This window comes from Pseudomonas graminis, assembly GCF_900111735.1.
Lineage (GTDB): Bacteria > Pseudomonadota > Gammaproteobacteria > Pseudomonadales > Pseudomonadaceae > Aquipseudomonas > Aquipseudomonas graminis.
The window spans coordinates 56,431-114,101 of record NZ_FOHW01000006.1 but is presented as its reverse complement, the minus strand read 5'-3'; the positions used below and the strand labels follow the sequence as shown (position 1 = coordinate 114,101).

The following is a 57,671-nucleotide window of genomic DNA, read 5'->3' as shown; positions in this document are numbered from 1 at the left end:
GAAGTACAAATCACTCATTTTCGCGCGGCCACTGCTGGCCCCGCCCGAGCTCGTCGTGGTTGCGGAGGCTGACTGGCTGGCGCCGACATCAAAGTCTTCCATCTCAATCCAGTCTTTGAACTGGGCATCCAGTGACTCACCCGGGATGTCAGCCATTTTCAAAAATGCATCAATTGCCATTTCGTTTCGTTCCTTGCGGTTCGCGGTGATTAAGAATTTGAATTTGAACCGCAACGACTTTAGCGACGTGCTGCGCCCTGCAGAAGGTTTTCCAGGCAGGTGCGCGAGCAGTTTCAGAGAAGGACTACAACGTCTGGATCACTGGACTACGGAATAATCCGAGAGGGCGGTGAAAGCGGTTGATTTTGGCCATATGCCGTAGGAGTGGGCTCGCTCGCGATCGGCTGCGTAGCAGTCGTAAAGCTGAAGCTGCAGTTCGTTCCGACATGCCGCATTCACAAGAATGCTGCCGCTTCGCGCCAGATCGCGAGCAAGCTCACTCCTACAACCTGCGACGAGTCGCGGATCCGCAGGCGACGCTGATCAAATGTAGGAGCGCGCTTGCCCGCGAATGCGGCGGGTCATTCAGCGCAGCGGTGTCTGGAGAAATGCGTTCGCGAGCAAGCTCACTCCTGCAAATCGCGCCATTCAGCGCAACCCCTGCAGCGACTTCGGCATCTGATAATCAGGCGCCGCTGCCCATGGCCACATCAGCCAGGCACCACTCATCCTCGCCCGTCATAAATATTTCAAAACGCTATTGAGTGATCTCCCTACCAGTTGTACGATGACTTACGACATCAGCACAGGACTGGTGCTTCATCCACAAAAATAGCTCCCCAGGGTGTTCGAATAATGAATCCACAAGAACTGAAGTCCATCCTCTCTCACGGTCTGCTGTCCTTTCCGGTTACCGATTTCAATGCCCAGGGCGACTTCCACCGCGCTGGCTACATCAAGCGTCTGGAATGGCTCGCTCCTTACGGCGCCTCCGCTCTCTTCGCCGCGGGCGGCACAGGTGAGTTCTTCTCCCTGACCGGCGACGAATACTCCGAAATCATCAAGACTGCCGTCGACACCTGCGAAACCAGCGTGCCAATCCTGGCGGGCGTCGGTGGCCCGACTCGCCAGGCCATTCAGATGGCTCAAGAAGCCGAGCGTCTGGGTGCCAAGGGCCTGCTGCTGTTGCCTCATTACCTGACTGAAGCCAGCCAGGACGGCGTTGCCCTCCACGTTGAAGCGGTCTGCAAATCGGTCAAGATCGGCGTCGTCGTCTACAACCGTAACGTCTGCCGCCTTACGCCTTCGCTGCTGGAGCAACTGGCCGAGCGTTGCCCTAACCTGATCGGCTACAAAGACGGCCTGGGTGATATCGAACTGATGGTTTCGATCCGCCGTCGTCTCGGCGACCGCTTCTCGTACCTGGGTGGTCTGCCCACCGCAGAAGTCTACGCCGCCGCCTACAAGGCGCTGGGCGTGCCGGTCTACTCCTCGGCGGTGTTCAACTTCCTGCCGAAGATGGCGATGGACTTCTACCGCGCCATCGCCAAAGACGATCACGAGACCGTCGGCAAGCTGATCGACGATTTCTTCCTGCCGTACCTCGACATCCGTAACCGCAAACACGGCTATGCCGTGAGCATCGTCAAGGCCGGCGCCAAGCTTGCCGGTTACGACGCAGGTCCGGTCCGCGCTCCGCTGACTGATCTGACGTCGGACGAAGTGGACATGCTGGCTGCACTGATGGACAAGCAGGGCAAGCAGTAACCGCCCAGTCGCCGCAAAACCGCTGAGTGATCAGCGGTTTTTTGCCCTCGGGGTTTCGCTAACGGATACCTGGCAGCACCGCTTCAAATCGCATCTGTTTTAGGGGCAGGGGCGAGCAGCACACACATAAGATCGTTTACCCGCACAAAAAAATAATTAGTGGGAGTTTCGAACATGCAGAAAACCAAGCCGACGCACGTCCGCTATTTGATCTTGCTCATGCTGTTTCTGGTGACCACGATCAACTACGCCGACCGTGCAACCATCGCCATTGCGGGCTCCAGCCTGCAAAAAAGCCTCGGCATCGACGCCGTTACCCTCGGTTTTATCTTCTCCGCATTTGGTTGGGCGTACGTCGCTGGCCAGATCCCCGGCGGCTGGCTTCTGGACCGCTACGGTTCAAAGAAAGTCTATGCACTGAGCATCTTCACCTGGTCACTGTTCACCGTGCTGCAAGGCTATGTCGGTGAATTCGGTCTCTCCACCGCCATCTTCCTGCTGTTCGCCCTGCGCTTCATGGTCGGCCTCGCCGAAGCACCGTCGTTCCCCGGCAACGCCCGTATCGTGGCGGCCTGGTTCCCGACGTCTGAACGCGGTACAGCCTCGGCGATCTTCAACTCGGCGCAGTACTTCGCCACCGTGCTGTTCGCCCCGATCATGGGCTGGATCGTTTACACCTTCGGCTGGCAGCACGTGTTCATCGTGATGGGCAGCATCGGCATCCTGTTCTCGCTGATCTGGCTGAAAGTTATCCACAGCCCGCGCAACCACCCGAAAATCAACAAGGAAGAGTTCGATCACATCGCCAACAACGGCGGCATGGTCGACATGGATCAGGACAAGGGCAAAGGCTCCGCCAGCGGTCCGAAATGGGACTACGTGCGTCAGTTGCTGACCAACCGCATGATGCTCGGCATCTATCTGGCTCAATACTGCATCAACGGTATCACCTACTTCTTCCTGACCTGGTTTCCGGTGTACCTGGTTCAAGAACGCGGCATGACCATCCTCAAGGCAGGTTTCATCGCTTCGCTGCCGGCCATCTGCGGGTTCATCGGCGGCGTGCTGGGCGGGATAATCTCCGATTACCTGCTGCGCAAGGGCCACTCGCTGACCTTCGCGCGCAAGGCACCGATCATTGGTGGCTTGCTGCTGTCGACCTCGATCGTGACCTGCAACTACGTCGACATCGAATGGGTCGTGGTGGGCTTCATGGCACTGGCCTTCTTCGGCAAGGGCGTGGGCGCACTGGGCTGGGCGGTCATGTCCGACGCATCGCCGAAACAAATCGCCGGTTTGAGCGGCGGTTTGTTCAACATGTTCGGTAACATCGCCTCCATCACCACCCCGATCGTCATCGGCTACATCATCAGCACCACCGGTTCGTTCAAATGGGCGCTGGTGTTCGTCGGCGCCAACGCGCTGGTGGCGGTGATCAGCTACATCTTCATCGTCGGTGAAATCAAACGTGTAGAACTCAAGGAAACCCCAAAGAAGGGTGCCTTGCCGGCCAGTGAAGCCGAGCTTTCTCAAGCGAAACTCTGAGGAAAAACCGTGATGAACTTGATCCAGCATGCCGACTCGCCGCGTTACATCCGCCTGCATGCGCTTGATAACGTCGTCGTCGTGGTCAATGACCAGGGCGTTCCCGCGGGGACTGAATTCGATAACGGTCTGGTGACCGTCGACAACGTGCCGCAGAGCCACAAGGTGAACACCGTGGACATCGCCGAAGGGGAGCCGATCATTCGTTACGGCCACACCATCGGCTATGCGCTGCAGCCGATCCCGAAGGGCAGTTGGGTCAAGGAAGATCAGCTGCGCATGCCGTCAGCGCCGGAGCTGGACAGCCTGCCGATGTCTGATGCTGTGCCGGTCAGGGGTGAGCCGCTGGAAGGCTTCACCTTCGAGGGTTACCGCAACGCCGACGGCACCGTCGGCACGCGCAACATCCTGGGCATTACCACGACCGTACAGTGCGTCACCGGGGTTCTGGATTTCGCCGTCAAGCGTATCCGCGAAGAGCTGCTGCCCAAATACCCGAACGTCGATGACGTGGTGGCGCTGACCCACAGCTACGGCTGTGGCGTCGCCATCACCGCCAAGGACGCGTACATCCCGATTCGCACCGTGCGTAATCTGGCGCGCAACCCGAACCTGGGTGGCGAGGCGCTGGTGATCAGCCTGGGCTGCGAGAAGTTGCAGGCCGATCAGGTCATGCACAGCGACGACGCCTCGGTCGATCTGAGCGAACCCTGGCTGTATCGCTTGCAGGATTCCAAGCACGGCTTCAACGAAATGATCGAGCAGATCATGGAATTGGCCGAGACGCGCCTGAAGAAGCTCGACCAGCGCCGCCGCGAAACCGTGCCGGCGTCGGAATTGATTCTGGGCATGCAGTGCGGCGGCAGCGATGCGTTTTCCGGCATCACCGCCAACCCCGCATTGGGTTATGCCTCGGACTTGCTGCTGCGCGCGGGCGCGACCGTAATGTTCTCGGAAGTGACCGAGGTGCGTGACGCCATCTACCTGCTGACTTCACGTGCCGAAAACATGGAAGTCGCGGAAGGACTGGTTCGCGAAATGGACTGGTACGACCGTTACCTGGCCAAGGGCGAGGCGGACCGCAGCGCAAACACCACGCCGGGTAACAAGAAGGGCGGGTTGTCGAACATTGTGGAGAAGTCCCTTGGGTCGATCGTCAAGTCCGGCAGCAGCGCGATCAACGGGGTGCTTGGCCCTGGCGAACGGGTGACCCGCAAAGGCCTGATCTTCTGCGCAACGCCGGCGAGCGATTTTGTCTGCGGGACGTTGCAGCTGGCGGCCGGGATGAACCTGCACGTGTTCACCACTGGACGCGGTACGCCGTATGGTCTGGCGATGTCACCGGTGGTGAAAGTGTCGACCCGCACCGAGCTGGCCCAGCGCTGGCCGGACCTGATCGACATCGATGCCGGGCGCATTGCGACCGGGCGCGCAAGCATCGAGGACTTGGGATGGGAGCTGTTCCACTTCTATCTGGACGTGGCCAGCGGCAAGAAAAAGACCTGGACCGAGCACTACCGTCTGCACAACGACATCACCCTGTTCAACCCGGCGCCGATTACCTAAGCAATCCGCGCGACAACGCCGTGGGAGCCGGCTTGCTGGCGAACGCATAGGGTCAGACGACACTTTCGTTGCTGACCCACCGCCTTCGCCAGCAAGCCGGCTCCTACGGATCTTCATACAACTCAGACGCCAGGTTTGACGCATACCCACTGTAGGAGCGCGCTTGCCCGCGAATGCGCAGACTCAGGCAACACTGCCATCGCTGAACCACCGCCTTCGCCAGCAAGCCGGCTCCTACGGATCTTCATACAACTCAGACGCCAGGTTTGATGCCGACCCACTGTAGGAGCGCGCTTGCCCGCGAATGCGCAGGCTCAGGCAACACTGCCATCGCTGACCCACCGGCTTGCTGGCGAACGCGTCAAACCATACAACGCAAATATTGTTGACCAACCCATTCGCGAGCAAGCGGCTCCCACAGTATGTGAGCCCTGGCGCATCAGCGGCTCGTCACCAACTCTCCCTTCTCCTCACCCGCCTCAGGCTCCGGCTCCGGAAACGCCTCGGTGTGATCAAACTCCACGCCTTCGCCCATTGCCATGTACTTCTTGCGAAGCGCGTGCAATTCCCGCTGGTTGAGGTTATCGAGGCTCAGCACGGCGTTCTGCGCGTCTTTAGTCACGCGCAGCAGTTCGTCGATCTTGATATGCATCTGATCGGTGTCGCGGTTCTGGGTGTTCTGAATCAGAAAAACCATCAAAAAGGTGATGATGGTCGTGGACGTGTTGATGATCAGCTGCCAAGTGTCGTTGTAGTGGAATAACGGCCCGGTCACAGCCCACACACAGATCAGCGCAATCGCCACGAGGAAGGTTCGTGGGCTGCCGGACCACTGCGACAGAGCCTGCGCGAACTTCGAGAATTTCATTAACGGGTTTCCTTCGTTGACCAAGAGAGATACCCAAGGGACCACGCTAAGTCTTTGAAATTTCTTCTTACAACATGAAATTGGCGACAAGTTTCAGTCCCAGCCGAACACATCCCGCGCGTTGCTGGTGCTCGCCGCGGCCAGCGTGTCGGCAGGTATGTTCATGAGTTCGGCGATGGCCGCGCAGATATCGGGAAGATGCTCTGGGCTGTTGCGCATGCCTGGAAACATCGCTGGCGCCATGTCCGGTGCATCGGTTTCCAGCACCACGCTCTCCAGCGGCAGGTCGGCGATCACCCGATGCATGCGCAAAGCCTGCGGCCACGTCGCTGCACCCCCCAGCCCCAGCTTGTAACCCAGCTTGATGTACTCGCGCGCTTCCTCGCGGCTGCCGGCGAAGGCGTGAACGATGCCACAGCGCTTGAGCCTGAAACGCTTGAGCGCAGCGATGGTGTCGGCGTGGCTGCGGCGCACGTGGAGCAGGACCGGGAGGTTGAAGTCGGCGGCCATTTGCAGTTGTTGGTCGAGCAAGGTCTGTTGTTGCGGGCGGTCGAGGGATTCGATGTAGTAATCCAGGCCGATCTCGCCCACGGCGCACAACTTGGGATGCCCGGCCAGCCGCGTCAGCCAGTCGCGCAATTGCTGCACATGCTCGGGCTGATGCTCTTCAAGGAAGACCGGGTGCAAGCCCAGCGCGGCATACACCGAAGGCTCGCTGAGCGCCAGATCCCACACTCGCTGCAGATTGCGCTGATAGACGCCCAACACCACGATGCGCTCGACACCCAGCTGCATGCTGTTGGCGAGGACTGCATCACGGTCGGCGTCGAAATCGTCGAAATCCAGGTGCGTGTGGGTGTCGATCAGTCGCACGTTGCTTACGCCTCGTGAATCCGCTGCTTGAATGTCCGCACAATGGCATGCACGCCCGGCTCGTACTGATCCTGCTCGATGGCCGACAACGCCAGCGCGAGCGCCTTTTCGGCAATCAGATGATGCTGCTGAGCCATGGCATTGACCGGCAACGGCAGGAAATCCAGCAGCTGAGTGTCACCGAACGTGCCCAGGTGGAGTTGGTCCGGGTTCAGGCGGCGCTGGTGCAGCAAGTCGAAGACCCCTTGCAGCAGGACGTAGGAGGTCGTGATCAGTGCATCGGGGAAATAACCCAGGCGATCGAGCATAACGCTGGCCAGTTGCAGGCCGCAGTCACGGCTGAACGCGTCGCCGTGTTCGATGATCACCGAGCCTTCGAAACCTTCCAGCGCGTCTTCAAAGCCCTTTGCCCGGGCCTTACTGACACTCAGCTCCGGCTGCGCGCCGAGCAGGGCGATATGTCGAGGTTTTATCTCCAGCAGGCTGCGGGTCAGTTGCTGGCTGGCGTCGTGGTCATCGCTGACCACCGAACAGAAGTGCGCCGGGTCCATTTCGCGGTCGATGGCGATGACCGGAACCCCTTGCTGCTGCAGCGCACGGTAGCTGTCATCGCTGGCCGGCAGGCAACTGGCGACGAACAGCGCATCGCAGCGTCGCGCACGAAAAAGCTGCAACAGCTGCAACTCGCTGATGGGATCGTCGTCTGAACTGGCGATCAGCAATTGGTAACCGCGCGCGCGGGCCCCCTGTTCCAATTGCTTGGCGATGCGCGCGTAACTGGGGTTTTCCAGGTCGGGCAGGATGAAGCCCAGTGTTCGGGTATGTCGGCTGCGCAGCCCGGCAGCCTGTGGGTTGGGCCGGAAGCCGTGGGCGTCGACCACCGCGCGCACGCGCTCGACCGTTGCACTGCTGATGCGTTGCTGTTCGGCCTTTCCGTTGATCACGTAGCTGGCCGTGGTCACAGAAACACCGGCCAGACGCGCAATATCGCTGAGTTTCAAGCCGGGCATCCTTTCGTGATGAGAAGCAAAAGTGGGAGCTGAACTACCGTGGCAGGGATTTTCACCGATTAACAGCCATCATGACAGCAGAGCGTCGCCTCGTCGGAAGCATGTAGGCCGTGCGGGATGTTTCCTACACGATTCGACCGGATGAGCTTCAAACCGCCGGAATTATCAAGTAACGTGCGCGGCACTTCAGATTAAACGATTCAGCAGGCCTGTTTATGGCACTTTTTGCCCAATCGGACCTCTGAATGCCGCATTCAATATTCGCAAACCGTCAGTCATCGGTGTGTACGACCGGTCCTACAACAAGAATCTGGCGCGACCCCGCGCAGCACAGGAGAACGCAATGCTCGAGCTGACCATAGAGCAAATTTCCATGGACCAGTCGGCGGTGGACAAGCCCGCCGCGTTGCAACTGCTGGCTGACTTGCTCGTTGCCGACGGCTTGGTGGCTGCCGGCTACCTTGCAGGCTTGCAAGCGCGTGAGCAACAGGGCTCGACCTTTTTGGGGCAGGGCATTGCCATTCCCCACGGCACGCCAGAGACCCGCGACCAGGTGTTCGCCACCGGCGTGCGCCTGATGCAATTCCCCGAAGGGGTGGACTGGGGCGACGGGCAAATGGTCTATCTGGCCATCGGCATCGCCGCCAAGTCCGACGAACACCTTCGCTTGCTCCAGCTACTGACCCGCGCCCTCGGCGAGAACGACCTGGGCGAAGCGTTGCGTCAGGCCAAGGATCCCGAGTCGCTGCTCAAACTGCTGCAAGGCGCGCCCCAGGAACTGGCCCTCGATGCGCAGATGATCAGCCTGGGCGTCATGGTCGATGATTTCGAAGAACTGGTCTGGCGCGGCGCCCGTCTGCTGCGCAAGGCGGAGTGCGTGAACAACGGTTTCGCGGCGGTGCTGCAGCAGGTCGAGCCGCTGCCGTTGGGCGAAGGCCTCTGGTGGCTGCACAGCGAACAGATGGTCAACAAACCCGGCCTGGCGTTCGTCACCCCGGACAAACCCATGCGTCATCTGGGCCAGTCGCTGACCGGCCTGTTCTGCCTCGCCAGTCTGGGCGAGTCCCACCAGGCACTGCTCGAACGCCTTTGCGCGTTGTTGATCGAAGGTCGCGGCCACGTCCTGGGTGAGGCGACCAGCAGCCGCGCCGTGCTTCAGGCATTGGGCGGCGAAGTACCGCCGGACTGGCCGAGCGAGCGAGTGACCCTGGCCAATGCCCACGGCCTGCATGCGCGTCCGGCGAAAATCCTGGCGCAGTTGGCGAAGGGTTTTGATGGCGACATCCGTGTGCGCATTGTCGACGGCACCGAGAATCCGGTGTCGGCCAAGAGCCTGAGCAAACTGCTGAGCCTCGGCGTGCAGCGCGGTCAGACCCTTGAGTTCATCGCCGAGCCGACGATTGCTGCCGACGCCTTGCCTGCATTGATCGCCGCGGTCCTCGAAGGCCTGGGCGAAGACATTCAACCGTTGCCGACCCACGCCGAAGCCGCAGCCGCACCGGCAGTTGTGGAGAAAACCCTCAGCGCGCCGGCTCCAGGCGCACAGATTCAGGCCGTTCCTGCAGCGCCCGGCATCGCCTTCGGCCCGGCCCACGTGCATGTTCTGCCGGTGTTCGATTACCCGGCCCAGGGCGAATCGCAAAGCGTCGAACACGAACGTCTGCACAGCGCGCTGGCGCAGGTGCGCATCGACATCGAGCAATTGATCCAGCGCAGCACGGCGAAGGCCATTCGCGAGATTTTCGTCACCCACCAGGAAATGCTCGCCGACCCCGAACTGGTCGACGAAGTGGCGCAGCGCTTGAAACAAGGCGAAAGCGCCGCTGCGGCATGGATGAACGTCATCGAGGCCGCCGCCCGTCAACAGGAACAGCTCAAAGATGCGCTGCTGGCCGAACGTGCCGCTGACCTGCGGGATGTAGGTCGCCGCGTATTGGCGCAGATCCTTGGCGTCGAGGACCTGCTCGAGCCGGAAGAACCTTACATTCTGGTGATGGACGAAGTCGGTCCGTCCGACGTCGCCCGTCTGGACCCTGCCCGTGTCGCAGGTATTCTCACCGCGCGCGGCGGCGCAACGGCCCACAGCGCAATCGTTGCCCGGGCGTTGGGCATTCCCGCGCTGGTCGGTGCGGGCGATGCGGTGTTGCTGATCAAATCCGGCACGCAGCTGTTGATCGACGGCCAGCGCGGGCGTCTCGACGTCGCGCCGGACGAAGCGACCCTGCAGCGCGCTTTGCGGGACCGCGACACCCGCGAGCAACGCCTCAAGGCTGCCGCCGCGCTGCGGATGGAGCCGGCGATCACCCAGGACGGCCATGCCGTTGAGGTCTTCGCCAACATCGGTGACAGCGCCGGTACGCCGGCAGCAGTGGAGCAGGGCGCCGAAGGGATTGGCCTGCTGCGCACCGAATTGCTGTTCATGGCCCACAGTTCCGCGCCGGATGAAGCGACCCAGGAAGCGGAATACCGCCGCGTGCTCACTGATCTCGACGGCCGCCCGCTGGTGGTTCGCACCCTGGACGTCGGCGGCGACAAACCGCTGCCGTACTGGCCCATCGACAAAGAAGAAAACCCGTTTCTCGGCGTGCGCGGCATTCGCTTGACCTTGCAGCGCCCGGACATCATGGAAAGCCAACTGCGCGCGTTGTTGCGTGCGGCGGACAATCGCCCGTTGCGCATCATGTTCCCGATGGTGGGCACCGTCGAAGAGTGGCGTCAGGCCCGCGACATGACCGAGCGTCTGCGTCTGGAGATCCCCGTTGCCGACCTGCAATTGGGCATCATGATCGAAGTGCCGTCGGCGGCGTTGCTGGCGCCGGTGCTGGCCAAGGAAGTGGACTTCTTCAGTGTCGGCACCAACGACTTGACCCAGTACACGATGGCCATCGACCGCGGTCACCCGACCCTTTCGGCTCAGGCTGATGGTCTGCACCCGGCGGTGTTGCAACTGATCGACATCACCGTGCGCGCGGCCCATGCCCATGGCAAATGGGTGGGCGTGTGCGGCGAATTGGCCGCCGATCCGCTGGCGGTGCCGGTGTTGGTCGGTCTGGGTGTGGATGAATTGAGCGTCTCGGCGCGGAGCATCGGCGAAGTCAAAGCCTGCGTCCGTGAATTGAATCTGATCGAAGCCCGGAAACTTGCGCAGGCGGCCCTGGCCGTTGGCAGCGCGGCGGACGTGCGTGCCCTCGTGGAGGGGCTGTAATGGCGAAAATTCTGACATTGACCATGAACCCGGCGCTGGACTTGACCGTGCAGTTGGGCCCCTTGCAGATCGGCCAGGTCAACCGCAGCGACGCCATGCTCAGCCACGCGGCAGGCAAGGGCATCAACGTCGCGCAGGTGCTGGCTGATCTGGGGCACGAGCTGACCGTCGCGGGCTTCCTCGGCGTCGATAACCAGCAGCCGTTCGAAACCCTGTTCGCCAAGCGCGGCTTCGTCGACGAATTCGTGCGGGTGCCGGGCGAGACGCGCAGCAACATCAAGCTGGCGGAAAGCAGCGGGCGCATTACTGACCTCAACGGCCCGGGCCCGGAAGTCAGCCCGCAGGCGCAACAAGCGCTGGCCGCTCGGGTCGAGCAGATCGCGTCGGGTTTTGATGCGGTAGTCGTGGCCGGCAGTCTGCCCCGTGGCGTCACCCCCCAGTGGCTGAAAACCCTGCTGCTGCGCCTCAACGAGATGGGCCTGAAAGTGGCCCTGGACACCAGCGGCGAAGCCTTGCGCGCCGGACTGGAAGCGTCGCCGTGGATGATCAAGCCCAACACCGAAGAACTGGCCGACGCCCTTGACGCGCCGATCATTTCCATCGCCGCGCAAGCGGAAGCGGCGGCGGACCTGCGCCGGCGTGGCATCGAGCATGTGGTGATTTCCCAGGGCTCGGAAGGCGTTCACTGGTTCAGTTCCAACGTGGCGTTGCAGGCGTTGCCGCCCAAGGTCACCGTCGCCAGCACCGTTGGTGCGGGGGACTCGCTGCTGGCCGGGATGGTTCACGGCTTGCTGTCTGGGCACAAACCCGAGCAAACCTTGCGGACTGCCACGGCCATTGCGGCCATGGCCGTTACTCAGATCGGCTTCGGCATCAATGATCCGGCGCAATTGAAACGTCTGGAAAGCGGCGTCAACGTCCGCGTCCTGACGGCATAACAAGAGAGGAAGTGTGATGAAGTTAGCCATCGTTACGGCCTGTCCGAACGGCAAAATCAGCAGCGTCCTCAGTGCCCGTCTGCTGGATGCGGCGGCCCAGCGCCAGGGTTGGAGCACCAGCGTCGAGATTCACGACCCTCGGCATCCTGAGAAGCAACTGTCGCCGGGCGACATCGAAGCGGCCGACTGGGTGTTGGTGGTCAACACCGGCACGCTGGACCTGGCGCGCTTCTCCGGCAAGCGCCTGTATCAGGCCACGCCCGCGCAGGCGTTGCAGGACGCCGATGGCTTTCTGCGTTCAGCAGCGGCGCTGGCGACCGAGCACACCGCGACGTCCGCCCCGTCTGCTACGCCTAGCGCGCAGCCGCGTCTGGTGGCAGTGACGGCGTGCCCGACCGGCGTCGCTCACACGTTCATGGCCGCCGAGGCGATTCAGCAGGCGGCGAAAAAGCTCGGCTATGACCTGCAGGTGGAAACCCAGGGCTCGGTCGGTGCGCGTAATCCGCTCAGCGCCCAGGCCATTGCCGACGCCGATGTGGTGCTGCTGGCGTGTGATATCGAAGTCGCCACCGAGCGTTTCGCCGGCAAGCGTATCTATCGCTGCGGCACCGGTATTGCGCTCAAGCAAGCTGAAGCGACGCTGAAAAAGGCGCTGGCGGAAGCTGAGGTCGAGTCCACCGCTTCGGCATCCAAAGCGTCCTCCAAAAAGGAAAAGACCGGCGTCTACAAACACCTGCTCACCGGCGTGTCGTTCATGTTGCCGATGGTGGTGGCCGGCGGTTTGCTGATTGCGCTGTCGTTCGTGTTCGGCATTCACGCGGCAGAGGAACCGGGGACGTTGGCGGCGGCGCTGAAACAGATCGGCGCGGGCGCGGCGTTCCAGTTGATGGTGCCGTTGCTGGCCGGTTACATCGCTTATTCCATCGCGGACCGTCCGGGCCTTGCGCCGGGGATGATCGGCGGGCTGCTGGCGAGCACCCTGGGCGCCGGCTTCATTGGCGGGATCATCGCGGGATTCTTGGCGGGCTACAGCGCCTGGGCGGTCAATCGTTACGCGAAGCTGCCGGCCAGTGTCGAAGCCTTGAAGCCGATTCTGATCATTCCGCTGCTGGCGAGCCTGTTCACCGGGCTGGTCATGATTTACGTGGTAGGCAAGCCTGTCGCCGGCATGCTCGAAGGACTGACCCACTTCCTCGATACCATGGGCACGGCGAACGCGGTGCTGCTCGGCGTGCTGCTGGGCGCGATGATGTGCGTGGATCTGGGTGGGCCGATCAACAAGGCGTCCTATGCATTCTCCGTGGGCTTGCTGGCCTCCAGCAGCGGCGCGCCGATGGCCGCGACGATGGCTGCCGGCATGGTGCCGCCGATTGGTATGGGTATCGCGGCGTTGATCGCCCGACGCAAGTTTGCGCAGAGCGAACGTGAGGCGGGCAAAGCGGCCTTCGTACTGGGGCTGTGCTTCATCTCCGAGGGCGCGATTCCGTTTGCGGCGAAAGACCCGCTTCGGGTGATCCCGGCGAGCATCGTCGGTGGCGCGCTGACCGGTGCGCTGTCGATGTTCTTCGGCTGCAAACTGATGGCGCCCCACGGTGGGTTGTTCGTGCTGCTGATCCCGAATGCGATTAACCATGCGCTGCTGTACCTGCTGGCGATCGTGGCAGGCAGCGTCGTGACCGGCGTGCTGTACGCGCTGCTGAAACGGCCTGAAACCGCAGAGCTGGACGCGGTGCCTGCCGGCGCCTAAATGCTGACCGTACCAGCCTCTTCCCGGCTAAAGCCGGTCCTACAACTGCGCGGTCCGGCCGGCGGAGAGGTGTTGGATGTTTGTGCCTCTTCGCGAGCAAGCTCACTCCTACAGGGGGCTAAGTGCGCCCCGGAATTCCGCGGCCGAACACGATCAATTGTAGGAGCGCGCTTGCCCGCGAATGCGATATGCCTGGCGCTGAAGATGTGTCGGATGTACCAACCTCTTCGCGAGCAAGCTCATTCCTACAGGAGGCTAAGTGCGCCTCGGAATTCTGCTGCCGAACACGATCAATTGTAGGAGCGCGCTTGCCCGCGAATGCGATATCCCAGGCGCTGAAGATGTGTTGGATGTACCGGCGCCTTCGCGGGCAAGCGCGCTCCTACAGGTTTGCGTTAAGCCCTCCGTCTAGTTCCCTGTCATCTCCCGCAAACAATCCGCTGCTAGCTTCCTCTCTTTGGCATTCGCTTGAGGAGGATAAACATGTCCCGGTTCGACCTGACTCGCCGCCGTATCATCCAGGCCGCTGGCGCCGGATTGTTGTTGCCGGGGCTTGCGCCGGCGGTCATCGCCTCAGTCAAGGACCGCCCGAAGATGACCGACGGCGTGCAGTCCGGCGACGTGCTGGGCGATCGCGCCCTGGTCTGGAGTCGCAGCGACCGGCCCGCGCGCATGGTGGTGGAATGGGACACCCGCAGCATGTTCACCAACCCCCGCCGCACGGTCTCGCTGCTCGCTGACCAGCGCACTGACTTTACCGCACGCGTCGAAGTGACCGGCCTGCCGGCTGATCAAGCCATTTTCTACCGCGTGTTCTTCGAAGACGCGCAGACCAGCGTCGCCAGCGAACCCTGGTTCGGTCATCTGCGCAGCGTACCGGTCAATCGCCGCAACATTCGCTTCGTCTGGAGCGGCGACACCGTCGGCCAGGGCTTCGGCATCAACCCCGAGATTGGTGGCATGCGCATCTATGAAGCCATGCGCCTGCGCTTGCCGGATTTCTTCATCCACAGCGGCGACACCATTTACGCTGACGGCCCGGTACCCGCCGAAGTGGTCACCGAAGGCGGGCGCGTCTGGCGCAACATCACCACCGAAGAGAAGAGCAAGGTCGCGGAAACCCTCGACGAATACCGGGGCGCCTACCGCTACAACCTGATGGACGAGAATATGCGTCGCTTCAACGCCGAGGTCCCGCAGATCTGGCAGTGGGACGACCACGAAGTGACCAACAACTGGTCACCGAGCAAGCAGCTCGACGACCGCTACAAGGTCAAAGACATCCAGCTGTTGGCGGCGCGCGGGCGTCAGGCGTTCCTCGAATATGCACCGATGCGCCTACAGAGCTCCGACAACGGCGGGCGGGTCTATCGCAAGATCGCTTACGGCCCGATGCTGGACGTGTTCGTGCTCGACATGCGCAGCTACCGTGATGGCAACGACGCCAATCTGGCCGACAAGGCCGGGCCGACCACCGCGTTTCTCGGCCGCGAGCAACTGGATTGGCTCAAGCGCGAACTTCAAGCTTCCGGCGCTCAGTGGAAGGTCATTGCCGCCGACATGCCCATCGGCCTCGGTGTGCCCGACGGCGAGATCAGCCCCGGCGTGATGCGTTGGGAGGCCATCGCCAACGGAGACGACGGCGTGCCAAAAGGCCGCGAACTGGAGGTCGCCGAACTGCTCGGGTTCCTGCGCCAACAAAAGATCCGCGACACCGTCTGGCTGACCGCTGACGTGCATTACTGCGCGGCTCACCACTACCACCCGGATCAGGCGGTGTTTCAGGATTTCGACCCGTTCTGGGAGTTTGTCGCCGGGCCGCTGAATGCGGGCAGTTATGGGCCTAACACCCTCGACAAGACCTTCGGGCCTGAGCTGGTATTCCAGAAGGCTCCGCCGGCGCAGAACACCTCGCCGTTCGCTGGCTTCCAGTTTTTTGGTGAGGTGAACATTGACGGCCAAAGCGGGGAGATGACCGTGACGCTGCGGGACCTGGACGGGGTTTCGGTGTTCGAGAAGAAGCTGCAACCGGCCAATCAGGCCTGACGCCAATCCGTGTAGGAGCGCGCTTGCCCGCGAAATCGGTATTTCAAACACATTGATGGTGACTGACACGACGCATTCGCGGGCAAGCGCGCTCCTACAGTTTAGCGGTGCCCCGCCATTCCGATCTGAATGACGAACGTTGCGGTTGTACGATGACCTGAATTGCCGGTAACACTTCCCTCGCCGCTGGCCTATCATTAGCCACCTAACGACGGCTCAGGGTTTGGTGTGCATGCTGGCAATCTTTCTGGAAACCCTGAACATCACGGCGCCGGTCTTCGCGATGCTGTTTCTCGGTGTGTTGCTCAAGCGCGTTGGCTGGATCGACGACAGTTTTATCCACACCGCCTCCTCGCTGGTGTTCAACTGCACCATGCCGGCGCTGCTGTTTCTGGGGATCATTCACGCTGACCTCCACGCGGCGTTTCAGCCGGGCGTTCTGATCTACTTCATCGTCGCCACGCTGGCGGGTTTTGCGCTGTCGTGGGGTTGGGCCATTTACCGCGTGCCGTTCGCCGAGCGTGGCACTTACACCCAAGGGGCGTTTCGCGGCAACAACGGTGTCATCGGCCTCGCCCTGGCCGCGAGCATGTATGGCGATTACGGCATTTCCCTCGGTGCGATCCTTGCCGCGCTGGTCATCCTTTTCTACAACACCCTGTCCACAGTCGTGCTGGCGGTCTACAGCCCGGTCATCAAGTCCGACCCGTGGAGCATCACCAAGAGCGTCATGGCCAATCCGCTGATCATCAGCATTGTCATTGCCGCGCCGTTCGCCTACTTCCAGATTCCGCTCCCGAAATGGCTCGACACGTCCGGCAGCTACCTGGCGCAGATGACCCTGCCGCTGGCGCTGATGTGCATCGGCGGCACGCTGTCGTTGAAGTCGTTGCGAGAGAGCGGCACGCTGGCGATCAGCGCGAGCCTCATGAAGATGGTCTGGCTGCCGCTGATCTGCACGCTGGGCGCTTGGTTGCTGGGCTTCCGTCACGCCGAGCTGGGGATTCTGTTTCTGTACTTCGGCGCGCCGACGGCGTCCGCCAGTTTCGTCATGGTCCGCGCGGCCAATGGTAACCACGAACTGGCGGCCTCGATCATCGTCATGACCACCTTGGCCGCGGCGGTGACGACCAATGTCGGGATATTCATTCTGCAGTGGGGCGGGTGGATTTAACTCAGACCTGTAGGAGCGCGCTTGCCCGCGAATAGATTTCGTCAGTCGGCGCATTGTCTGCTGATCCACCGCAATCGCGGGCAAGCGCGCTCCTACAATTTGTCAGTGCTCAATGCTGACGCCGCCACGCCCGCACCGTCCCCACGACGACACACAGCGCAATCACCGGCAGCGCGTAGTGAATCATCAAACGCTCCAGCCGCTCGGCCAGGGGCATGCCCGTGGTAAACGAAACGATGTGCAGCCCGTACACCGCGTAAAGCCCGAGCAGCAACAGCCCCTCCAGCCGGGTGATTCGATACCCCGAATAGAACAGCGGCACGCATAGCGCCGCGACGCCCAGCATCACCGGCAAATCGAAATCCAGCGCATTGGGTGAGATCGACAACGGCCCGGTGGAAATCAGCGCCGTGATGCCGAGCACCCCTAGCAGGTTGAACAGGTTGCTGCCGATGATGTTGCCCACCGCGATATCCCGCTCGCCGCGCAATGCCGCGACCAGCGACGTCATCAGCGCGGGCAGCGAGGTCGCGACCGCGATCACGGTCAGGCCGATCACCCGCTCCGACAGGCCCAGATCCAGGGCCACCGAAACCGCCGCGCCGACCAGTAGATGACTGCCCAACGTCAGCAGCGCCAGGCCGCAGGCCATCAGCGCGAGTCTGCCCAGCAACGGCCAGATGCGCCGGCGCGGCTCAAGGTCGGTTCTCGGCACATGCCGCGCGCCGTGGGCGAACTGACGGACCACGACGAACAGATACGCCGCCATACCCAGCAACAGCACGACGCCATCCAGTGCGCTCAGCTCGCCATTCCACGCCAGCGCCGCGACCAGCGCGGTGGCCACGATCATCAGCGGCAGATCAACGCGCACCAGTTGCCGTGCCACGCGCAGCGGGATGATCAGGGCAGACAGCCCCAGGGTCACCAGCACGTTGAAAATGTTGCTGCCGATGACGCTGCCGACCGCAATGTCAGTGCTGTCAGTGAACGCCGCTTGCAGCCCGACCGCCAGTTGCGGGGCACTGCTGCCCAGCGCGACGACGGTCAGGCCGAGGAACAGCGGGCGGGTTTTGAGCAGGGCGGCCAGGGCTACAGCGGCGCGCACCGACAGTTGCGCGCCGATGATCATCAACAGCAGGCCGCAGACCAGCTCGATCAGCGTGGGCAGGGGCAGATTCGTTAGGGCGAGAATTCAGGGCACCAGTCAGTCGTCGAGGGCTTGTACCCGCACTTGGGCGGTTCCGCTGCGCAGCATACCCAATTGTGCGGCGGCTGCACGTGACACATCGATCAGCCGCCCCCGGGTGTGCGGGCCGCGGTCGTTGATACGGACGATAACCTTGCGGTCGTTGTCCAGATTGGTGACCTGCACGCGCGTGCCGAACGGCAATTGCCGGTGCGCGGCGGTCAGGGAGTTGGCGTCGAAGCGTTCGCCGCTGGCGGTGCGCTGACCGTGATGTTGCGCGCCGTAATACGAGGCGCCGCCGGTGGCGTTGTAACCGTGCGGGTCGATGATGCCGTCACTGGCGCAGCCGGCCAGCAAGGAGAGCAGGGCGCAAGCGCCGAGGATTCGCCGCATGGGGGAGGGTCCCTACAAAAAGTGTTGATCGTTCCCGTGCAGATCGCTGATCGTTCCCACGCTCCGCGTGGGAACGCAGCCGGTGACGCTCTGCGTCGCATAACGAACACGGAGCGTCCAGACAGGTGTTCCCACGCGGAGCGTGGGAACAATCATTGCGGGGAATGCACTCAGCCTTCCAGCTTGCGCTTCAGCAGTTCGTTGACCTGGCCCGGGTTGGCCTTGCCTTTCGATGCCTTCATCGCTTGCCCGACGAAGAAGCCGAACATCTTGCCGCGTTTGGCTTCATCAGCCGCTCGATATTGCTCGACCTGTTCGGCGTTGGCGGCGAGGACGTCGTCCAGCATCGACTCGATGGCGCCGCTGTCCGTAACCTGCTTCAGACCGCGCTGATCGATGATCTCATCGGCGCTGCCCTCACCATTGGCCATGCCCTCGAACACCATCTTCGCGATCTTGCCGGAAATGGTGTTGTCCTTGATGCGCAGCAGCATGCCGCCCAACTGTTCGGCGGTGACTGGCGACTCGTCGATCTCGACGCCTTGCTTGTTCAGCAACGAACCCAACTCGACCATCACCCAGTTGGCCGCGAGCTTCGCGTCGCCGGAAATGCTGACGACCTTCTCGAAGAAGTCCGCTTGTTCGCGGCTGGACGCCAACACGCTCGCGTCATACAGCGACAAGCCGAACTGCGACTGAAAGCGCTCGCGTTTCTGCGGTGGCAGTTCCGGCAGGGTGGCGCGGGTCTGCTCCAGAAACGCGTCTTCGATGATCACCGGCAACAGGTCAGGATCGGGGAAGTAACGGTAGTCGTTGGCTTCCTCTTTGCTGCGCATGGCGCGGGTTTCGTTGGTGTTCGGGTCGTACAGGCGGGTCTGCTGAATGACCTTGCCGCCGTCTTCGATCAGGTCGATCTGGCGCTGGATCTCGCTGTTGATCGCCTTCTCGATGAAGCGAAACGAGTTGACGTTCTTGATCTCGCATCGCGTCCCGTACTCGACTTGGCCTTTCGGGCGAATCGACACGTTGCAGTCGCAGCGCAGCGAGCCTTCAGCCATGTTGCCGTCGCAGATGCCGAGGTAGCGCACCAGCGCATGCATCGCCTTGACGTAGGCGACGGCTTCTTTGGCCGAACGCATGTCCGGCTCGGAAACGATTTCCAGCAACGGCGTACCGGCGCGGTTCAGATCGATGCCGGTCATGCCGCTGTAGTCTTCGTGCAGGCTCTTGCCGGCGTCTTCTTCAAGGTGAGCGCGGGTCACGCCGATGCGCTTGATGGTGCCGTCTTCCAGGGTGATATCCAGATGCCCCTTGCCAACGATCGGCAATTCCATCTGGCTGATCTGATAGCCCTTCGGCAGGTCCGGGTAGAAGTAGTTCTTGCGGGCGAACACGTTGTGCTGACCGATCTCGGCGTCGATGGCCAGGCCGAACTTGACCGCCATCTGCACGGCTTCCTTGTTCAGCACCGGCAACGTGCCGGGCATGCCCAGGTCGACGAGGCTGGCCTGAGTATTCGGCTCGGAGCCGAACGTGGTGGCGCTACCGGAGAAAATCTTCGATTGGGTGGTGAGCTGGGTGTGAATCTCCAGCCCGATGACGACTTCCCATTGCATGTGTTTTCTCCTTAGAAGCCAGCCGGCGAGCGGGTGTGCCAATCGGTTACTTGCTGATATTGATGGGCAACGTTCAGCAAGCGGCCTTCCTGGAAATACGGCGCCAGCAATTGCACGCCTACCGGCAGGCCGTCGGCGAAACCGGCAGGCATCGACAGGCCCGGCAGGCCCGCGAGGTTAGCGGTGATGGTATAGAAGTCTTCCAGATACTCGGCGATCGGGTCGGCATTCTTGGCGCCGATTTTCCAGGCCGGGTTCGGCGTGGTCGGGCCAAGGATCACGTCGACTTCGGCGAACGCGTTCATGAAGTCGTTCTTGATCAGGCGGCGGATTTTCTGCGCCTGCAGGTAGTAAGCGTCGTAGTAACCGGCTGACAGCGCGTAGGCACCGACCATGATCCGGCGCTGCACTTCAGGGCCGAAGCCTTCGCCGCGGGAGCGCTTGTACAGATCGGTGAGGTCTTTCGGGTCTTCGCAGCGATAGCCGAAGCGTACGCCGTCGAAACGCGACAGGTTGGAAGAAGCCTCGGCCGGCGCGATCACGTAGTAAGCCGGAATCGCGTGTTGCAAGTTCGGCAGGCTGATTTCCTTGACCACGGCGCCGAGCTTTTTCAGCGCTTCGACGCTGGCCATGACCAGATCGGCGATGCGCGGGTCGAGACCGGCGCTGAAGTATTCCTTCGGTACGCCAATGCGCAGGCCTTGCAGCGAGGCATTGAGGCCTGCGCTGTAATCCGGCACGGGCTCGTCAATGCTGGTGGAGTCGTTGACGTCGAAACCGGCCATGCCTTGCAGCAGCAACGCGCAGTCTTCAGCGGTGCGCGCCATCGGGCCGGCCTGATCAAGGCTGGAGGCATAGGCGATCATGCCCCAGCGCGACACGCGACCGTAAGTCGGCTTCAGGCCGGTCAGGTTGGTCAGCGCAGCAGGCTGGCGAATGGAGCCGCCGGTGTCCGTGCCGGTGGCGCCAGGCAGCAGACGCGCCGCGACAGCCGCCGCCGAACCGCCGGACGAACCGCCCGGGACGTGTTGCAGGTTCCACGGGTTTTTCACCGCGCCGTAATGGCTGGATTCGTTGGCCGACCCCATGGCGAACTCGTCCATGTTGGTCTTGCCCAGGGTCACGGTGCCGGCGGCGGCGAGCCTGGCAACCACAGTGGCGTCGTAGGGCGCCTTGAAGTTGTCGAGCATCTTCGACGCGCAACTGGTGCGAATGCCCTTGGTGCAGAAGAGGTCCTTGTGCGCCAGTGGGGCCCCCAGCAGTGCGCCGGTTTCGCCTGCCGCGCGACGGGCGTCAGCAGCCTGAGCCTGGGTGATCGCCAGGTCCTCGGTGACAGTAATGAAGCTATTGAGCTGCGGATCCAACTGAGCGATGCGCGCCAGCAGATTGCGGGTCAATTCTTCGGAGGAAAACTTTTTATCGGCGAGTCCGCGAGCGATCTCTGCCAGAGTCATTTGATGCATTGCAGGCACATTCCCTTAGTCGAGGACTTTCGGAACCAGATAAAGGCCGTCTTGGACCGCTGGTGCGATGGCTTGATAGGTATCGCGATGATTGATCTCGGTAACGGCGTCTACACGCAGGCGTTGCGAGGCTTCAAGGGGATGCGCGAGGGGCTCGATGCCGGAGGTATCGACCGCCTGCATCTGGTCAATCAGCCCGAGAATGCTGTTCAGTGCTTCAGTAGTACGCGGGATATCGGCGTCATTGAGGCCCAGTCGGGCCAGATGAGCGATTTTTTCCACGTCGGAGCGATCAAGCGCCATGGGGTTCTCCAGTGGAATGCGCACGGGGTGAACCGTACGTCAGATTGCGGAACACTACGCCCTTTAAACGGTCATAAGGCCGCGATCTTCGAGGGTAGTGCTCGGAAAACCGCCAATTTAACATATTGGCTCCTTGCCCAAAATCCCTGTCGTTGTTAGAGTTTGCCGCACTTTTTTACCCACGCGTTGCCTAGGGTCCTTTCCCCATGTTCAAGAAACTGCGTGGCATGTTTTCCAGCGATCTTTCCATCGACCTGGGCACTGCCAACACCCTTATTTACGTGCGTGAGCGCGGCATTGTGCTGAATGAGCCATCAGTTGTGGCCATTCGGACCCACGGAAATCAGAAGAGCGTTGTTGCTGTCGGGATGGAAGCCAAGCGGATGCTGGGCCGTACCCCGGGCAACATTGCTGCCATTCGCCCGATGAAAGACGGCGTTATCGCCGACTTCAGCGTCTGCGAAAAAATGCTTCAGTACTTCATCAACAAGGTTCACGAGAACAGCTTCCTGCAGCCAAGCCCCCGAGTGCTGATCTGCGTCCCGTGCAAATCGACCCAGGTCGAGCGTCGCGCCATTCGCGAATCCGCTCTGGGCGCCGGCGCACGTGAAGTATTCCTGATCGAAGAACCAATGGCCGCAGCCATCGGTGCCGGTCTGCCGGTCGAAGAGGCCCGCGGCTCGATGGTTGTCGACATCGGTGGCGGTACCACTGAAATCGCGCTGATCTCCCTGAACGGCGTCGTGTATGCCGAATCCGTCCGCGTGGGTGGCGACCGTTTCGACGAAGCGATCATCACTTATGTGCGTCGCAACTACGGCAGCCTGATCGGCGAATCCACCGCCGAGCGCATCAAGCAGGAAATCGGCACGGCGTACCCGGGCGGCGAAGTGCGCGAAGTCGACGTACGCGGTCGCAACCTGGCTGAAGGCGTGCCACGTGCTTTCACACTGAACTCCAACGAAGTGCTGGAAGCGTTGCAGGAATCCCTTGCAACCATCGTTCAGGCCGTGAAGAGCGCGCTGGAACAATCCCCGCCAGAGCTGGCTTCGGACATCGCCGAGCGCGGTCTGGTGCTGACCGGTGGTGGCGCGTTGCTGCGTGACCTGGACAAGCTGCTGGCCCAGGAAACCGGTCTGCCGGTGATCGTGGCCGAAGACCCGCTGACCTGCGTCGCGCGTGGCGGTGGTCGTGCGCTGGAAATGATGGACAAGCACACCATGGACCTGCTCTCCAGCGAATAAGTCGCCGGAACGCAGCATGTTGCGCTTAACGGGCAGCACCTCACCGTGCTGCCTGTTCGTGTCCGACCTGTTGACGTCGCGCAGCGATGTTGCAAGTCTGACGCCCTGCATTTCCATCAATCCGCATCAGGCCGGTTTCATGTCGCATGAATAAGCACAGCAAGATTCACGCATCTCTGGAAGGAGCGGCCCATTAAACCGCTTTTCTCCAAGGGCCCGTCCCTGGGCGTCCGTCTACTGGTGCTGGTCGTGCTGTCTGTGGCCATCATGGTCGTGGACGCACGTTTCACCCTGCTCAAACCTGTCCGCAGTCAGATGTCGCTGGTGCTGATGCAGTCTTACTGGATTGCCGACCTGCCCGAGCGTCTGTATCAGGGCGTCGCCAGCCAGTTTGGCAGCCGCACCGAGCTTGCCGCCGAAAACGAAAAACTCAAGACCGAGAACCTGCTGCTGCAAGGCCGCCTGCAAAAGCTGGCTGCCTTGACCGAGCAGAACGTTCGCCTGCGCGAGCTTCTGAACTCGTCGGCACTGGTCAACGAGAAGGTCGAAGTCGCCGAGCTGATCGGCATGGACCCCAACCCGTTCACCCACCGGATCATCATCAACAAGGGTGAGCGCGACGGCGTGGTCCTCGGTCAGCCAGTGCTCGATGCCCGCGGCCTGATGGGGCAGGTGGTCGAGTTGATGCCCTACACGTCCCGCGTGCTGCTGCTGACCGACACCACCCATAGCATTCCGGTGCAGGTGAACCGCAACGGGCTGCGCGCGATTGCCAGCGGCACCGGCAACCCGGAACGTCTCGAGCTGCGCCATGTGGCGGACACCGCTGACATCAAGGAAGGCGACCTGCTGGTGAGTTCCGGTCTGGGTCAGCGCTTCCCGGCGGGTTATCCGGTGGCGACGGTGAAGGAAGTGATCCACGACTCCGGCCAGCCCTTTGCCATCGTGCGAGCGGTGCCAACGGCGGCGCTGAACCGCAGCCGTTATCTGTTGCTGGTGTTCTCGGACGGCCGTTCCCCTGAAGAGCGCGCTGCCGACGCTGCGCAGCAGCAGGAATCGCTCGATCGTCAGGCGGCTGACCCGGCGGCGGTGCCATCGGCCACTGTGCCGGGTGCCGCTCCTGCTGCCACGCCGAACAAGGCGGTTGTTCCCGCGACCGTGCCCAAGCCTGCCGGGCACAGTGCTTCGTCGACGCCGGCCAACGCCAACGGCGCACCGGCTCCGGCGACCACCGCACCGGCGGCGACCACGCCTGCCAAACCCGCGACCAGCAAACCGTCCGCCAAGCCTGCGGCGAAACCTGCCGCCACCCGACCGGCGACGCCTGCTGCGACCCCGGCCGCTCCACGCGAGAGGGAAGAATAATGGCGCGTCATGCTCCCGCACGAAACGGCTGGGTGGTCTGGCTGACCTTCGCCATCGGCCTGCTGCTCAGCGTTTCGCCGCTGCCGCAGTTCATGGAAATATTTCGCCCGCTGTGGCTCGCATTGCTGCTGGCCTTCTGGGCACTGGCGTTGCCGCACAAGATCGGCATGGTCACGGCGTGGATGCTGGGGCTGGCCGAGGACGTGCTGTACGGCACGTTGCTGGGACAGAACGCGTTGATCCTCACGCTGATTACGTTTCTGGTGCTGTCGTTGCAGCAGCGGTTGCGCATGTTCCCGATGTGGCAGCAGTGCCTGGTGCTCCTGGTGATATTCGGCCTCGCGCAGCTGGTGCAGCTATGGCTCAGTGCCCTGACCGGCAACCGCCAGCCGACCCTCGCGCTGGTATTGCCGGCGTTGGTCAGCGCATTGCTCTGGCCATGGGTCAGCTACGGCCTGCGCGGATTGCGTCTGCGTTTGAAGATCAACTAAGCAATACCATTCAGTGGGACCGTTTTTGGTCTGTTTTAGTGGGACCGGCTTGAGCCGGGAAGAGGCCGGTGTGAGCGCCATCAGTTCTGCGGTGTGACACCCGACGCTTTCCCGGCTGAAGCCGGTCCTACAAGGGAAGAAGCTGGTGTGACCACCATCACGTCAGCGGTGTGCACCAAGGCTACGCTTGTGATCAACGACACGGAGACGTCCCATGCCCCAACTTCTTCTGGCCTCCGGCTCCCCGCGCCGTCGTGAGCTTCTAACCCAGATCGGCGTGCCGTTCACGACCCTCAGCGCCGACATCGACGAAACCCCTCTGGCCAACGAACCCCCTGCCGCGTACGTCCTGCGGCTGGCCCGTGGCAAGGCGGACGCCGGGCTGCTGCATCTCGCCAACGATCCTGCCTACCCGACCGCCTGCGTCCTGGGCGCCGACACCGCCGTGGTGCTGGACGGCCGCATCCTCGGCAAGCCGGCGGACGAAGCCGAGGCGCTGGCGATGCTCGCCGCACTGTCGAACCGGGAACACGAAGTCCTGACCGCAATCGCGGTGGTGCACGAAGAGCGCTGCGAAACCCGAACCGTTACCAGCCGTGTCCGCTTCCGGGCGATCCCGGAGGATGAAGCACGCCGCTACTGGGCCAGCGGCGAGCCCTGCGACAAGGCCGGCGGCTACGGCATTCAAGGCCTGGGCGCGGTGTTCGTGGAAAACCTCAGTGGCAGTTATTCCGCCGTGGTCGGCTTGCCGTTGTGCGAAACCGCAGAAATCCTCCAGCGTTTCGGCATACCCTGTTGGCAACGCCCGGAAGGTGACAAGTCATGAGTGAAGAGATTCTGATCAACATCACGCCGATGGAATCGCGCGTGGCGGTCGTTGAGAACGGGGTGTTGCAAGAGGTGCACGTCGAACGCACCCAGCGTCGCGGGATCGTGGGCAATATCTACAAGGGCAAAGTCGTGCGCGTGCTGCCTGGCATGCAGGCGGCGTTCATCGACATCGGTCTGGACCGTGCGGCGTTTATTCACGCTTCGGAAATCTCCATGCGCGAAGGCCCGGCCGTGGAGACCATCAGCTCGCTGGTCCACGATGGCCAGAGTCTGGTGGTGCAAGTCACCAAGGACCCGATTGGTAGCAAAGGCGCACGGTTGACGACCCAGCTGTCGATCCCGTCGCGCTACCTCGTATACATGCCGCGCACGGCCCATGTCGGCATTTCCCTGAAAATCGAAGACGAAGCCGAGCGCGAACGCCTGAAGCAAGTGGTCAGCGATTGCGTCGCCAAGGAAGGGATCAAGGAGAAGGGCGGGTTCATCCTGCGCACGGCGGCCGAAGGTGCGGGCGCCGACGAGATCATGATGGACATCCGCTACCTGCGCAGGCTGTGGGACCAGATTGGCGAGCAGATCAAAACCATCAGCCCGGCCAGCGTGATTTACGAAGACCTCGGTCTGGCGCTGCGCACGTTGCGCGATCTGGTCAGCCCGCGCACCGAGAAGATTCGCATCGATTCCCGCGAGACCTTCCAGAAGACCACCCAGTTCGTCGCTGAGCTGATGCCGGAAATCGCCGATCGCCTTGAGCATTACCCCGGCGAGCGGCCGATCTTCGACCTGTACGGCGTCGAGGACGAAATTCAACGGGCGCTGGACCGCAAGGTACCGCTCAAGTCCGGCGGCTATCTGGTCATCGATCCCGCCGAAGCCATGACCACCATCGATGTGAACACCGGTGCGTTCGTCGGTCACCGCAACCTCGAAGAGACCATCTTCAAGACCAATCTTGAAGCAGCGACTGCCATTGCCCGGCAGCTGCGGCTGCGCAATATCGGCGGCATCATCATCATCGATTTCATCGATATGGAAGACGCCGAGCATCAGCGACAGGTGCTGCGGACCCTCGAAAAGCAGCTTGAGCGTGACCACGCCAAAACCAACATCATCGGCATCACCGAACTGGGCCTGGTGCAGATGACGCGCAAGCGCACCCGGGAAAGCCTGGAGCAAGTGCTCTGCGAGCCGTGCAGCAGTTGCCAGGGCCGTGGCAAGCTGAAGACCCCGGAAACCATCTGCTACGAGATATTCCGCGAGATTCTGCGCGAAGCCCGGGCTTATCAGGCGGTGGGCTACCGCGTGCTGGCCAATCAGAAAGTGGTCGACCGGTTGCTTGACGAAGAATCCGGCAATGTGGCCGAACTGGAAGTGTTCATTGGCAGGACCATTCGCTTTCAGGTCGAGACCATGTACTCCCAGGAACAATATGACGTCGTGCTGCTCTGAGAGTGCGTGATGCGCCGTGCTGCCGAGTGGCGGTGCAGTTGAATACAGAAAACAGTGCCCTTGAGGCAGACGGAACGGATGCCGTCCAAAGAGAACAACGCGTGGCGATTGAGCACAACCTGGACGTACCCGCACCTGCACGATTGGGCCGGATGCCATATGCAGGCAGTTTTTGCGGAGGCGTAGCGACATGGAGCGTCTGACCCGGTTTCTGGCTGTGCTGACCCGTTGGGGGCTGAGCCTGTGCGCCCTTTTCGTGGTGCTGGTTGCGCTGTACGTGAGTGTCGGCCGTCAATTGGTGCCGATGGTGGCCGAATACCGCGCCGACGTTGAGGCGAAGGCGCAGACTGCGCTGGGCATGCCGGTGAGCATTGGTCGGCTGGAAGGCAGCTGGAGCGGCTTCGCCCCCATTTTGGTCGCGCGCGATGTAATGATCGGTGAAGGCGGCAATGCCGTTCGGCTCGATCACGTGCGGGCCATGCCTGACCTGCTCGCCAGCCTGCGTACCCGCGAAGTGCGCCTCGAACGGCTTGAGCTGGACGGCCTGCAGATCGGCCTGAAGGAAGACCAGACCGGCCACTGGGCACTGCAAGGGCTCCCTGTTCAAACCGACAAGCCCTTCGACCCCGAGCAAATCCTCAATCAGATGCAGATGGTCTCGCACCTGTCGCTGTTCGACAGCCAGATCACCTTGCAGCCGTATGACCATTCCCCCCTGACGCTGACCTACGTGAGCCTGACGCTGAAGACCGGCAGTCTGCATCAGCGCCTCGACGCTCGCCTGAACCTGCCTGACGGCCAGCCGCTGTCGCTGAACGTTCGCTCCACCGTGCGCGCCCACGAATGGCGCGATGGCGAGGCCCAGGCCTATTTGAGCTTGCCGCAAAGCGAGTGGTCGCAATGGTTGCCGAAGAGCCTGACCCGCGACTGGAAGATCCAGAAGCTCAAGGCCGGCGGCGAGCTGTGGCTGAACTGGGGCAAGGGCAATGTGCAAAGCGCCGTTGCCCGCTTGAACGCGCCGCAGTTCAAAGGCGCGTACGCCGACCGCAAGCCCGCGCGCATTGACAATCTGGCCCTCAATGCGTGGTTTGTGCGCGACGAAAAAGGCTTCAGCGCCACGCTCGATTCGTTGGCGATGGACCTGAACAGCAAGCGCTGGGAAAGTCGCGTTGATCTGCAGCAGACCGCTGCGACGGCCGACGCCGAAGAGCTGTGGCACGTACAGGCGGACCGTCTTGATCTGACGCCGATTACGCCGCTGCTGGACTCACTGGCGCCGTTGCCCGACAAGGTCATGGTGGCGGTCGACCGCCTGAAAGTCACTGGCGGCCTGCGCAATGTGCTGGTCGATTACCGACCGCAGGCCGAGGCGCCCAAGCGACTGAGCTTCGCTGCCAATCTCGACAAGGTCGGTTTCGACGCTTACCACGGCGCGCCGGCGGCGGGGAACGTCAGCGGTGCCATCAGCGGGGATCTGGGCCAGGGCGAACTGCGCCTCGACACCGATGATTTCATGCTGCACCTGGACCCGATCTTCCGTAACGAATGGAAGTACCGGCACGCCAATGCAAAGCTGACCTGGTCGCTGGATGATCAAGGCTTCACGCTGATTGCGCCCTACATCAAGGTCGAGGGGGAGGAGGGCAACATCGCCAGCGATTTCCTCATTCGCCTGCACTTTGATCACAGCCAGGAAGACTACATGGACCTGCGCGTCGGGCTGGTCGACGGCGACGGTCGCTACACCTCCAAGTACCTGCCCGCCGTGCTCAGCCCAGCCCTCGACCAATGGCTGCGCACCGCGATTCTGGGTGGCAACGTCGATCAGGGTTTCTTCCAGTATCAGGGTTCGATCAACAAAGACGCGCCTGACGTGGCGCGTGTCATCAGCCTGTTCTTCAAGGTGCGCAACGCGAGCCTGGCCTTTCAGCCGGGATGGCCGCAGCTGAACAATGTCGACGGTGACGTCTTCGTTGAGAACAGCGGCGTGCGCATTCGGGCCAACAAGGGTCAGCTGCTGAACACCCAGGTCAGCAATGTCGCGGTGGACATTCCCCATGTCCCGGCGGGCCAGTCCAGCCATCTGTTGGTGGACAGTGACTTGAAGGGCAGCCTTCAGGACGGCATGAAGATTCTTCAGGAAGCGCCGATCGGCACCGCCCAGACCTTCGCTGGCTGGCAGGCGGAAGGACCGCTGCAGGGGCACCTCAATCTGGATATCCCGCTGGTCAAGGGGCAGGAGCCCAAGGTCGTAATGGATTTCAGTACCGACAATTCGCGTCTCAAGCTCGCCGATCCGGTGCTGGAGTTGACGCAATTGCGCGGCGACTTCCGCTTCGATTACACCAAGGGCCTGAGCGGCAAGAACATCAAGGCCGTCGCCTTCGACAAGCCGGTGAACGCCGAGATCTTCGCCGAAGGCAAACCGGGGGCGCCGGTGACGCGTGTGACTGCCAGCAGCCAGATCGCCAGCAAGCGCCTGACCGATTGGCTGGGCGTGACGCAGCCGCTGCCGATCTCGGGTGATCTGCCCTATCAGCTGCAGCTGACATTGAGCGGCAACGCCAGTCAGTTGCAGATCAACTCGAATCTGAAAGGTCTGGCAGTGGATTTGCCAGCTCCGTTCGGAAAATCTGCTGATGACGCGCGCGACACCGATTTCCGCATGAACCTCCAAGGCCCGGAACGGCGCATTGACGTCGGCTACGGCAATATCGCCAATCTGGCGTTCGCGTCGCCGCCGGGCAAGTTCGCCGATGGGCGTGGCGAGCTATTCCTCGGTGAAGGCGGGGCGATCGTGCCGGACGCCAAGGGATTGCGTGTTCGCGGTTCGCTGTCGGAGCTGGATATCGCGCCCTGGCAAGCCATGGCTGAGCGTTACGCCGGGAATGACCCGGGGGGCAGCGCCAAGCAGTTACTCAACAGCGTCGATTTGCAAATCGGCAAGCTGACTGCGATGGGGACGACGCTGGAGCAGGCGGGGGTTCAGCTCAACCGCAGTGACACCGCGTGGGCGCTGTCGCTGGACAGTTCGAAGGTGAAAGGCACTGCGACGTTGCCGGACAGCAAAACCGCGCCGATCGACATCAATCTGTTGTACGTGCGTTTGCCCGCACCAGACCCGAACGCTGCGGTTGTGGAAAACCCGCCGGACCCATTGGCGGACGTCGACCCGCGCAAGATCCCCGCGCTGAACATCAAGATCACGCAGCTGTTTCAGGGCGATCAATTGATGGGTGCGTGGTCGCTCAGGATCCGCCCGACGCCGAACGGTATCCAGATGGCCGACATGAATCTGGGCCTCAAAGGCATTGCGCTGCTGGGTAATGGGGGGTGGGAAGGTACACCAGGGACGACCAGCAGTTGGTTCAAGGGCCAGGTGAGCGGCAAGAATCTTGCGGATGTGCTGAAGGCTTGGGGTTTCGCGCCGACGGTCACCAGTCAGGAGTTCGAGCTGAACGCTGACGGACGCTGGCCGGGCTCGCCCGCCTGGGTGGGGTTGAAGCGTTATTCCGGCAACCTGGATGCGACGCTGAAAAACGGCCAGTTCGTTGAGGTCGAGGGTGGCGCGCAGGCATTGCGGGTGTTCGGCCTGCTCAACTTCAATTCCATAGGCCGGCGTCTGCGTCTGGACTTCTCCGACCTGTTGGGCAAGGGGCTGAGCTACGATAAGGTCAAAGGACTGCTGGTGGCGAGCGATGGCGTGTATGTCACTCGCGACCCGATCACCATGACCGGCCCGTCTACCAACCTGGAACTCGACGGCACGCTGGACATGGTCCGCGACCGTGTCGACGCCAAGCTGCTGGTGACCCTGCCGGTAACCAATAATTTGCCGATTGCCGCGTTGATCGTCGGCGCACCGGCGATTGGCGGCGCGTTGTTCCTCGTCGACAAACTGCTGGGCGATCGCGTATCGCGCTTCGCCAGCGTCCAGTACAAGGTCGAAGGGCCATGGAAAGAACCCAAGATCACCTTCGACAAGCCGTTCGAGAAACGGCAGTAATCACTGCCTTGGCGTGACGCCCGACCCTTGCGGTGTGTCTTCCGACGCCTTCCCGGCTAAAGCCGGTCCCACTAGTGAGCGCGGTGTCAATGGAATCGGCTTCAGCCGGGAAGAGGCCAGTGGGTGCCACGAGCGTTCACTGTCTGCCGCTGATCGGTGTAGGAGCGCGCTTGCCCGCGAAGAGGCCGGTACATCCGACGCATTCGGGTCGTCCGTACCTACGCTTTCGCGGGCAAGCGCGCTCCTGCATTCTGATCTGCGGCTCTTCAATTGCTCTGCGGTGTGACACTTGAAAGATTCCCGGCTAAAGCCGGACCCACGGGATGAACGCGCAGCCTTAGTGGGACCGGCTTCAGCCGGGAAGGGTGGTGCAGTGACGATGAATTCGAGCCGCCGGGCGAGCCCATCATCGGTGCTTGGAGTAGAGTGCAGTTCTATCGATCAGGGAGCGCGTATGTCCTTCGCAGTCATTCAGATGGTCAGCCAGAGCGACGTGCTCGGCAATCTGGCCCAGGCGCGCAGGTTGCTGGAACAGGCGGCTGCGTCGGGCGCGAAACTGGCCGTGCTCCCGGAAAACTTCGCCGCAATGGGCCGTCGCGATGTGGCCGCCATCGGCCGCGCCGAGGCCATTGGCGAAGGTCCGATCCTGCCATGGTTGAAACTTGCCGCTCGCGACCTCACCTTATGGATAGTTGCCGGGACATTGCCGCTGCCCCCTGAAGGCCAGCCTGATGGCAAAGTCACGGCGTGTTCGCTGCTGATTGACGATCAGGGCCAGCAGGTCGCGCGTTACGACAAGCTGCACCTGTTCGACGTCGATGTCGCCGATGCACGAGGGCGGTACCGGGAATCCGACGATTACGCCCACGGCAACAACGTGGTCGTGGCCGATACGCCGGTCGGACGGCTGGGGCTGTCGGTGTGTTACGACCTGCGCTTTCCCGAGCTGTACACTGCGCTGCGGGAAGCGGGGGCTGAATTGATCACCGCGCCGTCGGCCTTTACCGCCGTGACCGGCGCGGCGCACTGGGAGATTCTGCTGCGCGCCCGGGCCATCGAAACCCAGTGCTACCTGCTGGCGGCGGCGCAGGGCGGAATTCATCCGGGGCCGAGAGAAACATTTGGGCACGCGGCGATCATAGATCCATGGGGCCGCGTGCTGGCCGAGCAGGCGCAGGGTGAAGCCGTGCTGCTGGCCGAACGAGACAGCGTAGAACAAGCGTCCATACGGGCGCGCATGCCGGTAGCGAATCACCGGCGATTTTTTTCGCAGGCCGCCGTGCGACCTGCCAATACCCCGGAGTGAATATGAGCCACTTGTCCTCTGTCAGCGAACACCTTCTGGCACCAGGCGGCCTGAGCATCGACAGCCTGCAATCGGTGCTCGGCGAGCTGGCCGGCCCAGGCATCGACGCCGCCGACCTGTATTTCCAGGGGCAGATTTCCGAGTCCTGGGCACTGGAAGACGGCATCGTCAAAGAAGGCAGCTTCAACCTGGACCAGGGCGTCGGCGTACGCGCACAGTCAGGCGAGAAAACCGGCTTCGCCTACAGCAACGCCATTACCCATGAAGCCCTGACCCAGGCGGCCCGGGCCGCTCGCTCGATTTCCCGCGCTGGCCAGGAAGGGCGGGTTCAGGCGTTCACCACCCAGGACGTCGCCCAGCTTTATGCGCCGGACAACCCCCTGGAAGTCATGACCCGTGCCGAGAAAGTCGAGCTGCTCAAGCGCGTCGACGCCGCCACTCGTGCGCTTGACCCGCGTATTCAGCAGGTCACCGTGAGCATGGCCGGTGTCTGGGAGCGCATTCTTGTGGCCTCGACTGACGGCGGTCTTGCTGCCGACGTACGTCCCCTGGTGCGTTTCAACGTCAGCGTGATCGTCGAGCAGAACGGCCGTCGTGAGCGCGGCGGACACGGCGGCGGCGGACGCACCGATTACCGTTATTTCCTCAACGACGACCGCGCCATGGGCTATGCCCGTGAAGCCCTGCGTCAGGCGCTGGTCAATCTCGAAGCGATTCCGGCGCCGGCGGGCACCTTGCCGGTGGTACTGGGCTCCGGCTGGTCCGGCGTGTTACTGCACGAGGCCGTCGGCCACGGTCTTGAAGGCGACTTCAACCGCAAGGGCAGCTCGGCGTACAGCGGTCGTATGGGCGAGATGGTCGCGTCCAAGCTCTGCACCATCGTCGATGACGGCACGCTGGCCGATCGCCGCGGTTCCCTGACCGTCGATGACGAAGGCACCCCGACCGAGTGCACCACGCTGATCGAAAACGGCGTGCTCAAGGGCTACATGCAGGACAAGCTCAACGCACGGCTGATGGGCGTCGCGCGCACGGGTAACGGTCGTCGCGAGTCCTACGCGCACCTGCCGATGCCGCGCATGACCAACACCTACATGCTCGGCGGCCAGAGCGATCCGGCGGAAATCATCGCCTCGGTCAAGCGCGGCATTTACTGCGCCAACCTCGGCGGCGGACAGGTGGACATCACCAGCGGCAAGTTTGTGTTCTCCACCAGCGAGGCTTATCTGATCGAAGACGGCAAAATCACCGCGCCGGTCAAAGGCGCGACGCTGATTGGCAACGGTCCGGAATGCATGAGCCGTGTGTCGATGGTCGGCAACGATCTGTCCCTGGACAGCGGCGTCGGCACCTGCGGCAAGGACGGTCAATCGCTTCCGGTAGGCGTGGGTCAGCCTACGCTGAAGATCGATGCGATCACCGTTGGCGGCACAGGCGCGGCGTGATGGTCGAGGGGGTGCGCCGGTTGAGTGATTCAAACGGCGCAGCAGTTCTAGCGCAGTCCGCGTTTGCTTTCGTCTAGCTCGCGGATGTATTTGAAGATTTTGCGGGTCGCGGTAGGGGCCTTGTTCTGCGCAGCTTCGTGCTGAGCCTGACGGATCAGCGAGCGCAGTTGCTGACGGTCGGCGTCCGGGTATTCGCTGACGAACTGCTCAAGCACGTCGTCGGTACCGGTCACCAGGCGATCACGCCAGCGTTCCAGATTGTGGAAGCGCTCGTTGTACTGGCGCGTAGAGGCGTCAAGCTGATCGAGCAGCACCAGGATTTCATCCAGATCCTGATCGCGCATCAGCTTGCCGATGAATTGGATGTGGCGTTTGCGCGCAATGTGCGCGGTGTGCTTGGGAGCATCAGCCAGTGCCCGACGCAGAGGGTCGGTCAGAGGCAGCTTGGCCAGCACATCGGGCTTGAATGTCGTCAAGCGTTCGCCCAGCTCCACCAGAGCGTGAAGCTCTCGTTTGACCTGGGTTTTGCTTTTCTCTCCGTCGAAGGAGTCGTCGTAAGAATCAACCATGGGGGCCGTCCGCAAATAAACGCCGCCATGATAACCAGTCAGGGCCCGGTTGTCCGGCCCGGCTGCTGAAATCAGAATTTGATGGAGAACGTCATGAGTGCATCAGAAAGCGTCGGCCCGCAGGCTTTGCCGGCATTGCAGCAGCAGGTCGAGCAGATCGTCGCTGAAGCCAAACGTCAGGGCGCGACCGCGTGCGAAGTCGCTGTGTCGCTGGAGCAGGGCCTGTCCACCACGGTTCGCCAGCGGGAAGTCGAGACAGTCGAATTCAACCGTGACCAGGGTTTCGGCATCACCTTGTATGTAGGCCAGCGCAAGGGTTCGGCCAGCACGTCGGCGAGCGGGCCTGATGCCATTCGCGAGACCGTGGCTGCGGCGCTGGCCATCGCCAAACATACGTCGGAAGACGAGGCCTCGGGTCTCGCCGACGCCGCATTGATGGCGAAAGACCATCGGGATTTCGATCTATATCACCCGTGGGACATCACCCCCGAGCAGGCCATCGAACGCGCGCTGATCTGCGAAGCCGCTGCCTTCGACGCCGACAGCCGGATCAAGAACGCCGACGGCACCACGCTGAACGTCCATCAGGGCTGCCGCGTGTATGGCAACAGCCACGGTTTCATCGGCGGTTACGCGTCGACCCGCCACAGCCTGAGCTGCGTGATGATCGCCGAAGGCGAAGGGCAGATGCAGCGCGACTACTGGTATGACGTTAATCGTCGTGGCGAGCTGTTGATGGACGCCCGATTGATCGGCCAGAAAGCCGCCGAGCGCGCCGCGAGCCGACTGGGCGCACGGCCGGTGCCGACCTGCGAAGTGCCGGTGCTGTTCTCGGCGGAGCTGGCGGGCGGTCTGTTCGGCAGTTTGCTGGGCGCGATTTCCGGCGGCAACCTGTACCGCAAGTCATCGTTTCTCGAAGGCGCGATCGGTCAGCGCCTGTTCCCCGAGTGGATGACCATCGACGAGCGCCCGCATCTGGTCGGCGCCATGGGCAGCTCCGCGTTCGACGGCGATGGCCTGGCGACCTATGCCAAGCCCTTCGTCGAAAACGGCGATCTGGTGTCCTACATCCTCAGCACCTATTCGGGCCGCAAACTGGGCCTGCCGAGCACCGCGAACGCAGGGGGCGTGCATAACCTGTTCGTCAGCCACGGCACCGAAGACCAGGCGGCGCTGATCCGCCGCATGGGACGCGGGCTGCTGGTCACCGAGTTAATGGGCAGTGGCCTGAACATGGTCACCGGGGATTATTCCCGCGGTGCGGCGGGTTTTTGGGTCGAGAACGGCGAGATCCAGTTCGCGGTTCAGGAAGTGACCATTGCTGGCAACATGCGCGACATGTTCAAGCAGATCGTCGCCGTGGGCAGTGATCTGGAGATGCGCAGCAACATCCGCACCGGTTCCGTGCTGATCGAGAAAATGATGGTGGCGGGGAGCTGATCACACTCTGAGTTAACGCTTCACCCCCAAGGCCTGCCCCGATTCCGGTGCGGGCCTTTTTTGTGGGTGTTTTTCGATTCATGTCACACCCGAATCCTGTAGGAGCGCGCTTGCCCGCGAATGTAGGTGTGTCAGTCACAGAAAATGAAGCTGATCCTCCGCCATTCGCGGGCAAGCGCGCTCCTACAGTTGAGTGTTCTTGAGATCAGAGCAGGGTCTCAATCCATCAGTGGGGGTTGTGTTGATTCTTAAACTCATTTAATAATGAATCTCATTCGTTAGATGGGCCTCGGTCATGGGTACTGTTCTGCACGAGTCGCCTTACCTGGAAAACTGGCGCGCATTGAGTCTGCGGATTCGCTGCGCGCTGGATCCGGACGAGCCGCGGCTCATCGAGCACTACCTTGCGGAAGGTCGCTATCTGGCGCGCTTCACCGCCACGCCCAAATCCCTCATCTGTGAAAGCACCTTTCGCCTGCTGGTCGACACCGCCAGCGACACCGCGCTGCCCTGGCATTGGCGTTGTCTGTGCCTGGACCAGGCATGGCGACCGCTGCGTGACATGCAGGCGCTCGCCGAATCCGCTGCGCAACAGCAACGCGTTCAAGCCTTCGCCCAGCGCCTGGCAACCTGCGCACTGCTGCCGTCGATTCCGCTGACGGAACCCGCGCCATCGAATCCGCAAAACGCCCTGCCGACGGCTTCTGGTCGCCGGCGCCACTCGTGAGGACCTGCGCCATGGAGCAATGGAAACGTACCATCCTGAGCGGTAACAGTTGCTTCAACCGAGGCGACCTGATCGATGGGCGCGAGCTGTACCTGCAGGCCCTCGCGCTGGCGCAAGTGCTCTTCGACCGCTGGAGCGTCGCCGATGAGGCCGTGGCGGCGTTGGTGATTTCGCACCACAACCTGGCGGATCTGCACCTGAGCCTGGGTCAGCCGGAGGAGAGCGCCGAATACCTGTGCGCCGTCCATCAGCGACTGTTGAATGTGATTCAGGACCCGCAAATGACGCCCGCCCTGCGACAGGCCGCGCTGCGTCACAGCAATAAAACCTACAGCGAACTTTTGGGTTTCGTCGGCCAATACGGCGAGTACCCACGCACCCGTGGCCTGCTCAACAGCAACGGCGAACATTCTCGCTCGGCGCTACAGCTCCACGCCGCCCGCGCCGGCACCCTTTCGTATGGAGTCCACTGACATGCCTTTTACCTTGCCTGCCTTGCCCTACGCCTACGATGCGCTCGAGCCACACATCGACGCGCAGACCATGGAAATTCACTACAGCAAGCACCACCAGACCTACATCAATAACCTCAATGCAGCCGTTGAGGGCACTGAATACGCGGAGTGGCCGATCGAGAAGCTGGTTGCCAGCGTAGCCGAGCTTCCGGAAAAGCTGCGCCCGGCGGTGATCAATCAGGGCGGCGGTCATGCCAATCATTCGCTGTTCTGGGACGTCATGAGCCCCAAGGGCGGCGGTCTTCCAGGCGGTGCGCTGGCGACGGCGATCGACGAACAGGTAGGCGGATTCGAAGCGTTCAAGGACGCTTTCACCAAAGCGGCGCTGACCCGTTTTGGCAGCGGCTGGGCCTGGCTGAGCGTTACCCCGGACAAAAAACTCGTCGTGGAAAGCAGCGGCAATCAGGACAGCCCGCTCATGAACGGCAACACGCCGATCCTCGGTCTGGACGTCTGGGAGCATGCCTATTACCTGCGCTACCAGAACCGTCGTCCGGAATACATCGCCGCGTTCTACAACGTCGTCAACTGGGATGAAGTTGCCAGGCGCTACGCAGCGGCGATCGGCTGAAACCTCCCAGAACTCGGATAAGGCGATTTATGCGCTCGGACATACTGGCTCTCGGCAGCGTGCGTTTATTGCGGCTGGCATTGGGCTCGATGCTGGTCCTCGTCGGGGCCGGTCTGCTGGTGGCCCAGGGACTTACATGGGTGGCGCTTGAGCCCCGAATGTTGCGCGCGCTTGAAGGCGGTGCCCTCTGCGCATTGGGTACCGCTTTGGGGGCTGTGCCGGTGCTGGTGATTCGCGGAATGCCGGTGGCGGTGTCCGACGGCCTGCTGGGTTTCGGCGCCGGCATCATGCTGGCGGCGACAGCGTTTTCGTTGATCGTGCCGGGCCTTGGCGCGGCCCACGATCTGGGCTTCACCCCGTGGGGCGCCGGTGCGTTGATCAGCTTCGGGATACTGCTCGGCGCGGCCGGTTTGTTTCTGGTCGACACGCTGGTTTCCAGAGGGTCGCCGTTGTCGGAGGTGGCGGGGAAGCCGGCCATTCCTTCGAATATTTGGCTATTTGTCATCGCCATCATTGCCCACAACATTCCGGAAGGCATGGCAGTGGGCGTGTCGGCGGGTGGCGGTCTGGCCCACGCCGACAGCCTGGCGATGGGTATCGCCATTCAGGACGTGCCGGAAGGGCTGGTCATCGCGCTGGTCTTGGCGGCGGCCGGCATGTCCCGGTTCAAGGCGTTTCTGATCGGCGCGGCGTCCGGATTGGTCGAGCCGGTATTCGCGGTGCTCTGCGCCTGGCTGGTGGAAGTGGCCGCATTACTGTTGCCGGTGGGACTGGCGTTGGCGGCCGGGGCAATGCTGCTGGTGGTGACCCACGAAGTCATCCCCGAATCCCGCCGAAACGGTCACGACAAAATCGCCAGTTTCGGATTGCTGGTCGGGTTCTGTTTGATGATGGTGATGGACACGGCGCTGGCCTGAGGTGGAGGGCGGCTGCCTCAGGCCAGCTTCGACAGCGTGACGGCATCCGGCTTGCCGTCGAAAAACGCGTCAAGCACCTGCTGGAAAATCGGCGTATCAGGCGCGACCGCTGCAAACAGCGTCATGCTTGATCGCAGCTTCATGTCATCCGGCGAGCCCATGACCTGCATGGCGCTGCGGTCTTTCCATTCAAGCAGCGCCTCGCAACAGCGCGCCAGCCGTTCGCCCAATACCGGATGTTGCACATAGGCAATCGCCTCGTCGCGCCCACTGATGCCGTACCGCCGGGCCATGTCACTGTGGCCCAAACCCGCGAGTTGCGGGAACACGAACCACATCCAGTGGGACTGCTTGCGCCCGGATTGCAGCTCCGCCAGTGCGCGTTCGTGCGTCGGCGTTTGCGCCTCGACAAATCGCTGCAGATCAAATGGATCGTTCATTGCTGACGCCTCGCCCTGATCGCGGCACCTCGCCGCACTTGCGATTGAGACTACAGCAGCGAGTGATGTTTCCAGCACTTTCAGGCGCCTGCTCCTCAACCGCGTAAAAACCCTTATAATCCTGCGCCTATTCCTCTGATGCGAGATCCGCCGTGAGCTTACCGCCGTGCCCAAAATGCAGTTCCGAGTACACCTACGAAGATGGCAGCCAGTTCGTGTGCCCGGAATGCGCCCACGAATGGTCGGCTGACGGGGCCAGCGCCGAAGCGGGCGATGACACCAAGGTGATCAAGGACGCTGTGGGCAACACGCTGCAGGACGGCGACACCGTCACGGTAATCAAGGATCTCAAGGTCAAAGGCTCGTCGCTGGTGGTCAAGGTCGGTACCAAAGTCAAAAACATCCGCCTGGTGGACGGCGATCACGACATCGACTGCAAAATCGACGGCATCGGCGCGATGAAGCTGAAGTCGGAGTTTGTGAAGAAGGGTTGATCACCACGAGGATCGTTCCTCACGCTCCGCGTGGGAATGCCGCTCATGACGCTCCGCGTCACTGGAGTGCGGATGGGGACGCGGAGCATCCCGGGCGGCGTTACCACGCGGAGCGTGGAACTAACATCGTGGGGTGACACGCGTCCCACTTAACTCGGCAAATTAATCCCGAACGTATTCACCCCATGCTCGCTGCGCACGAACACCGTACCGCCGTGCATCAGGGCGATGGCTTTGACGATCGCCAAGCCAAGCCCGTGATTGGCGCCGCTGTTGCTGCGAGAGGCATCGACGCGGTAGAAGCGCTCGAATAACTTGGGCAAATGCTCCCCGGCGATCGGCGCGCCGGGGTTGGTCACGCCGATGCTGACGTGATCGCCCTCATCGCGAATATCCACCTGAATCAACTGCCCCGGCGAGGTGTGCTGCACCGCGTTGTGCAGCAGATTGATCAGCGCCCGGCGCAAGTGCGCGGTTTCGATCGGCGCGTTGGCATCCCCACGCACTTCAACCTGCACCTGGGCGTCTTCCATAATGAAATCCAGGTAATCCAGGGTCTTCGCCACTTCCTGAGCGAGCGAGGCCTGGGTCAGTTGCGTGGCCTTGCTGCCCTGATCGGCGCTGGCGAGAAACAACATGTCATTGATGATCGAGCGCAGCCGTTCGAGTTCTTCGAGATTGGATTGCAGCACCTCGAAGTAATGCTCGGCCGATCGCCCTCGGGTCAGCGCCACCTGGGTCTGGCCGATGAGATTGGTCAGCGGCGAGCGCAACTCGTGGGCAACGTCGGCATTGAACGACTCCAACCGCGAATAGGCCTGTTCGACCCGGTCCAGCGTCGAGTTGAACGACGTCACGAACTGATCCAGCTCTGGCGGCAGCGGCGACAACTTCAGGCGCCCACTCAGTCGTGGCGGCGTCAGCTTGCGCGCCTCCAAGGACAACTCCGTCAGCGGTTTCAGGCCGATACGCGCCACCCAGTAACCCAATGCAGACGCGAGCAGGATGCCGATGGCCGCCAGACTGATCAGCGCGACGAGCAGGGAATGCTGGGTCTGCCAGAAGGTTTCGGTGTCGACCGCTGTCAGAAAACGCAGCGGCGGGCGTTGGTCTTTCGCCGGGAACTGACTGACCAAAACTTTGAACGGGTACTCATGGCCGCTCAGGTTCAAGTCGCGCATGCCCAACGGGCCCTTGGCGAAGGCGCGGATCTCGGCGTCCGGATTACCGAATTCATAGGTCGGATTGTCGCTGACTACCCAAAAGCGCAGGCGTTTGTCCTCCTCGCTGAGCAGCTTGAGTTTGGTGTTGATCTTGGCCCAGTGCTCGGGCGTTCCGTAACGCTGGACCGCCGATTCGAGGACGCTGTAACGGGCGTCGACTTCGGCTTCCGGTAACAGCCCCAGCCCCTTGTCCACTTGCAGGTAGAGCGCCCAGCCGATCAACATAAACACCAGCAGCGCCACGAGGGCGAACATGCCGCTCAGGCGCAGGGCGATGGAATTAGTCGACACGACGGCTCTCCAGCACGTAACCCATGCCGCGTATGGTGTGCAGCAGTTTTTGCTCGAACGGCCCGTCGAGCTTGGCGCGCAGGCGTTTGATCGCGACTTCGACGACGTTGGCATCGCTGTCGAAATTCACGTCCCAGACCATCTCGGCAATCGACGTCTTCGACAGGATTTCCCCCTGGCGCCGGGCCAGCACGCTGAGCAGCGAAAACTCCTTCGCCGTGAGGTCCAGACGCACGCCGCCCCGCATGGCCTTGCGGCTGATCAGGTCGATCCATAGATCGGCGACGCTGATCTGCACCGGCTCGTGGCCGCCACTGCGCCGGGTCAGGGCTTGCAGACGCGCGACCAGTTCCAGAAACGAGAACGGCTTGCCCAAGTAATCGTCAGCGCCCTCGCGCAGGCCGCGAATGCGATCGTCGACGTTCTCTCGGGCGGTCAGCATGATCACCGGCGTTTGTTTGCGCGCACGCAGGGCCCGCAGTACGCCATAGCCATCAAGGCCGGGCAGCATGACGTCGAGAATGATCACCGCGTATTCGCTTTCCAGCGCCATGTGCAGGCCTTCGATGCCTTCGCGCGCGACGTCGGTGGTGTAACCCTGCTCGGTCAGGCCCCGGTGCAGGTAATCGGCGGTTTTCTCTTCGTCTTCGATAATCAGGACACGCATCGGTCCACGCTCACTTTTTCACTGCTTGCTTATTGGGTACGTGGTTTCAACGGCTTACTTTTCAGTGGCCAGTTCCGCAACCGCCGGCTTACCGGATGCTGCCGGGCCAGACGCTATCGAGTCAGCCGCTGTCGAGCCAGGCGTCTGACGCGGGCGGTGGAAAAGACGCTCCAGTTGCAGGTAGATCACGGGCGTGGTGAACAGCGTCAGCGCCTGGCTCACCAGCAACCCTCCGACAACGGCAATGCCCAACGGCTGACGCAGCTCGGCGCCGACACCATAACCGAGCATCAAGGGCAGCGCGCCGAGCAATGCGGCCAGGGTGGTCATGATGATGGGCCGAAAGCGCGTCAGACAGGCTTCATAAATGGCGTCGCGCGGGGACATCCCGCGATTGCGCTGAGCGTCCAGGGCGAAGTCCACCAGCAGAATGCCGTTCTTCTTGACGATGCCGATCAGCAACACGATCCCGATCAGACCCATGATCGAAAAGTCCTGCCCCATCAGCCACAGCAGCAACAGCGCACCGATACCGGCGGAGGGCAGGGTCGAAATGATCGTCAGCGGATGGACGAAGCTCTCATAGAGCACGCCCAGAATGATGTACACCGCCACCAGCGCCGCGAGAATCAACCACGGCTGGTTGGCCAGCGAACTCTGGAACGCCTGGGCCGCGCCCTGGAAGTTTCCGATGATCGAGGCCGGCATGCCGATCTCGTTCTTCGCCTGATCGAGCAGCACCACCGCATCCCCGAGCGCCACGCCCGCCGACAGGTTGAACGACAGGTTGGCGGCCGGGAACATGCCGTCATGGCTGATCGACAACGGTCCCATCTTCGGCGCGCCGACCTTGGCCAGCGCCGACAACGGCACCATTTCATTGGTCAGCGGCGAGCGCAGGTAAAAGTAGTTCAGGCTTTCGGCCTTGCCGCGCTGTTGTGGCTCCAGTTCCAGAATGACTTTGTACTGGTTGATGTCGGTCTGGTATTCGTTGATCTGCCGCTGACCAAAGGCGTCGTACAGCGCCTGATCGACATCCGCGGTGGTCAGGCCGAAGCGCGCGGCGGCGCTGCGGTCGATGTCCAGATGGGTCACGCTGCCGCCCAGTTGCAAGTCATTGGAAAGATCGCGAAAGGCCGGCAGGGTCTTCAGTTTGTCGGTCAGCTTCTGCGTCCAGACATTCAGCAGCGCGCCGTCGTTGCTCTTGAGCACGTATTGGTACTGCGCGCGGCTCGGCCCGGAACTCAGGTTGATGTCCTGCCCGGCCCGCAGGTACAAGACGATGCCGGGGATCTGCGCCAGTTTCGGCCGGATCCGGTCGATGAACTGACTGGCCGTGACATCCCGGTCTTCTCGGTCCTTGAGGGCGATCCACACCCGACCGTTGGCGATCGTCTGGTTGCTGCCACTGACGCCCACCGAATGGGAAAACGCCTTGACCGCCGGATCGGCCGCGATGATTTTCGCCAGCTGTTTGTGTTTCTCGATCATGTCCGGGAAGGAAATATCCGCCGCCGCCTCACTCGTGCCCAGCACCATGCCGGTGTCCTGAACCGGGAAGAAACCTTTGGGGATCAGCACATAGCCGGCCACCGCAAACACCAGAGTCAGGCCGAAAATTCCCAGCATCAATCGCTGGTGGGCGAGGGCGAACCGCACGCCGCGGGCATACCGCGCGAGCAATCGTTCACCGAAGCCGGGCTTGGCGTGGGGATCGTGTTTCGGCGCGCGCATGAACAGCGCCGCAAGGGTCGGCGCCAGCGTCAGCGAGACCACCACCGAAATCAGAATGGTCGACGTCGCGGTCAGTGCGAACTCCTTGAACAGCCTGCCCACCACGCCGCCCATGAACAGCAGCGGAATGAACGCGGCGATCAACGAAAAGCTAATCGACACCACGGTAAAGCCGATTTCGCTGGAACCCTTGATCGCCGCATCGCGCATGCTTTCGCCGGCTTCCAGGTGTCGGTGGATGTTCTCCACCACGACAATCGCATCGTCGACGACAAACCCCACCGCCACCACGATGGCCACCAGGGTCAGGTTGTTCAGGCTGAAACCGAGCACGTACATCAGCGCGAAACTGGCAACGAGGGACACGCCCAGCACGGCGGTCACGATCAGCGTCGCAGAGAGCTGGCGCAGGAACAGCGCCATGACCGCAATCACCAGCGCGATGGCGATCAGCAGTGTCATTTCAACTTCATGCAGCGACGCACGAATGGTTTTGGTGCGGTCGCTGAGCACCGAGACGTCCACCGACGCCGGGAGCATTTCCTGCAACTTGGGCAACTGGCCGAGCACGCGATCGACCGTCTCGACGATGTTCGCGCCGGGCTGGCGGAACACCACGATGTTCACCCCCTGCTGATCACCGGACCAGGCCCGCACGTAGGCGTTTTCCGAACCGTTGATGACCCGCGCCACGTCGCGCAGATGAACCGGGGCGCCATCTTTGTAGGAAACGATGAGCTGTTCGTAGTCCTTCGCCTGAAACAGTTGGTCGTTGGAGGCCAGGGTGGAAATGCTGTCTTTGCCGTACAGCGCGCCCTTGGCCAGGTTAAGGCTGGTCTGCTGCAGGGATTCCCGCAAATCGGCGAGGGTCAGCCCGATGGACGCGAGTTTCTCGGGCGCTGCCTGGACACGGATCGCCGGACGTTGCTGGCCGGTGATGTTGACCTGTCCGACGCCATCGATCTGACTCAACTGACGCGCCAGCAGGGATTCGGTGACGTCGCTGAGTTCGGTGCCGGGCATCAGGTTCGAGCTGACACTGAGGATCAGCACCGGGCTGTCCGCCGGGTTGACCTTGCGCCAGGTCGGCAGCGTCGGCAGGTCTGCGGGCAAGCGCCCGGCCGCCGTGTTGATGGCCGCTTGCACTTCCTGCGCGGCGGTGTCGATGCTTTTATTGAGGGTGAATTGCAGCGTCAGGTTGGTGGAGCCCAGCGCGCTGCTCGACGTCATCTGGGTCATGCCGGGAATGGCGCTGAACTGCACTTCAAGGGGCGTCGCCACCGAGGACGCCATGGTTTCCGGGCTGGCGCCGGGCAACTGGGCCGCAACCTGAATTGTCGGAAATTCGGCTTCCGGCAGCGGCGCCACCGGGAGGCGAGGGAAGGCGATGCAGCCCAGCAGCACCAGCGCGAACGTCAGCAAAACCGTGGCGATCGGGTGATTGACGCACCAGGCGGAGATAGAACCGCGGCCGTTCATTTCGCCGCCCCGGTGGAGTCGGCCAGTGTGTCCACAGGATCACCCTTGACCACCTCGATGTGCGCACCGTTTTTCAGGCGCGACTGACCGTCGCTGACCAATACGTCATTGACCTCCACACCGCTGATCAGCATCAGGTCGCTGTCCTGATACAGCACCTTGACCGGCACCACCTCGGCTGTGTCGCCTTTGACCCGATACACGTAATGCTGGTCGATGCCCCGCTGCACCACCTGCGGCGGAACCTTCAAGGCGTTGCGATCGATGGCGGTCTGAATGCGCACGGTCACCAGTTGACCGGGCCACAGCTTCTCGTCCGCGTTGTCGAATATCGCCTTCGCGCGGATGGTGCCGGTGCTGGCCGCCACCTGATTGTCGATCAACAGCAACTTGCCCTGGCCCAGCAACGTGCCGGTCGCACCTTCGCCGAGGTAGGCGTTGACTGGCGCGGGCGTGCTTGAGGCAATGAGATCATGGAGCGTGGGCAGCATCTGCTGCGGCAGGGAAAACTCGACCGCTACCGGGTCGATCTGCGTCACCGAGAACAGTCCGGTCGCATCGCTGACCCGCAGAAAGTTGCCTTCATCTACGTTGCGGATGCCGACCCGACCTGTCACGGGCGAGCGTATTTGGGTGTAGGAAAGCTGTACCTGCGAGGCATTGATCGACGCCTGATTACCCAGCGCCGTGGCCTTGAGTTGATCGACCAGCGCTTGCTGCTGATCGTATTGCTGCCTGGAAATGCCGTTGTCGACGGTCAGCAGCTTGTAGCGCTTGAGGTCGACATTGGCCACGTTCAGCTGTGCCTGGCTCTGGGTCAACAGCGCCTTGGCCTGTTCGAGGGCGGCGCGGATCGAGCGATCATCGATGGTTGCCAGCAGATCACCCGTCTTGACCTGCTGGCCTTCCTTGACCAACACCTTGGTCAGGATGCCATCCACCTGAGGGCGAATCACCACGCTTTGCAGCGACAGCACCGAGCCGATCCCGGTGACGTAACGCGGCACGTCTTCCTGCGTCACGTTGATCACGCGCACCGGCACGGCAACCGGGGTGCTGACCTTCTTTGCCGCGGGGCGGGTCACTGCCCAGACGCCTATCACTACGACCACGACAAACAGGGTCGCGAGCATCACCACTTTGTTCTTCTTCTGCATACAGGGACAGGGCCAGCCAGTGAGTGAGGGGCGTAATCGAGAGCGCTCTTTATAACCCTTTGACCCGGTCAGCAAAATGACTGCTGCCTGTCAATATTGTCAGGTGAATAACGGCAGACGATGAACGTGGGTAAAGAAAGAACGCCGCAGGGCGATACCCAAATAGAAGCCACGAGTTTCGATGAACGAGTTCTACTGTGACGGGGAAAATTCCTACATAAACGTCGTGAGTTCTGAATGCTTGTTCACAAGGGACTGTGACTGATTTCGGTCAGCCGGTTCCTACTCCGGAGTAGTGCGATGAAAAGCCAAAAGGCTGTTTCGCTGTTTTTCTCGATCGCGGTCGTTGGTGCGTGTGCAATGACGGCGCCTGCCGCCTGGGCTGCCCAGGGCGCGCTTATTTTCCATGGCAGCGTCGTCAATGCGACATGCGACGCGCAAGCCTTTAGTGCTCCGTCGACAGCCCTCCCGGTTAAAACCCTGCAAGCGAGCGCTCATGTCAGTGTGGGTTTGAGTCGCGCTGACGACGCTTGCGGCCAGATGGCCTTGCCCGTGCAGGCCAGTTACGCCGAGCTTTCTACAGGTGGGGCGGATACTCACGCAGGCATTGTCACGCTGACTTACCAATAAGCGCTTTCTCCCTCACCAGAAACATCTGCTGACGAACCCGGCTCAATCGAGCCGGGTTTTTTGTGCGTGTGTGACCACTTTGCAGGTGCCCATCCCCGTCCACGCGCGCCGGCGTGTCGTGCAAACGTTCGTCCCGGCTTTTGCGAGGGGTTAAAGCTGCAAGCCCCAGCCTAAGGGCTCTGCGAAATAAAAGCGTCATCTCCTACCGAAAAATCCGACGCGCGCCACTGTCTTTTCAGTCCACAGGAAGTAGAACGCCTGACAGCCGACATTGCAGACGCTGCTTATAGTTCCTCTCGTCCTTTTGGGCACACACGAATCGACACAAGGAACGTCGTTATATGAAAAAGCTTTCTCTTACCCTGGCTATCGTGGCCGCAATGGGGCTTGGCATTTCCGGGACCGCGAATGCTGCCAACAACGGCAAACTTGTTTTCACTGGCACCCTGACCAACATCACGTGTGACATCGGCGCTGGAACTGGCGCTACTCCTGGCAACAACCCGGGCGAAATCAACGTAGATCTGGGCAACGTCTCGTTTTCCGACATCGGTCTCTTCGCCGACAACAAACTCGAAACTGCTTCGCCCATCCAGCTGTTGGTCAATTGCACCGGCGGCGCCGCTCAATACAACACCGTGAACATGCGCTTCGTCGCCCGTCAGGGCAGCGGTCTGGATAACCTCGACCAGAAACTGCTGCGGGCTACCGGCGCGGCGGACGGCGTGGGCATCGGCCTGCTCAATGCGTCCAATCAGTTGATGGACCTGAGCGGTAACGAAACCATCGACACGCCGCTGGTCAAGGACGGCGCCGACGGTGCGACCGCCGAGATCAACTTCGGCGCCGTTTACGTCCTCAACGGCGCGCCAACCAACCCGGGTAATGCCGACGGCTTCCTGCCGTTCGTAATGGATTACCTGTGATGTAACGGGCGAGCGGGCAATGGCTCGCTCGCCTTCCTGGCGTGTCCACCTCACAGCCCAAGACGGTCTCACCATGTTTCCTTACTTCATTCGCTGCTCGGCCCTCTGGCTGGGTCTGCTTCTGGCTGCCCCGGCGCAGGCGGGTATCGTGCTCAACACCACGCGTGTCATCTACCAGGCCACGGACAAGGAGGTCAGTCTGGTTGTGAACAACAGCGGCACGGCTGACATTCTCGCCCAGTCATGGCTCGAAGCGCAGAGCAATGCCGAGAATCTACCCTTCGTCGTGACCCCGCCGTTGGCGCGAATGGCAGGCGGCGCCCGGCAAATGATTCGGGTGATCTACGCCGGCGAAGGTTTGCCCGAGGACCGCGAGTCGGTGTTCTGGCTCAACGTCCAGGAGATCCCGCAATCGGCGAAGGACAACCAGCTGCAGATCGCGATTCGTCAGCGCATCAAACTTTTCTACCGGCCCGCCGGTTTGAGTGACGATCCGCTCGAGGCTGCCAAAAACCTGCAATGGCGCGTGCATCACGGCCAGCTGGAAGTCAGCAATCCGACGTCGTATCACGTGTCGATGATCCAGATCGACGCCCGACAGCAGGGCAAGACACTGTTCGCTGCGGACAACCGGATGCTTGCGCCCGGGCAGACCGTTCAATTGCCACTCAAGCAGTTGGCCAGCGGTCACGCGGTAGACCTCAGGTTCATCAGCATCAACGATTTCGGCGCTCAGGAGCCGTACAGCGCGCAAGTGTCCGGCGGGCAGACGACTCAAGCCATCAAGGCCACCAGCGTCATCACCCGAACCGAGTAGCCACTCAGCCGCAGGTCGGATTTTACCCAGGTCTTTCTTCGGTCGCAGTCATGCGGCTCCAGCGCCTTGCGCCTGCCAAACATGATTTGCCAGCGCGTCGGAATCGAGAACACGAGTGAAACCAGCCAATGGAACCCCGAGATCACACCAAGGGATATGCACGGATCGCAGCATGCTCTTCCCCCATCGACCGCAGACATCTGGTGCATCAGCCGCTGCGCATCAGCCCGTTGGCGAGGGTCATTATTGCCTCCGCAGGATTGGCGCTGGCGTCGTCTGCGGCGGCAATGACCCATCAGAGCAATGATGCAGCCGATGTGAAATTCAATACCTCGTTCATTCAGGGCACCGATCAGCCCGCCGATCTCGCGACGTTTTTGCACGGCAACAGCGTGGTCCCTGGAAGCTATCGGGTGGATGTGTACGTCAACCGTGTCCTGAGCGGGCGGCGTGACATCAGTTTCATCGCCAACCCTGCAAAAGGCACTGTCGAAGCCTGCCTCACGCTGGACATGCTTCGCCAATTCGGCATGAATCCGGACGCTGTGCAAGCCGGTGACGCTTCGCCGACGGAATGTTTCGATCTCCCGGCGCGGGTCGAATTTGCCCGCGTCGACTACCAGCCGGCGAGCTTGCGCCTGAACATCAGCATCCCTCAGGCCATGATGTCGCGCAGCGCTCGCGGCTATGTCCCACCGGAGTTATGGGACGAAGGCGAGACGGTGGGTTTCGTGAATTACAACTTCAGCGGCGCGCGCCGTACTCGCAGCGGCCAAGGTCGATCCCAGGCACAGGATCAGTATTACCTGAGCATGCGCAACGGCGTGAACCTTGGTGCCTGGCGCTTGCGCAACGAATCCTCGCTGACTTATGGCAATGACCAGCCTTACCGCTTTCGCAGCAACCGGACGTTCATGCAGCGCGACCTCACTGCGTTGAAAGGCCAACTGACCCTGGGTGAAACCTTCACCGATTCGCAAGTCTTCGACAGCGTTCGATTCCTCGGCGCCATGGTGATGTCCGACGAAGGCATGCTGCCCGACAGCGAGCGGGTTTTCGCGCCGGTCATTCGTGGCATCGCCGACACCAACGCGTTAGTGGAAGTGCGGCAGAACGGTTTCATGCTGTACAGCGGCAACGTCTCGCCGGGCCCGTTCGAAATCACCGGCATCTATCCCAGCGGGTCGAACGGCGATCTGGAAGTCACGGTCGTCGAAGCCGACGGCAGCAAGCGCGTGTTCGTCCAGGCCTATGCATCGCTGCCGATCATGGTGCCGAAAGGCGCATTGCGGTACAGCCTCGCAGCAGGCCAATACGACAGCAACACCGAAGACGGTCTTTCTCCCGGCTTTACCGCTGGCACGCTGGTCTACGGCCTGACCGAGCAGCTGACGGCAGCGGGCGGCGTGCAAATCGCCGAGGATTACCAGGCCGGCAACATCGGCGCGGGGGTCAACACCGGGCTCGGCGCGGTGTCGCTGGACGTGACCCAGTCCCTCAGCCGACAGCGCGAGCAACGCTACAGCGGACAGAGCCTGCGGGTGCGCTACGCCAATACGCTGGACCTCACCAACACCACCCTCGCCGTGGCCGGCTATCGCTATTCAACGGATCAATACCTGACCTTCGATGACCATATCGATGCGTTGCAAGCTCGTGACGGCTCAGCCAGCGCGCGCGCCAAGGATCGCCTCGAGATCAGCCTGACCCAATCGCTGCCGGAGCAGGCCGCGTCGCTGAGCTTTACCGGGTCCGAGCAGCGTTACTGGGACAGGGGCAGCAAGACGCGCCAGCTTTTTCTGTCGTGGCACTCGGCCTGGCGCAGCCTCAGCTATAGCGTATCGGTCGAGCGCAACCAGACTTTCGAGCGCAGCGGAGAACGTCAATCGGACAACCGCATCGCGCTGACAGTGAGCCTGCCGCTGGGGAGCGATTCCGGTTCGTCGCGGGTATTCGGCAATGCCGTTCGTGACAGCTTCGGCGCCTCCAGCATGCAGTCGGGGCTCAATGGCCAGATCTTCGACGACCGCGACAGCTTCTACTCGGTACAGGCGGGACACGACAGTGAGTCGGGGTCTTCAGGGTTCGGCAAGCTCAGCACCACTACGGCCTACGGGCGTTTCGACGCGGGCTACGGGCAGGGCAGGGATTATCAGGCACTGAGCATGGGCGCTGCAGGCTCGGTGGTTGCTCATGCCGACGGGGTGAACTTTGGTCAGCCCCTGGGCGATACCTTCGCTCTGGTGCAGGTGAAGGGCGTCAGCGGTGCGCGATTGAGCAATTTCAGCAACGTCGAAACCGCCGACAACGGCTACGCGATCCTGCCTTATGCCCAGCCGTATCGAACCAACTGGGTCAACCTCGATACCCGTGGGTTGGGTGCCGATATCGAGCTGGAAAATGCCGTGGATCAAGTCGTGCCTCGACGCGGCGCTGCCCCCCTGATCAGCTTTCGCACGGCAATCGGTCGGCGTGTGCAATTCGAACTGGTGCGAGCCGATGGCAGCGGCTTGCCAATGGGCGCGGCGGTGGAAGACGAACAGGGCAAGCCGCTGGCAACCGTCGACCCTAGCGGGCGGGCGCTGGTGTTGAGCGAGCGGGAAAGCGGCGAGCTCATCGTCAAATGGACCGATCAGCAGTGCCGCGCCGCGTTCGCTCTGCCGCCCAAAGAAGCCCAGCGCAGTTACGATCGCCTGAAGGTGCAATGCCTGTGAAACGTGCCTGTCTGTCAGGGTTATTTCTGGCCGTGATCGGCGGAATGGCCCAAGGCGCGGTGTCGCTGTCAGGCACGCGGTTGATCGTTGACGGTGGCGACAACGAGGCGACCATTGAGGTCAGCAACCGCAGGGACGCCGAGACCCTGATTCAGGCTTGGCTCGATGCGCCCCGTGGCGACGATCAACCCGCCGATGGGCGCGCCGCTGATCTGCCGTTCGCGTTGACCCCGCACTTGGTGCGCATCCCGGCCAAGGGCAAGCAGACGCTGCGCCTGCTGTATGAAGGCATCGGCATGCCCCAGGACCGGGAATCGATGCTGCACCTGTTTGTGCTGGAAATCCCTCGGCGCAGCCCGGCGGCTCAGCAGTTGAGCATCGCGATTCGCCAGCGCATTAACGTGTTTTACCGCCCGGCGGGGTTGGTCGGCGACCCGGCAGACGCGGCGCAAAGGTTGCTCTGGCAACGCGCCCCCTCGGCGGACGCCACGCTTTCGGTGCGCAACCCGACCCCGTATCACGTTTCGCTGGTGGACCTGCGCGTCAATGGAATCGAGATCGCAGATCACCGGTTGCTGTCGCCTTTTTCGGACGCATCACTGGCCGTGCCTGTCCTCGGCACAAAGCTCCCAGTGCCCGACACCTTGAGCTTCAAGGCCATGACCGATTACGGCGGTCAACGCGATTACTGCGCGCCGCTTCAGGGAGGGCAGCCATTCACGGTGCCGCTGCGCACGCCCGATTCACACTCACCCATAGGGAAATGCTGACATGAAAAGACCCATCCTCCGAGGGTGGCTGACGTCGCTGGCGACGCCGCTGCTGATGCTGTTGATGCCCGGCTGCGCACTGGCGCTGACCTGCAAAACCCAGGGCGCTGGCGATTCAGTGGTTCGCGCGGACCTCGGCAGCACCGTCGCCATCCCGGCTAATCTGCCCGATGGCAGCGCAGTCTGGCGCTCGGAGCGACTGAACCTTGCCGTCGAATGTGCGAGGGACGAACCGGGCGGCCCCGAGGATGTGTTCATTGATCTGAACCCTGACAACCTGCAGATCGGACAGGGGATTCGCGCCGGGCTCACGTTGAGTGGCGTTGATTTCGTGCAAACCAGCGGACGCATTCCCACGCAGCAGCAAGCACCGGCCTGCATCGACGCAAGCTCGGCGTGTCCGAGCGTCACGTTCAACCTGCCGTTTTCAGTGTTCATCCAGAAGTACGGACCGACCCCGCCCTCCGGGGTCGCGAGTGGCCTGCACGACTATCGGATGTTCCAGCTCGATGGCAGAAGCGGGCAGAGTCCGGGGCCTGACCGCACGCTGAGCTACGTCATCAACAACCTTGGGGGATTGCGATTCGTGGCCTGCGACGCTGAATTGCGAGTCATGCCCGAGACCGTGGATTTCGGCGACGTCGCCATCCGAAACGTACGGGTGGGAGAAGTCGCCACCTTTCAACGCTTCGCTCTGGCGACCAGCCGCACCTGCGAATCACCTTTCAGCCTCAATGCGCGCATCACGCCGGTGTCCGGGATACTCAAGGGCGACGTACTGGTGCCGGTCAACAACGACAGCATCGGCGTTCGCATCACCCATGCCCGCGACGGCTCGCCTGTGCCGTTCCTCGAACCCTTCCACCTGACCGACCTGCTGGAGGGCAATTACTCGGAGACGGCGGACTTCAACGCCGAACTGCTGTGGCAAACCAGCACGCCGACCGCGGGCCCGTTTTCAGCGGAAGTGATGGTGGATCTGTTCTACAAATAGGTGCGCGCAGTCGGTCTGTTGGCAGAAGCGATCCGTTGGCGATTCAGGTATGCTGCGCGGCCCTCGGGCGCCGCCCGTATTCTCGACCGTCTGCTATCCCGGAGCTTCCATGACCACCCCCGAACACACGCCTGCTCCTGATGATCGTGAATCGCACGCTTCGGTCGACGCCAACGCTGCGGCGACAGATACAAAACCTGCGATCCCGGCATTCAGCTTCCCGTTCAAACCGGGCGAGCTGTTGCAGGCGAAGAAGGATCAGCAGCACTACAAAGGCTCTGGCAAATCCAACCACGACAAGCGTCCGGGCGTTGCGCCATCAGGCACGCGTCGTTCGATGGGCAAGCGCTGATTACATTTTCGCTGGCGCGCGCTGCACGAACTCCGCAGGCGTGACCTTGGCCGATGTCATCAACTCGCGGTCGCGCACATAGATGCGATCAGGCACGCTCCAATCGGAAGGGGGGGCTCGGAGGCGACGGTTGCTGTGGGATTCATCCCGCCTTATTAGCTCAAGTCGCGAACGCTCCGAGCGCAAGTCGCCTTACTTTTTCGGCAACGTGGTGACGTTATCCCACTCGGTAATCAGCGCTTTCTTGTTCTTGCGGTCATAGAGGCACAGCTCTGTGCCGGTCTTGTTCTTCATGAACGCCTGCTTGTACTGGCCTTTGATCAACAGTGCGTTGAAGCCGACGCTGTCATCGAAAGCCGCATCGGCGCCGGCGGGTTTTGCGTTCTTTAAAGAGCTGGCGCTGATACAACTGTCGACCAGGGTTTTGTTGAAGGCGGTCCAGGCGTCCGGGCTGGAGGCATTGGCCTGGCCAGCAGCGCAGGCGGTTAGAACGAGTAACAACGCGGTGTGCATCTTCATGGGTGGGGCTCTCCATGGCATGAGGGGGAAACACGTCTCGGCGCAGATTCAGCGCGGTTCGAGTTCGTGGCGCTGAATATATTGCATACCAGCGCGCTCATACAGCCGGCGTGCACCCAGATTGCTTTCCATCACCTTGAGATCGACATAGCCTTCGCCGCGCTGGCGGAAGACCGCGAACAACTGGTTCAGCAAAGCCAGTCCCAAGCCCTGACGGTGCGCGCGCGGGTGAACCACCAGATTGCGAATGAACGCGCTGGTCCAGCATTGCGCAACGGCCACGACGCCCAGAGCATCCTCCACAACGAAGCACAGCGCCTGATCAAACTCGGGATCAGTCTCGAAGGCATTCAGCCAAGTGGCATAGTCCGCGACCTGCCCGCCGCTGTACTCGCGTCCCAGCGCCAGCAATTGATGAACCGCCAAGGCGTTCTGCGCAGTGAGCTCAACGAGGCGCACGGGGCCGGGCCAGCGCGGATCATCGAGGCCCGGGCCGAGTTCGCGGCGCATCAGCCAGTAATGCGCGGTGGAGGCATCGCCTGCGGCAGGTCTCAGATTCCCTGAGCTTCGACCGTGCGGGCGGCTTCGATCAAGCATCGTGTCAGCTCGGGCGAGGAGAACTTGGTCAGAACAGCGTTGGCGCCGGCAGCATTGGCTTTCTCGGCATTCATCGCGCTGTCCAGTGAGGTGTGCAGCAGCACGTACAGCTCCTGGAAATCCGGGGTTTCCCGAAGTGTGCGGGTGAGCGCGTAGCCGTCCATCTCCGACATCTCGATGTCGGACACGAGAACGTTGATCTGCTGTGCGGTGCCTTGCAGTTCAAGCAGTTGATCGATGGCCTCGCGCGCGCTTCGGGCGGTATGGCATTCAAGGCCCAGATTCCGCAGGGTGATCACCGATTGTTGCAGCGCCACTTGGCTGTCATCAACCACCAGGATGCGCGCTTTGGCCAGCACTTTGGCGTCATCGGCACTCAGTTCGGCGCGTTCGGCGACGATCCGCGCCGGGGCGATGCCGTGAATGACCTTCTCGATATCCAGCACCTGAACCAGTGTCCCGTCCACCTGCGTCACGCCGGTGATGAACGACTTGTTGCCGGAGCCAAAGGGCGGCGGGCGAATGTCAGTAGTCAGGCAGTGAACGATCTTGCTGACGGCCTGCACGTGCAACCCCTGCTTGGAGCGGCTGACGTCGGTAACGATCAGGCAGCCGCCGTCCGGGTCGACCAACGGACGCTCGCCAATGGCGCGGCTCAGGTCAATCACCGACAGCGGATTGCCACGCAAGGTCGCGACCCCTTTGACGTGTGGGTGAGACTCCGGCAGACGCGTGAGGGGAGGGCAGGGAATGATTTCACTGACCTTGAGCAGGTTGATCGCCATCAGCTTTCCGCTGCGTAACGTGAACAGCAGAAGCGAGAGTGAATCTGCGCGGACGTTCTTTGACATATAAACCTTCTGTGATGCGTTGCCTGGCCGTGTGGGTTCGGCCAACAGCTTTCGATGACGGTTTATCGACCTGCCGATGTCAGGCTTTAACCCTTTAGGCCTGAAGGCTCATTTCGGTGCAAATCCTGCCCGGTCAAATTGACCACGTCAGGGTCATTTTGACATGCAATGCCAGGAGTCAAAATGACTTGGTATCGTCGCGGTGGCCGGTTTCAGGGCCTCGCGCAACTGGCACGGTTCATGAACTGCTGAGGTATCGCTTTTTCATCACATCTCAGGAGTTTTCTATGTTGTCTGCATCGGATCGTGCCATCGTCAAGTCGACAGTGCCACTGCTGGAAAGCGGGGGAGAGGCGCTGATTACTCACTTCTACAAAATGCTGCTCGATCGATATCCGCAGGTACGTCCTCTGTTCAATCAGGCGCACCAGGCCACTGGCGATCAGCCACGCGCATTGGCCAACGGCGTATTGATGTATGCGCGGCACATCGATCAGCTTGATGAGCTAGGCGATCTGGTTGCCAGGATCATCAACAAGCACGTGGCTTTGCAGATCCTGCCCGAGCACTATCCTCTCGTCGGGGAATGCCTGCTTGAGTCCATTCGCGAAGTGTTGGGTGCCGAGATCGCCACTGACGAGGTGATTACCGCGTGGGGCAACGCTTACGGCCAACTCGCCGATATTTTGATTGGCGCAGAAAAAACCATCTACGACGATAAGGCCAGGGCAGTGGGTGGCTGGCGTGGCGCGCGTGAATTCAAGGTCGTCGGCAAAACACCGGAGAGCGCAGAAATTACCTCGTTCTACTTCGCGCCATCAGACGGCGAGCCGATTCTCCAATTCACGGCCGGCCAGTACATCGGTCTGCAGTTGCAGGTGGAAGGTGAAGAAATCCGCCGCAACTACTCGCTCTCAGCGCTTGTGGGGAACAATCAGTACCGCATCAGCGTCAAGCGCGAGCCTGGCGGCGTTGCCTCCAATTACCTTCACGATCACCTGCAGTTGGGGCACAGCATCAATCTGTTTCCGCCGTCAGGCGAATTCACCCTGACCGACAGCGACAAGCCGCTGGTGCTGATCAGCGGCGGCGTTGGCATCACCCCGACCCTGACGATGCTGGAGGCCGCGCTGCAGAGCCAGCGCCCGATCCATTTCATCCACTGTGCGCGCAATGGCTCGGTTCACGCGTTTCGCGACTGGATCGAAAACCTTGCCACTCGGCATCCGCAGCTCAAGCGTTTCTATTGCTACGCGGAAGATGATGGCGTAAGCCCCGCCCCTCATGGGACAGGGCTTCTCGATCAGGCGCGGCTGGAACAGTGGCTTCCGCAGAACCGGGATGTTGACGCCTACTTTCTGGGGCCCAAAGGCTTCATGGCTGCGATCAAGCGTCAATTGAAAGCGGCGGGTGTACCCGATGTGCAAACGCATTACGAATTCTTTGGTCCTGCCTCAGCGCTGGAATGATCGCTGCGACAATTAGACGCATCCTACATATATATAGAAGGAGTCAATGTGGCGATCTGCGTCTGCGACAAAAAGCCGCACTCTTCTATATATAAGGAGGGTGCAAGGCCGGGTGGGTGGGCTTTGTATTGGAATGTTAACGCTCAGGTAATGCGCGAGTGTTCACCATTGCGCCGGTTGCAGTGCCCGGGTGGGGAGCCGCTGCTTTTCTGCGACAACGGCGGCTCTGTGAACGGGGAGGTACGACGATGGTAGAATCGCTGCCTTTCCGGGGCGTCCGGGCCGCAACACAACGCATCCGTCGATCCGGATGACTCCAATTCAAAGGATATGTGAATGACTGACGAGATGTTGTACCTGCGGCGTGAAAAGCAGTTTCTTGTGTTGCTGGGAATCATCTGCCTGGCGTTGATCGGCGGCGCCTTGTACATGCAGGTGGTATTGGGCGAGGCGCCTTGCCCGCTGTGCATACTGCAGCGTTATGCGCTGTTGTTCATCGCGGTGTTTGCTTTCATCGGCGCAGCAATGCCGGGTCGTTTGAGCCTGACGATCTGTGAAGCGCTGGTGACCTTGAGCGCAGTCGGCGGGCTCGTTGCCGCCGGGCGTCATGTGTACATCCAGACCCACCCGACCGAGAGTTGCGGCATCGACGTGCTCCAGCCGATTGTCGACGGTTTGCCCCTTGCGTCGCTATTTCCGCTAGGCTTTCAGGTAGGTGGTTTCTGCGAGACGCCATATCCGCCAGTTCTCGGTTTGTCTTTGGCGCAATGGGCGTTAGTGGCGTTTGTGCTGACCGTAGTGCTGGTTCCGGCCGGGGTTATTCGTAACCGGATGAAAGCACGCTGATTACAAAGTGTTGCGTAACAAAGCGCCCCGAGATCGTTCAAGAGAACCGGGGCTTTGCGCCGTTTCAGGGTGCGGCATAACACCGCATTTTTACCGATTTCGAAATTAACTGTTGCGCAGAA

49 protein-coding genes (1 of these 49 running past the window's edge) are annotated in these 57,671 nt (G+C 61.8%); 31 read left to right on the top strand and 18 right to left on the bottom strand.

Features of this window, described 5'->3' with window-relative positions; all coding sequences use genetic code 11:
• Positions 1 to 180 carry the beginning of an Hcp family type VI secretion system effector gene (locus tag BMY98_RS06880; RefSeq protein WP_074886519.1) on the bottom strand. The gene continues 321 nt to the left of window position 1, outside the view, so the window shows 180 of its 501 coding nt (coding positions 1–180); the start codon lies at positions 178 to 180; the stop codon falls past the left edge of the window.
• A gap of 675 nt (positions 181 to 855) precedes the next feature.
• Here BMY98_RS06880 and kdgD point away from each other — a divergent pair.
• The 3 genes from kdgD to garD all read left to right on the top strand — a co-directional run bounded on the left by kdgD (position 856) and on the right by garD (position 4,878).
• On the top strand, positions 856 to 1,767 hold the full coding sequence (gene kdgD / locus BMY98_RS06875) for a 5-dehydro-4-deoxyglucarate dehydratase (protein WP_074886516.1): 912 nt from the start codon (positions 856 to 858) through the stop codon (positions 1,765 to 1,767).
• Between the two features lie 174 nt (positions 1,768 to 1,941).
• Positions 1,942 to 3,312, top strand: a complete 1,371-nt coding sequence (locus BMY98_RS06870; protein WP_074886513.1) for an MFS transporter — start codon at positions 1,942 to 1,944, stop codon at positions 3,310 to 3,312.
• Between the two features lie 12 nt (positions 3,313 to 3,324).
• A complete protein-coding gene (gene garD, locus BMY98_RS06865) occupies positions 3,325 to 4,878 on the top strand; it encodes a galactarate dehydratase (protein ID WP_074886510.1) in 1,554 nt (517 codons plus the stop codon).
• Between the two features lie 439 nt (positions 4,879 to 5,317).
• Here the strand turns inward: garD and BMY98_RS06860 are convergent, their stop codons facing one another.
• The 3 genes from BMY98_RS06860 to cra form a co-directional block, all read right to left on the bottom strand.
• Positions 5,318 to 5,746 carry a low affinity iron permease family protein gene (locus BMY98_RS06860; RefSeq protein WP_083398733.1) on the bottom strand — a complete coding sequence of 143 codons (429 nt, stop codon included), beginning with the start codon at positions 5,744 to 5,746 and terminating at the stop codon, positions 5,318 to 5,320.
• A 93-nt stretch (positions 5,747 to 5,839) separates the two neighbouring features.
• Positions 5,840 to 6,619, bottom strand: coding sequence for a TatD family hydrolase (locus tag BMY98_RS06855; protein WP_074886507.1), 780 nt, complete (start codon positions 6,617 to 6,619; stop codon positions 5,840 to 5,842).
• 5 nt (positions 6,620 to 6,624) lie between these two features.
• Positions 6,625 to 7,620 (bottom strand): catabolite repressor/activator, encoded by a 996-nt coding sequence (gene cra / locus BMY98_RS06850; protein WP_074886504.1) that lies wholly within the window; start codon positions 7,618 to 7,620, stop codon positions 6,625 to 6,627.
• A gap of 352 nt (positions 7,621 to 7,972) precedes the next feature.
• On the opposite strand from cra, the gene ptsP reads away from it, so the two are divergent.
• The 5 genes from ptsP to BMY98_RS06825 all read left to right on the top strand — a co-directional run bounded on the left by ptsP (position 7,973) and on the right by BMY98_RS06825 (position 16,739).
• Complete coding sequence (gene ptsP / locus BMY98_RS06845; protein ID WP_074886500.1) at positions 7,973 to 10,834, top strand: phosphoenolpyruvate--protein phosphotransferase; 2,862 nt, start codon at positions 7,973 to 7,975, stop codon at positions 10,832 to 10,834.
• Positions 10,834 to 11,772 carry a 1-phosphofructokinase gene (pfkB, locus tag BMY98_RS06840; protein WP_074886497.1) on the top strand — a complete coding sequence of 313 codons (939 nt, stop codon included), beginning with the start codon at positions 10,834 to 10,836 and terminating at the stop codon, positions 11,770 to 11,772. The genes ptsP and pfkB overlap by 1 nt, the downstream gene beginning before the upstream one ends.
• 16 nt (positions 11,773 to 11,788) lie before the next feature.
• Positions 11,789 to 13,519 (top strand): PTS fructose-like transporter subunit IIB, encoded by a 1,731-nt coding sequence (locus BMY98_RS06835; protein ID WP_074886494.1) that lies wholly within the window; start codon positions 11,789 to 11,791, stop codon positions 13,517 to 13,519.
• Positions 13,520 to 14,002: 483 nt separating this feature from the next.
• Positions 14,003 to 15,565: an alkaline phosphatase D family protein gene (locus BMY98_RS06830; protein ID WP_074886492.1), complete on the top strand. Its 1,563-nt coding sequence runs from the start codon at positions 14,003 to 14,005 to the stop codon at positions 15,563 to 15,565.
• 232 nt (positions 15,566 to 15,797) lie between these two features.
• Positions 15,798 to 16,739: an AEC family transporter gene (locus tag BMY98_RS06825; protein ID WP_074886490.1), complete on the top strand. Its 942-nt coding sequence runs from the start codon at positions 15,798 to 15,800 to the stop codon at positions 16,737 to 16,739.
• A 109-nt stretch (positions 16,740 to 16,848) separates the two neighbouring features.
• Here BMY98_RS06825 and BMY98_RS06820 read toward each other — a convergent pair whose 3' ends face one another.
• The 5 genes from BMY98_RS06820 to gatC all read right to left on the bottom strand — a co-directional run bounded on the left by BMY98_RS06820 (position 16,849) and on the right by gatC (position 21,703).
• Positions 16,849 to 17,901: a calcium/sodium antiporter gene (locus BMY98_RS06820; RefSeq protein WP_074886486.1), complete on the bottom strand. Its 1,053-nt coding sequence runs from the start codon at positions 17,899 to 17,901 to the stop codon at positions 16,849 to 16,851.
• A 45-nt stretch (positions 17,902 to 17,946) separates the two neighbouring features.
• Positions 17,947 to 18,321, bottom strand: a complete 375-nt coding sequence (locus tag BMY98_RS06815) for a septal ring lytic transglycosylase RlpA family protein (protein WP_074886484.1) — start codon at positions 18,319 to 18,321, stop codon at positions 17,947 to 17,949.
• A gap of 170 nt (positions 18,322 to 18,491) precedes the next feature.
• Entirely contained in the window at positions 18,492 to 19,937 is a 1,446-nt protein-coding gene (gene gatB, locus BMY98_RS06810; RefSeq protein WP_074886482.1) for an Asp-tRNA(Asn)/Glu-tRNA(Gln) amidotransferase subunit GatB, read from the bottom strand.
• An 11-nt stretch (positions 19,938 to 19,948) separates the two neighbouring features.
• A complete protein-coding gene (gene gatA, locus BMY98_RS06805) occupies positions 19,949 to 21,400 on the bottom strand; it encodes an Asp-tRNA(Asn)/Glu-tRNA(Gln) amidotransferase subunit GatA (protein ID WP_074886479.1) in 1,452 nt (483 codons plus the stop codon).
• A 15-nt stretch (positions 21,401 to 21,415) separates the two neighbouring features.
• Positions 21,416 to 21,703: an Asp-tRNA(Asn)/Glu-tRNA(Gln) amidotransferase subunit GatC gene (gene gatC, locus BMY98_RS06800; RefSeq protein ID WP_074886477.1), complete on the bottom strand. Its 288-nt coding sequence runs from the start codon at positions 21,701 to 21,703 to the stop codon at positions 21,416 to 21,418.
• Between the two features lie 206 nt (positions 21,704 to 21,909).
• Between gatC and mreB the strand changes: the two genes are divergently transcribed.
• From mreB to tldD, 8 genes are all read left to right on the top strand, one after another.
• Positions 21,910 to 22,947 (top strand): rod shape-determining protein MreB, encoded by a 1,038-nt coding sequence (mreB, locus tag BMY98_RS06795; protein WP_020292894.1) that lies wholly within the window; start codon positions 21,910 to 21,912, stop codon positions 22,945 to 22,947.
• Positions 22,948 to 23,169: 222 nt separating this feature from the next.
• Positions 23,170 to 24,312, top strand: a complete 1,143-nt coding sequence (gene mreC, locus BMY98_RS06790; protein ID WP_245760031.1) for a rod shape-determining protein MreC — start codon at positions 23,170 to 23,172, stop codon at positions 24,310 to 24,312.
• A complete protein-coding gene (mreD, locus tag BMY98_RS06785) occupies positions 24,312 to 24,803 on the top strand; it encodes a rod shape-determining protein MreD (RefSeq protein ID WP_074755995.1) in 492 nt (163 codons plus the stop codon). Before mreC ends, mreD begins: the two co-directional genes overlap by 1 nt.
• A gap of 214 nt (positions 24,804 to 25,017) precedes the next feature.
• Positions 25,018 to 25,629 (top strand): Maf family protein, encoded by a 612-nt coding sequence (locus BMY98_RS06780; RefSeq protein ID WP_074886471.1) that lies wholly within the window; start codon positions 25,018 to 25,020, stop codon positions 25,627 to 25,629.
• Positions 25,626 to 27,083, top strand: a complete 1,458-nt coding sequence (gene rng / locus BMY98_RS06775; protein ID WP_037012596.1) for a ribonuclease G — start codon at positions 25,626 to 25,628, stop codon at positions 27,081 to 27,083. Before BMY98_RS06780 ends, rng begins: the two co-directional genes overlap by 4 nt.
• Before the next feature lie 190 nt (positions 27,084 to 27,273).
• Entirely contained in the window at positions 27,274 to 31,089 is a 3,816-nt protein-coding gene (locus BMY98_RS06770; RefSeq protein WP_074886469.1) for a YhdP family protein, read from the top strand.
• Between the two features lie 454 nt (positions 31,090 to 31,543).
• Positions 31,544 to 32,395, top strand: a complete 852-nt coding sequence (locus tag BMY98_RS06765; protein ID WP_074886466.1) for a carbon-nitrogen hydrolase family protein — start codon at positions 31,544 to 31,546, stop codon at positions 32,393 to 32,395.
• A 2-nt stretch (positions 32,396 to 32,397) separates the two neighbouring features.
• Positions 32,398 to 33,840 (top strand): metalloprotease TldD, encoded by a 1,443-nt coding sequence (gene tldD, locus BMY98_RS06760; RefSeq protein ID WP_074886463.1) that lies wholly within the window; start codon positions 32,398 to 32,400, stop codon positions 33,838 to 33,840.
• Positions 33,841 to 33,887: 47 nt separating this feature from the next.
• Here tldD and yjgA read toward each other — a convergent pair whose 3' ends face one another.
• Positions 33,888 to 34,409, bottom strand: coding sequence for a ribosome biogenesis factor YjgA (gene yjgA / locus BMY98_RS06755; protein ID WP_065990105.1), 522 nt, complete (start codon positions 34,407 to 34,409; stop codon positions 33,888 to 33,890).
• Between the two features lie 93 nt (positions 34,410 to 34,502).
• On the opposite strand from yjgA, the gene pmbA reads away from it, so the two are divergent.
• From pmbA to BMY98_RS06730, 5 genes are all read left to right on the top strand, one after another.
• Positions 34,503 to 35,849, top strand: a complete 1,347-nt coding sequence (gene pmbA / locus BMY98_RS06750; RefSeq protein ID WP_074886461.1) for a metalloprotease PmbA — start codon at positions 34,503 to 34,505, stop codon at positions 35,847 to 35,849.
• Between the two features lie 295 nt (positions 35,850 to 36,144).
• A complete protein-coding gene (locus tag BMY98_RS06745; RefSeq protein WP_245760028.1) occupies positions 36,145 to 36,576 on the top strand; it encodes a FagA protein in 432 nt (143 codons plus the stop codon).
• Positions 36,577 to 36,587: 11 nt separating this feature from the next.
• A complete protein-coding gene (locus BMY98_RS06740) occupies positions 36,588 to 37,049 on the top strand; it encodes a hypothetical protein (protein WP_074886458.1) in 462 nt (153 codons plus the stop codon).
• Position 37,050: 1 nt separating this feature from the next.
• Positions 37,051 to 37,662, top strand: a complete 612-nt coding sequence (locus BMY98_RS06735) for a superoxide dismutase (protein WP_074886455.1) — start codon at positions 37,051 to 37,053, stop codon at positions 37,660 to 37,662.
• A gap of 29 nt (positions 37,663 to 37,691) precedes the next feature.
• Entirely contained in the window at positions 37,692 to 38,579 is an 888-nt protein-coding gene (locus BMY98_RS06730; RefSeq protein ID WP_074886452.1) for a ZIP family metal transporter, read from the top strand.
• Between the two features lie 17 nt (positions 38,580 to 38,596).
• On the opposite strand, the gene BMY98_RS06725 is transcribed toward BMY98_RS06730, so the two are convergent.
• Positions 38,597 to 39,019 (bottom strand): DUF1810 domain-containing protein, encoded by a 423-nt coding sequence (locus BMY98_RS06725; RefSeq protein WP_074886449.1) that lies wholly within the window; start codon positions 39,017 to 39,019, stop codon positions 38,597 to 38,599.
• A 152-nt stretch (positions 39,020 to 39,171) separates the two neighbouring features.
• On the opposite strand from BMY98_RS06725, the gene BMY98_RS06720 reads away from it, so the two are divergent.
• Positions 39,172 to 39,513 (top strand): zinc ribbon domain-containing protein YjdM, encoded by a 342-nt coding sequence (locus BMY98_RS06720; RefSeq protein WP_074886446.1) that lies wholly within the window; start codon positions 39,172 to 39,174, stop codon positions 39,511 to 39,513.
• A 149-nt stretch (positions 39,514 to 39,662) separates the two neighbouring features.
• Here BMY98_RS06720 and BMY98_RS06715 read toward each other — a convergent pair whose 3' ends face one another.
• Genes BMY98_RS06715 through BMY98_RS06700 form a run of 4 tightly spaced genes read right to left on the bottom strand, consistent with a single transcriptional unit; the run spans position 39,663 to position 46,064 of the window.
• Positions 39,663 to 41,027 carry a heavy metal sensor histidine kinase gene (locus tag BMY98_RS06715; RefSeq protein WP_074886443.1) on the bottom strand — a complete coding sequence of 455 codons (1,365 nt, stop codon included), beginning with the start codon at positions 41,025 to 41,027 and terminating at the stop codon, positions 39,663 to 39,665.
• The gene (locus BMY98_RS06710) at positions 41,017 to 41,694 is read right to left on the bottom strand and encodes a heavy metal response regulator transcription factor (protein ID WP_074886439.1); all 678 of its coding nucleotides are present in this window, start codon (positions 41,692 to 41,694) and stop codon (positions 41,017 to 41,019) included. The genes BMY98_RS06715 and BMY98_RS06710 overlap by 11 nt, the downstream gene beginning before the upstream one ends.
• 54 nt (positions 41,695 to 41,748) lie before the next feature.
• On the bottom strand, positions 41,749 to 44,907 hold the full coding sequence (locus tag BMY98_RS06705) for a multidrug efflux RND transporter permease subunit (RefSeq protein ID WP_074886436.1): 3,159 nt from the start codon (positions 44,905 to 44,907) through the stop codon (positions 41,749 to 41,751).
• Positions 44,904 to 46,064 carry an efflux RND transporter periplasmic adaptor subunit gene (locus BMY98_RS06700; RefSeq protein ID WP_074886433.1) on the bottom strand — a complete coding sequence of 387 codons (1,161 nt, stop codon included), beginning with the start codon at positions 46,062 to 46,064 and terminating at the stop codon, positions 44,904 to 44,906. The genes BMY98_RS06705 and BMY98_RS06700 overlap by 4 nt, the downstream gene beginning before the upstream one ends.
• Positions 46,065 to 46,364: 300 nt before the next feature.
• Here BMY98_RS06700 and BMY98_RS06695 point away from each other — a divergent pair, with 300 nt between their 5' ends.
• The 7 genes from BMY98_RS06695 to BMY98_RS06665 all read left to right on the top strand — a co-directional run bounded on the left by BMY98_RS06695 (position 46,365) and on the right by BMY98_RS06665 (position 53,267).
• A complete protein-coding gene (locus BMY98_RS06695) occupies positions 46,365 to 46,694 on the top strand; it encodes a hypothetical protein (RefSeq protein WP_074886431.1) in 330 nt (109 codons plus the stop codon).
• A 341-nt stretch (positions 46,695 to 47,035) separates the two neighbouring features.
• On the top strand, positions 47,036 to 47,620 hold the full coding sequence (locus BMY98_RS06690) for a fimbrial protein (RefSeq protein ID WP_074886429.1): 585 nt from the start codon (positions 47,036 to 47,038) through the stop codon (positions 47,618 to 47,620).
• Positions 47,621 to 47,693: 73 nt separating this feature from the next.
• Positions 47,694 to 48,437, top strand: coding sequence for a fimbrial biogenesis chaperone (locus BMY98_RS06685; RefSeq protein ID WP_074886426.1), 744 nt, complete (start codon positions 47,694 to 47,696; stop codon positions 48,435 to 48,437).
• Between the two features lie 287 nt (positions 48,438 to 48,724).
• The gene (locus BMY98_RS06680; RefSeq protein ID WP_074886423.1) at positions 48,725 to 51,151 is read left to right on the top strand and encodes a fimbria/pilus outer membrane usher protein; all 2,427 of its coding nucleotides are present in this window, start codon (positions 48,725 to 48,727) and stop codon (positions 51,149 to 51,151) included.
• Positions 51,142 to 51,921 carry a fimbrial biogenesis chaperone gene (locus tag BMY98_RS06675; RefSeq protein WP_074886418.1) on the top strand — a complete coding sequence of 260 codons (780 nt, stop codon included), beginning with the start codon at positions 51,142 to 51,144 and terminating at the stop codon, positions 51,919 to 51,921. The genes BMY98_RS06680 and BMY98_RS06675 overlap by 10 nt, the downstream gene beginning before the upstream one ends.
• Position 51,922: 1 nt before the next feature.
• Positions 51,923 to 52,915 (top strand): fimbrial protein, encoded by a 993-nt coding sequence (locus BMY98_RS06670; protein ID WP_074886415.1) that lies wholly within the window; start codon positions 51,923 to 51,925, stop codon positions 52,913 to 52,915.
• 109 nt (positions 52,916 to 53,024) lie between these two features.
• Positions 53,025 to 53,267: a hypothetical protein gene (locus tag BMY98_RS06665; protein ID WP_074886413.1), complete on the top strand. Its 243-nt coding sequence runs from the start codon at positions 53,025 to 53,027 to the stop codon at positions 53,265 to 53,267.
• Between the two features lie 192 nt (positions 53,268 to 53,459).
• On the opposite strand, the gene BMY98_RS06660 is transcribed toward BMY98_RS06665, so the two are convergent.
• The 3 genes from BMY98_RS06660 to BMY98_RS06650 are packed head-to-tail and all read right to left on the bottom strand — an operon-like array spanning position 53,460 to position 55,234.
• On the bottom strand, positions 53,460 to 53,786 hold the full coding sequence (locus BMY98_RS06660) for a hypothetical protein (protein WP_074886410.1): 327 nt from the start codon (positions 53,784 to 53,786) through the stop codon (positions 53,460 to 53,462).
• Positions 53,787 to 53,834: 48 nt separating this feature from the next.
• Entirely contained in the window at positions 53,835 to 54,296 is a 462-nt protein-coding gene (locus tag BMY98_RS06655; RefSeq protein WP_074886407.1) for a GNAT family N-acetyltransferase, read from the bottom strand.
• A 41-nt stretch (positions 54,297 to 54,337) separates the two neighbouring features.
• Positions 54,338 to 55,234 carry a chemotaxis protein gene (locus BMY98_RS06650; protein WP_074886404.1) on the bottom strand — a complete coding sequence of 299 codons (897 nt, stop codon included), beginning with the start codon at positions 55,232 to 55,234 and terminating at the stop codon, positions 54,338 to 54,340.
• A 287-nt stretch (positions 55,235 to 55,521) separates the two neighbouring features.
• Here BMY98_RS06650 and hmpA point away from each other — a divergent pair, with 287 nt between their 5' ends.
• Both hmpA and BMY98_RS06640 read left to right on the top strand, forming a co-directional pair.
• Positions 55,522 to 56,703, top strand: a complete 1,182-nt coding sequence (hmpA, locus tag BMY98_RS06645; RefSeq protein WP_074886401.1) for an NO-inducible flavohemoprotein — start codon at positions 55,522 to 55,524, stop codon at positions 56,701 to 56,703.
• Positions 56,704 to 57,039: 336 nt separating this feature from the next.
• A complete protein-coding gene (locus BMY98_RS06640; protein ID WP_074886398.1) occupies positions 57,040 to 57,549 on the top strand; it encodes a disulfide bond formation protein B in 510 nt (169 codons plus the stop codon).
• The last annotated feature ends 122 nt before the right edge of the window (positions 57,550 to 57,671 follow it).

Bases quoted from the DNA above. Each gene is read 5' to 3' on its own strand.
- kdgD (WP_074886516.1), top strand. From the start codon at position 856: ATGAATCCACAAGAACTGAAGTCCATCCTCTCTCACGGTCTGCTGTCC.
- BMY98_RS06870 (WP_074886513.1), top strand. From the start codon at position 1,942: ATGCAGAAAACCAAGCCGACGCACGTCCGCTATTTGATCTTGCTCATG.
- garD (WP_074886510.1), top strand. From the start codon at position 3,325: ATGAACTTGATCCAGCATGCCGACTCGCCGCGTTACATCCGCCTGCAT.
- BMY98_RS06860 (WP_083398733.1), bottom strand. From the start codon at position 5,746: ATGAAATTCTCGAAGTTCGCGCAGGCTCTGTCGCAGTGGTCCGGCAGC.
- ptsP (WP_074886500.1), top strand. From the start codon at position 7,973: ATGCTCGAGCTGACCATAGAGCAAATTTCCATGGACCAGTCGGCGGTG.
- pfkB (WP_074886497.1), top strand. From the start codon at position 10,834: ATGGCGAAAATTCTGACATTGACCATGAACCCGGCGCTGGACTTGACC.
- BMY98_RS06835 (WP_074886494.1), top strand. From the start codon at position 11,789: ATGAAGTTAGCCATCGTTACGGCCTGTCCGAACGGCAAAATCAGCAGC.
- BMY98_RS06830 (WP_074886492.1), top strand. From the start codon at position 14,003: ATGTCCCGGTTCGACCTGACTCGCCGCCGTATCATCCAGGCCGCTGGC.
- BMY98_RS06825 (WP_074886490.1), top strand. From the start codon at position 15,798: ATGCTGGCAATCTTTCTGGAAACCCTGAACATCACGGCGCCGGTCTTC.
- BMY98_RS06815 (WP_074886484.1), bottom strand. From the start codon at position 18,321: ATGCGGCGAATCCTCGGCGCTTGCGCCCTGCTCTCCTTGCTGGCCGGC.
- gatB (WP_074886482.1), bottom strand. From the start codon at position 19,937: ATGCAATGGGAAGTCGTCATCGGGCTGGAGATTCACACCCAGCTCACC.
- gatA (WP_074886479.1), bottom strand. From the start codon at position 21,400: ATGCATCAAATGACTCTGGCAGAGATCGCTCGCGGACTCGCCGATAAA.
- gatC (WP_074886477.1), bottom strand. From the start codon at position 21,703: ATGGCGCTTGATCGCTCCGACGTGGAAAAAATCGCTCATCTGGCCCGA.
- mreB (WP_020292894.1), top strand. From the start codon at position 21,910: ATGTTCAAGAAACTGCGTGGCATGTTTTCCAGCGATCTTTCCATCGAC.
- mreD (WP_074755995.1), top strand. From the start codon at position 24,312: ATGGCGCGTCATGCTCCCGCACGAAACGGCTGGGTGGTCTGGCTGACC.
- BMY98_RS06780 (WP_074886471.1), top strand. From the start codon at position 25,018: ATGCCCCAACTTCTTCTGGCCTCCGGCTCCCCGCGCCGTCGTGAGCTT.
- rng (WP_037012596.1), top strand. From the start codon at position 25,626: ATGAGTGAAGAGATTCTGATCAACATCACGCCGATGGAATCGCGCGTG.
- BMY98_RS06770 (WP_074886469.1), top strand. From the start codon at position 27,274: ATGGAGCGTCTGACCCGGTTTCTGGCTGTGCTGACCCGTTGGGGGCTG.
- BMY98_RS06765 (WP_074886466.1), top strand. From the start codon at position 31,544: ATGTCCTTCGCAGTCATTCAGATGGTCAGCCAGAGCGACGTGCTCGGC.
- tldD (WP_074886463.1), top strand. From the start codon at position 32,398: ATGAGCCACTTGTCCTCTGTCAGCGAACACCTTCTGGCACCAGGCGGC.
- yjgA (WP_065990105.1), bottom strand. From the start codon at position 34,409: ATGGTTGATTCTTACGACGACTCCTTCGACGGAGAGAAAAGCAAAACC.
- pmbA (WP_074886461.1), top strand. From the start codon at position 34,503: ATGAGTGCATCAGAAAGCGTCGGCCCGCAGGCTTTGCCGGCATTGCAG.
- BMY98_RS06745 (WP_245760028.1), top strand. From the start codon at position 36,145: ATGGGTACTGTTCTGCACGAGTCGCCTTACCTGGAAAACTGGCGCGCA.
- BMY98_RS06740 (WP_074886458.1), top strand. From the start codon at position 36,588: ATGGAGCAATGGAAACGTACCATCCTGAGCGGTAACAGTTGCTTCAAC.
- BMY98_RS06735 (WP_074886455.1), top strand. From the start codon at position 37,051: ATGCCTTTTACCTTGCCTGCCTTGCCCTACGCCTACGATGCGCTCGAG.
- BMY98_RS06730 (WP_074886452.1), top strand. From the start codon at position 37,692: ATGCGCTCGGACATACTGGCTCTCGGCAGCGTGCGTTTATTGCGGCTG.
- BMY98_RS06725 (WP_074886449.1), bottom strand. From the start codon at position 39,019: ATGAACGATCCATTTGATCTGCAGCGATTTGTCGAGGCGCAAACGCCG.
- BMY98_RS06710 (WP_074886439.1), bottom strand. From the start codon at position 41,694: ATGCGTGTCCTGATTATCGAAGACGAAGAGAAAACCGCCGATTACCTG.
- BMY98_RS06705 (WP_074886436.1), bottom strand. From the start codon at position 44,907: ATGAACGGCCGCGGTTCTATCTCCGCCTGGTGCGTCAATCACCCGATC.
- BMY98_RS06700 (WP_074886433.1), bottom strand. From the start codon at position 46,064: ATGCAGAAGAAGAACAAAGTGGTGATGCTCGCGACCCTGTTTGTCGTG.
- BMY98_RS06695 (WP_074886431.1), top strand. From the start codon at position 46,365: ATGAAAAGCCAAAAGGCTGTTTCGCTGTTTTTCTCGATCGCGGTCGTT.
- BMY98_RS06690 (WP_074886429.1), top strand. From the start codon at position 47,036: ATGAAAAAGCTTTCTCTTACCCTGGCTATCGTGGCCGCAATGGGGCTT.
- BMY98_RS06685 (WP_074886426.1), top strand. From the start codon at position 47,694: ATGTTTCCTTACTTCATTCGCTGCTCGGCCCTCTGGCTGGGTCTGCTT.
- BMY98_RS06680 (WP_074886423.1), top strand. From the start codon at position 48,725: ATGACCCATCAGAGCAATGATGCAGCCGATGTGAAATTCAATACCTCG.
- BMY98_RS06675 (WP_074886418.1), top strand. From the start codon at position 51,142: ATGCCTGTGAAACGTGCCTGTCTGTCAGGGTTATTTCTGGCCGTGATC.
- BMY98_RS06670 (WP_074886415.1), top strand. From the start codon at position 51,923: ATGAAAAGACCCATCCTCCGAGGGTGGCTGACGTCGCTGGCGACGCCG.
- BMY98_RS06665 (WP_074886413.1), top strand. From the start codon at position 53,025: ATGACCACCCCCGAACACACGCCTGCTCCTGATGATCGTGAATCGCAC.
- BMY98_RS06660 (WP_074886410.1), bottom strand. From the start codon at position 53,786: ATGAAGATGCACACCGCGTTGTTACTCGTTCTAACCGCCTGCGCTGCT.
- BMY98_RS06655 (WP_074886407.1), bottom strand. From the start codon at position 54,296: ATGCGCCGCGAACTCGGCCCGGGCCTCGATGATCCGCGCTGGCCCGGC.
- BMY98_RS06650 (WP_074886404.1), bottom strand. From the start codon at position 55,234: ATGTCAAAGAACGTCCGCGCAGATTCACTCTCGCTTCTGCTGTTCACG.
- hmpA (WP_074886401.1), top strand. From the start codon at position 55,522: ATGTTGTCTGCATCGGATCGTGCCATCGTCAAGTCGACAGTGCCACTG.
- BMY98_RS06640 (WP_074886398.1), top strand. From the start codon at position 57,040: ATGACTGACGAGATGTTGTACCTGCGGCGTGAAAAGCAGTTTCTTGTG.